This is a genomic window from Bradyrhizobium jicamae (assembly GCF_018130215.1).
In the GTDB taxonomy this organism is placed as follows: domain Bacteria; phylum Pseudomonadota; class Alphaproteobacteria; order Rhizobiales; family Xanthobacteraceae; genus Bradyrhizobium; species Bradyrhizobium jicamae_A.
Window position 1 is genome coordinate 115,344 of record NZ_JAFCKQ010000009.1, and the last position, 55,711, is coordinate 171,054.

At 64.4% G+C, this 55,711-nt stretch carries 54 protein-coding genes (2 of these 54 only partly in view); 28 read left to right on the plus strand and 26 right to left on the minus strand.

Annotated elements, in window-relative coordinates:
- Positions 1-75, plus strand: the 3' portion of a protein-coding gene (locus JQ586_RS13665) for a hypothetical protein (RefSeq protein WP_212395091.1). It extends 594 nt beyond the left edge of the window; 75 of the gene's 669 nt are visible here — the last part of the coding sequence; the start codon falls outside the window, past its left edge; the stop codon is at positions 73-75.
- A gap of 62 nt (positions 76-137) precedes the next feature.
- Positions 138-905, plus strand: a complete 768-nt coding sequence (gene surE, locus JQ586_RS13670) for a 5'/3'-nucleotidase SurE (protein WP_212395092.1) — start codon at positions 138-140, stop codon at positions 903-905.
- Positions 906-908: 3 nt separating this feature from the next.
- Here the strand turns inward: surE and JQ586_RS13675 are convergent, their stop codons facing one another.
- Positions 909-1,286, minus strand: coding sequence for a response regulator (locus tag JQ586_RS13675; protein WP_212395093.1), 378 nt, complete (start codon positions 1,284-1,286; stop codon positions 909-911).
- Between the two features lie 383 nt (positions 1,287-1,669).
- Here JQ586_RS13675 and JQ586_RS13680 point away from each other — a divergent pair, with 383 nt between their 5' ends.
- Together JQ586_RS13680 and JQ586_RS13685 are read left to right on the plus strand one after the other, a co-directional pair.
- Positions 1,670-2,320, plus strand: a complete 651-nt coding sequence (locus JQ586_RS13680) for a protein-L-isoaspartate(D-aspartate) O-methyltransferase (RefSeq protein ID WP_409334519.1) — start codon at positions 1,670-1,672, stop codon at positions 2,318-2,320.
- Positions 2,321-2,462: 142 nt separating this feature from the next.
- A complete protein-coding gene (locus JQ586_RS13685) occupies positions 2,463-3,818 on the plus strand; it encodes a M23 family metallopeptidase (RefSeq protein ID WP_212395095.1) in 1,356 nt (451 codons plus the stop codon).
- 70 nt (positions 3,819-3,888) lie between these two features.
- On the opposite strand, the gene JQ586_RS13690 is transcribed toward JQ586_RS13685, so the two are convergent.
- From JQ586_RS13690 to JQ586_RS13700, 3 genes are all read right to left on the minus strand, one after another.
- Complete coding sequence (locus tag JQ586_RS13690) at positions 3,889-5,514, minus strand: porin (RefSeq protein WP_212395096.1); 1,626 nt, start codon at positions 5,512-5,514, stop codon at positions 3,889-3,891.
- Between the two features lie 358 nt (positions 5,515-5,872).
- On the minus strand, positions 5,873-6,346 hold the full coding sequence (locus JQ586_RS13695; protein WP_212395097.1) for a hypothetical protein: 474 nt from the start codon (positions 6,344-6,346) through the stop codon (positions 5,873-5,875).
- An 84-nt stretch (positions 6,347-6,430) separates the two neighbouring features.
- The gene (locus JQ586_RS13700) at positions 6,431-7,402 is read right to left on the minus strand and encodes an ATP-binding protein (protein ID WP_212395098.1); all 972 of its coding nucleotides are present in this window, start codon (positions 7,400-7,402) and stop codon (positions 6,431-6,433) included.
- A 194-nt stretch (positions 7,403-7,596) separates the two neighbouring features.
- Between JQ586_RS13700 and yajC the strand changes: the two genes are divergently transcribed.
- The 5 genes from yajC to JQ586_RS13725 are packed head-to-tail and all read left to right on the plus strand — an operon-like array spanning position 7,597 to position 11,884.
- A complete protein-coding gene (gene yajC / locus JQ586_RS13705; RefSeq protein WP_212395099.1) occupies positions 7,597-7,956 on the plus strand; it encodes a preprotein translocase subunit YajC in 360 nt (119 codons plus the stop codon).
- Between the two features lie 40 nt (positions 7,957-7,996).
- On the plus strand, positions 7,997-9,598 hold the full coding sequence (gene secD, locus JQ586_RS13710) for a protein translocase subunit SecD (protein ID WP_212395100.1): 1,602 nt from the start codon (positions 7,997-7,999) through the stop codon (positions 9,596-9,598).
- A gap of 10 nt (positions 9,599-9,608) precedes the next feature.
- The gene (gene secF / locus JQ586_RS13715) at positions 9,609-10,634 is read left to right on the plus strand and encodes a protein translocase subunit SecF (RefSeq protein ID WP_212395101.1); all 1,026 of its coding nucleotides are present in this window, start codon (positions 9,609-9,611) and stop codon (positions 10,632-10,634) included.
- Positions 10,635-10,640: 6 nt separating this feature from the next.
- Positions 10,641-11,024 carry an Mth938-like domain-containing protein gene (locus JQ586_RS13720; protein WP_212395102.1) on the plus strand — a complete coding sequence of 128 codons (384 nt, stop codon included), beginning with the start codon at positions 10,641-10,643 and terminating at the stop codon, positions 11,022-11,024.
- Entirely contained in the window at positions 11,021-11,884 is an 864-nt protein-coding gene (locus tag JQ586_RS13725; protein WP_212395103.1) for a phytoene/squalene synthase family protein, read from the plus strand. The genes JQ586_RS13720 and JQ586_RS13725 overlap by 4 nt, the downstream gene beginning before the upstream one ends.
- 20 nt (positions 11,885-11,904) lie before the next feature.
- On the opposite strand, the gene JQ586_RS13730 is transcribed toward JQ586_RS13725, so the two are convergent.
- The 4 genes from JQ586_RS13730 to JQ586_RS13745 all read right to left on the minus strand — a co-directional run bounded on the left by JQ586_RS13730 (position 11,905) and on the right by JQ586_RS13745 (position 15,117).
- Positions 11,905-12,180: a DUF1488 family protein gene (locus JQ586_RS13730; RefSeq protein ID WP_249147549.1), complete on the minus strand. Its 276-nt coding sequence runs from the start codon at positions 12,178-12,180 to the stop codon at positions 11,905-11,907.
- A gap of 131 nt (positions 12,181-12,311) precedes the next feature.
- A complete protein-coding gene (locus JQ586_RS13735) occupies positions 12,312-13,415 on the minus strand; it encodes a serine/threonine protein kinase (RefSeq protein WP_212395105.1) in 1,104 nt (367 codons plus the stop codon).
- Positions 13,416-13,420: 5 nt separating this feature from the next.
- Positions 13,421-14,854, minus strand: a complete 1,434-nt coding sequence (gene trmFO, locus JQ586_RS13740; protein ID WP_212395106.1) for a methylenetetrahydrofolate--tRNA-(uracil(54)-C(5))-methyltransferase (FADH(2)-oxidizing) TrmFO — start codon at positions 14,852-14,854, stop codon at positions 13,421-13,423.
- A 110-nt stretch (positions 14,855-14,964) separates the two neighbouring features.
- Positions 14,965-15,117, minus strand: coding sequence for a DUF1127 domain-containing protein (locus tag JQ586_RS13745; protein WP_212395107.1), 153 nt, complete (start codon positions 15,115-15,117; stop codon positions 14,965-14,967).
- Between the two features lie 852 nt (positions 15,118-15,969).
- Here JQ586_RS13745 and JQ586_RS13750 point away from each other — a divergent pair.
- Entirely contained in the window at positions 15,970-16,236 is a 267-nt protein-coding gene (locus JQ586_RS13750; RefSeq protein WP_249147550.1) for a hypothetical protein, read from the plus strand.
- A 105-nt stretch (positions 16,237-16,341) separates the two neighbouring features.
- Here JQ586_RS13750 and JQ586_RS13755 read toward each other — a convergent pair whose 3' ends face one another.
- Positions 16,342-17,157: a lytic transglycosylase domain-containing protein gene (locus JQ586_RS13755; RefSeq protein ID WP_212395109.1), complete on the minus strand. Its 816-nt coding sequence runs from the start codon at positions 17,155-17,157 to the stop codon at positions 16,342-16,344.
- Between the two features lie 237 nt (positions 17,158-17,394).
- A complete protein-coding gene (locus JQ586_RS13760; protein WP_212395110.1) occupies positions 17,395-18,306 on the minus strand; it encodes a DUF2189 domain-containing protein in 912 nt (303 codons plus the stop codon).
- Between the two features lie 295 nt (positions 18,307-18,601).
- Here JQ586_RS13760 and JQ586_RS13765 point away from each other — a divergent pair, with 295 nt between their 5' ends.
- Positions 18,602-19,030 carry a DUF3597 domain-containing protein gene (locus JQ586_RS13765; protein WP_212395111.1) on the plus strand — a complete coding sequence of 143 codons (429 nt, stop codon included), beginning with the start codon at positions 18,602-18,604 and terminating at the stop codon, positions 19,028-19,030.
- A gap of 111 nt (positions 19,031-19,141) precedes the next feature.
- On the plus strand, positions 19,142-19,933 hold the full coding sequence (locus JQ586_RS13770; protein WP_212395112.1) for a fumarylacetoacetate hydrolase family protein: 792 nt from the start codon (positions 19,142-19,144) through the stop codon (positions 19,931-19,933).
- Positions 19,934-19,944: 11 nt separating this feature from the next.
- Here JQ586_RS13770 and JQ586_RS13775 read toward each other — a convergent pair whose 3' ends face one another.
- Entirely contained in the window at positions 19,945-20,217 is a 273-nt protein-coding gene (locus tag JQ586_RS13775) for a GNAT family N-acetyltransferase (RefSeq protein WP_212395113.1), read from the minus strand.
- Positions 20,218-20,450: 233 nt separating this feature from the next.
- Here JQ586_RS13775 and JQ586_RS13780 point away from each other — a divergent pair, with 233 nt between their 5' ends.
- The 3 genes from JQ586_RS13780 (at position 20,451) to JQ586_RS13790 (ending at position 23,565) form a co-directional block, all read left to right on the plus strand.
- Positions 20,451-20,852, plus strand: a complete 402-nt coding sequence (locus JQ586_RS13780; RefSeq protein WP_212395114.1) for an SPW repeat protein — start codon at positions 20,451-20,453, stop codon at positions 20,850-20,852.
- A 198-nt stretch (positions 20,853-21,050) separates the two neighbouring features.
- Positions 21,051-22,685: an acyl-CoA synthetase gene (locus JQ586_RS13785; protein WP_212395115.1), complete on the plus strand. Its 1,635-nt coding sequence runs from the start codon at positions 21,051-21,053 to the stop codon at positions 22,683-22,685.
- A 4-nt stretch (positions 22,686-22,689) separates the two neighbouring features.
- Positions 22,690-23,565, plus strand: coding sequence for a PCC domain-containing protein (locus tag JQ586_RS13790; protein WP_212395116.1), 876 nt, complete (start codon positions 22,690-22,692; stop codon positions 23,563-23,565).
- Between the two features lie 689 nt (positions 23,566-24,254).
- Here JQ586_RS13790 and JQ586_RS13795 read toward each other — a convergent pair.
- The 3 genes from JQ586_RS13795 to JQ586_RS13805 all read right to left on the minus strand — a co-directional run bounded on the left by JQ586_RS13795 (position 24,255) and on the right by JQ586_RS13805 (position 27,460).
- Positions 24,255-25,700, minus strand: coding sequence for an adenylate/guanylate cyclase domain-containing protein (locus JQ586_RS13795; protein WP_212395117.1), 1,446 nt, complete (start codon positions 25,698-25,700; stop codon positions 24,255-24,257).
- 324 nt (positions 25,701-26,024) lie between these two features.
- The gene (locus JQ586_RS13800) at positions 26,025-26,891 is read right to left on the minus strand and encodes a (Fe-S)-binding protein (RefSeq protein ID WP_212395118.1); all 867 of its coding nucleotides are present in this window, start codon (positions 26,889-26,891) and stop codon (positions 26,025-26,027) included.
- Complete coding sequence (locus tag JQ586_RS13805; protein WP_312016962.1) at positions 26,882-27,460, minus strand: (Fe-S)-binding protein; 579 nt, start codon at positions 27,458-27,460, stop codon at positions 26,882-26,884. Before JQ586_RS13805 ends, JQ586_RS13800 begins: the two co-directional genes overlap by 10 nt.
- 44 nt (positions 27,461-27,504) lie before the next feature.
- Here JQ586_RS13805 and JQ586_RS13810 point away from each other — a divergent pair, with 44 nt between their 5' ends.
- Complete coding sequence (locus JQ586_RS13810) at positions 27,505-27,837, plus strand: PRC-barrel domain-containing protein (protein WP_212395120.1); 333 nt, start codon at positions 27,505-27,507, stop codon at positions 27,835-27,837.
- A gap of 108 nt (positions 27,838-27,945) precedes the next feature.
- On the opposite strand, the gene JQ586_RS13815 is transcribed toward JQ586_RS13810, so the two are convergent.
- Positions 27,946-28,869, minus strand: coding sequence for a nucleoside hydrolase (locus JQ586_RS13815; protein ID WP_212395121.1), 924 nt, complete (start codon positions 28,867-28,869; stop codon positions 27,946-27,948).
- Between the two features lie 213 nt (positions 28,870-29,082).
- Between JQ586_RS13815 and JQ586_RS13820 the strand changes: the two genes are divergently transcribed.
- Both JQ586_RS13820 and JQ586_RS13825 read left to right on the plus strand, forming a co-directional pair.
- Positions 29,083-29,622: an SRPBCC family protein gene (locus tag JQ586_RS13820; RefSeq protein WP_212395122.1), complete on the plus strand. Its 540-nt coding sequence runs from the start codon at positions 29,083-29,085 to the stop codon at positions 29,620-29,622.
- Between the two features lie 129 nt (positions 29,623-29,751).
- Entirely contained in the window at positions 29,752-30,690 is a 939-nt protein-coding gene (locus JQ586_RS13825; protein ID WP_212395123.1) for a cytochrome D1 domain-containing protein, read from the plus strand.
- Between the two features lie 71 nt (positions 30,691-30,761).
- On the opposite strand, the gene JQ586_RS13830 is transcribed toward JQ586_RS13825, so the two are convergent.
- From JQ586_RS13830 to JQ586_RS13845, 4 genes are all read right to left on the minus strand, one after another.
- Positions 30,762-31,367, minus strand: coding sequence for an ATP-binding protein (locus JQ586_RS13830; RefSeq protein ID WP_212395124.1), 606 nt, complete (start codon positions 31,365-31,367; stop codon positions 30,762-30,764).
- Between the two features lie 131 nt (positions 31,368-31,498).
- Positions 31,499-34,477 (minus strand): excinuclease ABC subunit UvrA, encoded by a 2,979-nt coding sequence (uvrA, locus tag JQ586_RS13835; protein ID WP_212395173.1) that lies wholly within the window; start codon positions 34,475-34,477, stop codon positions 31,499-31,501.
- 257 nt (positions 34,478-34,734) lie between these two features.
- Positions 34,735-35,493: an outer membrane protein gene (locus JQ586_RS13840; RefSeq protein ID WP_212395125.1), complete on the minus strand. Its 759-nt coding sequence runs from the start codon at positions 35,491-35,493 to the stop codon at positions 34,735-34,737.
- A gap of 227 nt (positions 35,494-35,720) precedes the next feature.
- On the minus strand, positions 35,721-36,470 hold the full coding sequence (locus JQ586_RS13845) for an outer membrane protein (protein ID WP_212395126.1): 750 nt from the start codon (positions 36,468-36,470) through the stop codon (positions 35,721-35,723).
- A 461-nt stretch (positions 36,471-36,931) separates the two neighbouring features.
- Here JQ586_RS13845 and JQ586_RS13850 point away from each other — a divergent pair, with 461 nt between their 5' ends.
- The 4 genes from JQ586_RS13850 (at position 36,932) to JQ586_RS13865 (ending at position 44,550) form a co-directional block, all read left to right on the plus strand.
- The gene (locus tag JQ586_RS13850) at positions 36,932-37,423 is read left to right on the plus strand and encodes a single-stranded DNA-binding protein (protein WP_212395127.1); all 492 of its coding nucleotides are present in this window, start codon (positions 36,932-36,934) and stop codon (positions 37,421-37,423) included.
- A 229-nt stretch (positions 37,424-37,652) separates the two neighbouring features.
- Positions 37,653-38,051: a DUF2306 domain-containing protein gene (locus tag JQ586_RS13855; RefSeq protein WP_212395128.1), complete on the plus strand. Its 399-nt coding sequence runs from the start codon at positions 37,653-37,655 to the stop codon at positions 38,049-38,051.
- A gap of 225 nt (positions 38,052-38,276) precedes the next feature.
- The gene (gene gyrA, locus JQ586_RS13860) at positions 38,277-41,003 is read left to right on the plus strand and encodes a DNA gyrase subunit A (RefSeq protein ID WP_212395129.1); all 2,727 of its coding nucleotides are present in this window, start codon (positions 38,277-38,279) and stop codon (positions 41,001-41,003) included.
- A gap of 166 nt (positions 41,004-41,169) precedes the next feature.
- Positions 41,170-44,550, plus strand: a complete 3,381-nt coding sequence (locus JQ586_RS13865; protein WP_212395130.1) for an adenylate/guanylate cyclase domain-containing protein — start codon at positions 41,170-41,172, stop codon at positions 44,548-44,550.
- Positions 44,551-44,607: 57 nt separating this feature from the next.
- Here the strand turns inward: JQ586_RS13865 and JQ586_RS13870 are convergent, their stop codons facing one another.
- The 4 genes from JQ586_RS13870 to JQ586_RS13885 all read right to left on the minus strand — a co-directional run bounded on the left by JQ586_RS13870 (position 44,608) and on the right by JQ586_RS13885 (position 48,689).
- Complete coding sequence (locus tag JQ586_RS13870; protein ID WP_212395131.1) at positions 44,608-44,988, minus strand: hypothetical protein; 381 nt, start codon at positions 44,986-44,988, stop codon at positions 44,608-44,610.
- A 306-nt stretch (positions 44,989-45,294) separates the two neighbouring features.
- Complete coding sequence (locus JQ586_RS13875) at positions 45,295-46,257, minus strand: phosphotransferase family protein (protein ID WP_212395132.1); 963 nt, start codon at positions 46,255-46,257, stop codon at positions 45,295-45,297.
- Between the two features lie 104 nt (positions 46,258-46,361).
- Positions 46,362-48,215, minus strand: coding sequence for a potassium transporter Kup (locus JQ586_RS13880; protein ID WP_212395174.1), 1,854 nt, complete (start codon positions 48,213-48,215; stop codon positions 46,362-46,364).
- A 216-nt stretch (positions 48,216-48,431) separates the two neighbouring features.
- On the minus strand, positions 48,432-48,689 hold the full coding sequence (locus JQ586_RS13885) for a hypothetical protein (protein ID WP_212395133.1): 258 nt from the start codon (positions 48,687-48,689) through the stop codon (positions 48,432-48,434).
- A gap of 297 nt (positions 48,690-48,986) precedes the next feature.
- Between JQ586_RS13885 and coaD the strand changes: the two genes are divergently transcribed.
- The 5 genes from coaD (at position 48,987) to queA (ending at position 52,162) form a co-directional block, all read left to right on the plus strand.
- Positions 48,987-49,484, plus strand: a complete 498-nt coding sequence (gene coaD / locus JQ586_RS13890; RefSeq protein WP_212395134.1) for a pantetheine-phosphate adenylyltransferase — start codon at positions 48,987-48,989, stop codon at positions 49,482-49,484.
- 45 nt (positions 49,485-49,529) lie between these two features.
- The gene (locus JQ586_RS13895; RefSeq protein ID WP_212395135.1) at positions 49,530-50,072 is read left to right on the plus strand and encodes a peptidylprolyl isomerase; all 543 of its coding nucleotides are present in this window, start codon (positions 49,530-49,532) and stop codon (positions 50,070-50,072) included.
- Between the two features lie 63 nt (positions 50,073-50,135).
- Positions 50,136-50,516 carry a hypothetical protein gene (locus JQ586_RS13900; RefSeq protein WP_212395175.1) on the plus strand — a complete coding sequence of 127 codons (381 nt, stop codon included), beginning with the start codon at positions 50,136-50,138 and terminating at the stop codon, positions 50,514-50,516.
- Entirely contained in the window at positions 50,492-50,956 is a 465-nt protein-coding gene (locus JQ586_RS13905; RefSeq protein ID WP_212395136.1) for a peptidylprolyl isomerase, read from the plus strand. Before JQ586_RS13900 ends, JQ586_RS13905 begins: the two co-directional genes overlap by 25 nt.
- Before the next feature lie 114 nt (positions 50,957-51,070).
- Complete coding sequence (queA, locus tag JQ586_RS13910) at positions 51,071-52,162, plus strand: tRNA preQ1(34) S-adenosylmethionine ribosyltransferase-isomerase QueA (protein WP_212395137.1); 1,092 nt, start codon at positions 51,071-51,073, stop codon at positions 52,160-52,162.
- A 95-nt stretch (positions 52,163-52,257) separates the two neighbouring features.
- Here queA and JQ586_RS13915 read toward each other — a convergent pair whose 3' ends face one another.
- From JQ586_RS13915 to JQ586_RS13925, 3 genes are all read right to left on the minus strand, one after another.
- Positions 52,258-53,283 carry an aspartate-semialdehyde dehydrogenase gene (locus JQ586_RS13915; RefSeq protein WP_212395138.1) on the minus strand — a complete coding sequence of 342 codons (1,026 nt, stop codon included), beginning with the start codon at positions 53,281-53,283 and terminating at the stop codon, positions 52,258-52,260.
- Between the two features lie 230 nt (positions 53,284-53,513).
- Positions 53,514-54,092, minus strand: coding sequence for a PepSY domain-containing protein (locus JQ586_RS13920; RefSeq protein WP_409334520.1), 579 nt, complete (start codon positions 54,090-54,092; stop codon positions 53,514-53,516).
- Between the two features lie 325 nt (positions 54,093-54,417).
- Positions 54,418-55,155, minus strand: coding sequence for a TetR/AcrR family transcriptional regulator (locus tag JQ586_RS13925; protein WP_212395140.1), 738 nt, complete (start codon positions 55,153-55,155; stop codon positions 54,418-54,420).
- Between the two features lie 169 nt (positions 55,156-55,324).
- Here JQ586_RS13925 and tgt point away from each other — a divergent pair, with 169 nt between their 5' ends.
- Positions 55,325-55,711 carry the beginning of a tRNA guanosine(34) transglycosylase Tgt gene (tgt, locus tag JQ586_RS13930; protein WP_212395141.1) on the plus strand. Its footprint extends 747 nt past the window's final position, so only the first 387 of its 1,134 coding nucleotides appear in the window; its start codon is at positions 55,325-55,327; its stop codon lies beyond the right edge, outside the window.

Consider the following 55,711-nt stretch of genomic DNA (forward strand, 5'->3'; position numbering starts at 1 on the left):
AGGCTGGTTCGGTCATGGCACGTCAGGGTGACACGCTGGCACGGGAATTTGCCGGGTTTGCCTCCGCGCCCCTAGCCGGTTAAGACGGCGCAAGCGCAAGAAACCCGCGTCGAATCAGAACAAGAGGCATTTTGCGGATGCGAATTCTCTGCACCAATGACGATGGCATTCACGCGCCCGGACTGCAGGTTGTCGAACAGATCGCGCGTGCGCTGTCCGATGACGTCTGGATCGTGGCGCCCGAGCTCGACCAGTCCGGCGTCTCGCACTCACTGTCGCTCAACGATCCGCTGCGTCTGCGCGAAGTCAGTCCGCGTCATTTCGCGGTGCGCGGCACGCCGACCGATTGCGTGATCATGGGCGCGCGTCACATCCTGGGCGACAAGCTGCCCGAGCTCGTGCTGAGCGGCGTCAACAAGGGCCGCAACGTCGCGGAGGACGTGGTCTATTCCGGCACCATCGCCGGCGCGCTCGAAGGCACCATCCTGGGCTTTCCGTCGTTCGCATTGTCGCAGGAGTTTTCCGTCGAGACGCGCAATGCGCCACTTTGGGATACGGCACTGAAATTCGGACCCGACATCATCCGCAAGGTCATCGACGCAGGTGTGCCCAGAAATACCGTCGTCAACGTCAACTTCCCGTCCTGCATGCCGGACGACGTGAAGGGAATCCGGATCACCCGGCAGGGCAAGCGCAATCAGGGCTTCCTCAGGATCGACCGCCGTCATGACGGACGCGGCAATCCGTACTTCTGGATCGGCTTCGAACGCGCCGCGATGATGGATACGCCGGCCGAGGGTACCGATCTTGCAGCGCTTGCCGCGCGCTACGTCTCGGTGACGCCGCTGCGACTCGATCGCACCGACGAGGCGTTTTCGGAGACGCTGGCCGCGACGCTGAAGTAAGGGCTAAACCGGCGCGCCCTTCATCGCGCTGGCGATCACCTGCGCCAGCGTTTCGAGCTGGAAGGGCTTTTGCAGCGCCGGACGGTCGCGATATTCCGGCGGCAGGCCGGAGGAGCCATAGCCGGTCGCGAAAATGAACGGACGGTTGCGGGCGTTGATCAGCTCGGCAACCGGGGTGATGACCTTGCCATTGACGTTGACGTCGAGGATCGCGAGGTCGAAATCGGTGGATTGCGCGAGCTTGACCGCTTCGCCGATCTCGCCGGCCTCGGCCGCAACGCTGTGGCCGAGCTCTTCCAGCATATCGGCGACCATCATCCGGATCATGACCTCGTCCTCCACGAGGAAAACAGAACAGCCCGCCGGCCGTATCGCAGTCATGATGGAATCCTTGCCCGTCGCAGAACCAAGCTCGCAAATAACATTCAAAGGCGCAATGCAAACGTTGGAGAATGGTCGCATATCCGCCCGTGCGGTCGCTCATCGCCACGTCGTTCTGCCGGTGAGATTCCGCGCGATGGCAGGTCGCTGCAAACCGAACCGGCGAGGTCCTGGACGCAGCTTGGTGCGCGGAGCGTTGACCGCGGTGCGCCGAGGCTCATATGGGGGCAGTGACCGGCGTTACCAGTTGCGGATCAGATATCCAGTTCCCGGTCGGGAACAAGGGTGTGAGGGGAAATTTTTCCTTAACGCGACATTTCGAATTCTGATGGCATCACTCTGTTCGAGAAACCGGCTTATGCTGCCCGGTAGCGCAGACGAGTATGGCCGTGAATTCAGATCCGCCTGAGAAGATGATGTTTCAGCTGACCCTGCGGCGGCGCGGGATCAGCGATCAGGCCGTGCTGCGGACCATGGAAGAGGTGCCGCGCGAGGTCTTCGTCGAGCTGCGCGACCGTGCGGACGCCTATCGTGACAGCGCACTGGCGATCGCCTGCGGGCAGACCATCAGCCAGCCCTTCGTGGTGGCCTACATGACCGAGCAGTTGCAACTTCAGAAGGGGCACCGCGTACTGGAGATCGGCACCGGCTCCGGCTATCAGGCCGCGATCCTGTCGCGCCTGAGCAAGCAGGTGCTGACCATCGAGCGCTATCGCACGCTCGCCGAGGGCGCCCGCAAGCGGCTCGAAAAGCTCGGCTATTTCAACATCGAGGTTCTGGTCGGAGACGGCTTCGACGTGCCGGCCGGGGCAGGCGATTTCGACCGCATCATGGTCACGGCGGCGATGGAGCAGATTCCGGACGCACTGATCCGGCGGCTGGAGCCGGGCGGCATCCTGATCGCTCCGGTTGGACCGCATCAGGCGGTCCAGACGCTGGTTCGCGTGGTCAGGACCGGCAGCGGCTTCGACCGCAAGGAACTCGTCGATGTGCGCTTCGTGCCGGCGCTGCCGGGTATCGCGCGCGAACTCTAGGCCATGTTCGGGCGTATCGGAAACGTCTGCGGGAATCGCCGATTGCCGCCCGCCGCCAACGTCTTATTCGCAGGGTTAAGCGGTTATTTACTCGACGCGTGTTTACTCAAAACAGTTGTTTGTTGCGTACGAGTGAGTAACCATGTCAGGTGTTGTCGAGTTGCTTCGCTCGCGTCGCGTGCCGCAGGTCGCGGCACTGGCGCTGATATCAGTGGCGTTTGCCGGCTGCAGCGCGGACATGTCGTCGCGCTTCTCCCAAAACTCCTACTCGCAAAATCCGTTCGCGTTTGACCCGCAGCCGACCGGCGCGGTGCAGCAACAGCCGCCGCGCGAGCTGCCGCAATATGCGCGTCCGCAGCAGCAATATTCGCAGGCCCCGAAGTATCAGTCGCAGCCGTTGCCGCCGCCGGTGTCGGCGCCGCAGTCCTATCCGGTCGCGAGCGGTGGCGTGTCGGGAGGCGGGCGCGGGCTCTCGTCCTATGCGCCGCCACCGGCGCGCCCGCAGATCGAGTCCACCGGGACCGTTCCGCATTCGGTCGCCGCCCGCACTCACGGCACCACCATCATCGTCGGCACCAGCGACACGCTCGAGCTGCTGTCGAAGCGCTACAACGTCTCGACCGCCGAGATCCTCCGCGCCAACGGCTACAAGGGGCCGCGCGCTTTGTCGCCTGGTCAGCAGCTGATTATCCCGCAGGCGACCGCTGCCTTGGCCGCACCGGTCGCGAAGCCCGTTGCCGTGGCTGCCGCTGTTCCTCCCGGTGTCCACTACGTCAATCGCGGCGACACGCTGCACAGCATCGCGCGTCAGCACCACATTTCCGCAGCCGAGCTCGCGCGCGCCAACAACCTCGATCTGTCGGCCAGGCTGAGCCCCGGCATGAAGCTCATGGTGCCCGGCGCGAAATCCGCCGCCGCCATGCCCGCGGTACCGGCTCCGCAGGTCGTTGCTCAAGCACCGGTCCCCGCGCCGGTTGCGGCCGCGCCGGTGCCAAGGGTGGTCGCGTCGGCGCAGCCGCAGCAGAGCGCGCGCCTGGTGCAGCCGACCGCCAATGTCGAGCAGCCGGTCGCCGCCGCCGAGACGCCGGCGCCCAAGGCGGCCGAAACGACCAGCGCGCTGCCGACCTTCCGCTGGCCGGTGCGCGGCAAGGTCATCACGGCCTATGGCGCCAAGACCAACGGCAAGGTCAATGAAGGCATCAATGTCGCGGTGCCCGAGGGTACGCCGGTGAAGGCGGCTGAAGACGGCGTCGTGGCCTATTCCGGCAACGAGCTGAAGGGATACGGCAACCTCGTGCTGGTTCGCCACCCCAATGGTTACGTCACCGCCTATGCCCATGCGAGCGAGCTGCTGGTCAAGCGCGGCGACACCATCAAGCGCGGCCAGGTGATTGCGAAGTCGGGTCAATCCGGCGAGGTCGGATCGCCGCAGCTCCACTTCGAGATCCGCAAGGGCTCTTCGCCGGTGGATCCGCTGCAATTCCTCAACGGCGCCTGAGCCGGACAGGATCGACTTTCAAAGCCCAGTACGACGAAGACGGGGAGGCGTGAGCCTCCCCGTCCTGCTTTTAGAAGTCGAACGTCATGCCGGTCGTGACAGCGCTCGCCTTGTTGCCGGAGACGACGTTGTTGTTCGCATCGCGACCGCAGACGCCATAGCCGTGGCCACTCACGCCGAGGCAGTAATGCGCGCCGGGACCGTTCCGCAGATAGCTGCCGACCAGGTACCAGGTCGCGAATGGGCTGAAATGATACTTGATGCCAGCCGCATACTGATCGGCACTGCTGTCCAGCGTATTGAGCGCGAAGTCGGCGGACCCGGCGGCTGGCGTAACGGTGTAGGTATTGAAGACGCCGGTGCCGGGCGAGCCGGGTGAGGCATTGGCGTGGGCCCAGGATGCGCTGACGTCCCAGGGGCCGACGGTTTGCGTGGCGCTGACGAAGTAGCCGTCGCGCGAGCGCTCGTTGAAGTCGGCGACGGTATTCTCGCGCCGCATGACCTCGTAGATGCCGTAAAGCTGGAGCGCGCCGATGCCATCGTTGATGCGATATCCGCCGCCGACCTTGGCCGCCCATTCATTGGCGATGCCGACGGAGCCAGGCGGCACGATCAGCACACCGCCATTGCTGAGCGGCGTGACGGCCTCGTCGCTGGTGCGGTTGGTGCCCTCATGCATCTCGTAGGCGGCGATCGCTGTCCACGGTCCCTGATTGTAGGTCAGCGAGGCGCTGTAGAGGTTGCCGTATGAGCCGTCGGTGCAGCCTTCGGGCGCCGATGTGAGCGGGAAGCCGCTGCCGCTGCCGCGCGCGGAGGTGCCGGGGCAGTTGAAATCGCCGAGCGCGAAATCGCTGTTGTCCTTGGCTGTGTTCTGGCCCGGCGAGACCATCAACGTCGCCTGCAGGCCGTTCCAGATCGGAGATTCGTACCAGACGGCATGCGCGGCGCGCCAGTCGAACTCGGCGCGCAGATCGCCGCCGGTATTGCCCATGATCGAGTTGTAATCGCCGAGCGTCGCCGAGAACGGATCGAACTTCGCGGTCGATTTCTTGTAGGGCGTATCCGCCTTGCCGGCCTTGATCGTGCCCCACGGTGTTTCCAACCCCATGAAGCTGTCGCGCGTGCCGAGTGCGGCGCGCTCGGTCGGGGTCGCTGCAACTTCGACCAGCGATTCAAACTGCGCCACGGCCGCCCAGCCGGGGAAGCCATACGGTTCGAGATTGTGACGCGCGCGGACGCCAAAATAGGTGAGGTTGCTGGCGACGCCGAATTTTGTGCCCTGATCGAACACGCCGGCGTTGAACACGTCGCCCGACAGATCGACGTGGCCGTAGAGCGTGACGGTCGTGTTGTCGACGAAGGCATTGGTGCCCGGCGCCTTGGTGTAGAGCGGCGCGCCGCCGATGCTGACGACGGCATGCTCGGGGGCCGGTGCGGGCGAGGGCGCGACGGCGGCGTGCTGGACCGGATTGCCCTTGGGCGGCACGGCCGCAGCGGCAGGCTCGGGAGCGCGGCTCGAGATGTGGTTGACGCGATCGCGGAGTTGCGCGTTCTCCTTGGCGAGCTTCGCATTGTTTCGTTCGAGTGCATCGAGACGCGCCAGAACGTCATCGAGCGTCGCCGCGTGGACCGGCTGTTGCGCGAGGGCCAGGCAAATCGCCGCGCCCGCGGTTCCTGCAAGTAGTCGCTTCTTCATGTGATCTCCCCTTTGCCAATCGCCTCAGCGGAGTGCCGAGGGCCGCAAAAGTGGAGGGACGGTAATGTATACCAAATGCCAAATACCTGAACGTAATGAGAACCGAAAACATCGTCACGTAATGTGACAAAAATGGTACTATAATACTATTGCGCTGCATCAATTTGTCGCATCGGCTGAAGGGAATAACTTGAATGGTTACAATTAAATATCTGCATATATTGATATAATTAAATCGGCTCGATTGGTCGGTAAAACTGAAGAGTTATGTTGCGGCGCCGAGCTGATGTCGATCAGTTGGAATAAAAAATACCAGCGCTCGATGAATTTCCCGCGATGTGGAAATCAATGACTGTCCTCAGGACCATGGGTCGTTGCCGGCCGCGAGGCGCTCGACCATGTCCTGCAAGAACTGCGGAGGGCCGAACGCGTGCCATTCGCCGTCCTGCTGCAGCAGCAGTGGCCGTCGTGCCGCCGCGCTGAAGGATTCGAGCCACGCGCGCGCCTTCGCCTTGGGGCGCGCCCCGACCGGGACCGCCACATCGACGGCGATGCCGCGCCAGCGGAAGTTTGCTGGCAGGAAGATCACGTCGGAGCGGTCGGGACGCATCCAATCGGGCAGCGGGCTGGTCGGAGCAAGCCAGCCGCAGACGAATTCACGGCACGGATCGACCGGACGCTCCGCGTAGATCGAGCAGCGGCCGCCGGCGCTGAACGAGCAGGGCCGCCCGGGATAGACGTCGTGGTCGCGAACCCTGATCTTCAGCCAGCCGTCGCAGCAGGCGGTGCATTGTCCGCATCGCCTGGCGGCTGCATCTGGTTGTTCGCCCATCAGGCAAGTCTACGCGGCACGCGGATGAATCAGAAGAGCGGATCATGATCGCGGCCGACGTGAGCGCTGGGCTCGCGAGGCGATCTATCGTCCGCTCAGCTTCACGCCAAGCCGTCCGGCCAGTTCCTGGGTGAACTGCCAGGCGACGCGTCCCGAGCGCGAGCCGCGGGTGGTCGACCATTCCAGCGCCTCGCGCTCCAATTCGTCGGCGTCGATCCCGATGCCGAAATGATCGCAATAGCCCTTCACCATCGCCAGGTACTCGTCCTGGCTGCAGCGGTGGAAGCCGAGCCACAGCCCGAAACGGTCAGACAGCGAGACCTTCTCCTCGACGGCTTCGCCCGGGTTGATCGCGGTCGAGCGTTCGTTCTCGATCATCTCGCGCGCCAGCAGATGGCGCCGGTTCGATGTCGCGTAGAGGATGACGTTGTCGGGGCGGCCCTCGATGCCGCCTTCCAGCACCGCCTTCAGCGACTTGTAGGAGGCGTCGTTGCCGTCGAACGACAGGTCGTCGCAGAACACGATGAAGCGGAATGGCGAATCGCGCAGCACCTCCATCAGGGCGGGCAGGCTCTCGATGTCCTCGCGATGGATCTCGATCAGCTTCAGCCGGTCGGCCGGCTTGCGGTCGGCGTTGAGGGTGGCATGAGCCGCCTTCACCAGCGATGACTTGCCCATGCCGCGCGCGCCCCAGAGCAGCGCATTGTTGGCAGGGAGCCCGTTGGCGAAGCGCTCGGTGTTTTCCATCAGGATGTCGCGCATCCGGTCGACACCCTTGAGCAAGCCGATCTCGACGCGGCTGACGCGCGGCACGGGCGACAGGCGTCCGTCCGGATGCCATATGAAGGCGTCGGCTGAGCCGAACGACCCTGCGGGATTCGGGGCCGGGGAGGCGGCGGCGAGATGGCCGGCGATGGTCTCGAGCGCAGTTGCGATCCGCTCGGCGGTCGCGCCATCGAGCGCCTTTGCCGGTCGTTTTGTCGCGGCGTTGGAAGAGGCCTTGGCTGCGGCCTTGGACGTGGTTTTGCTGGTTGTTTTCTTGGCTTTTTTCGGCATTTTTCCAGTTCCTGACGGCGCAGCCTTATCGGGCTGGCGGTCCTCCCGCAAGCGTCCTAAATGAGGGTCTGTTAACGTTGCAATTGGGACCGCGGCCGCTATAGTCCGCGCGAATTTGTCCGGACCGCCATACCGCCCGAGGGACCACCTGGGTGTAGCCGGTTCTTCCCCGTCCTACCCGAGGATTTGTCCGAATGCTGATTACTCCTGCGTTTGCCCAGGCTGCTGGAGCCGGTGGCGATGCCAACAGCATGTTGATGTCGCTGCTGCCGTTCGCGCTGATCTTCGTCATCATGTATTTCCTGATTCTGCGCCCGCAGCAGAAGAAGGTGCGCGACCACGCCGACCTCGTGAAGAACATCCGCCGCGGCGACACCGTCGTGACCAATGGCGGCCTGGTCGGCAAGGTCACCAAGGTGGTCGACGACGACCAGATCGAATTCGAAATCTCCGAAGGCGTTCGCGTTCGCCAGATGCGGCAGATGATTTCGGGCGTGCGCGCCAAGGGCGAGCCGGCGAAGGGCGACGCCAAGGACGAGGCGTCCGCGAGCTGATCGCCGCGTCGCCTATTTAGGAATCTGACAGGTCAAGTCGATGTTGTATTTCACACGGTGGAAGGCGCTGGCGATCATTCTGACGGCGCTGGTGGTCTGCCTGTGCGCCGTTCCGAACTTCTTCCCGGAAGCCAAGGTCAAGACCTGGCCGGCCTGGGCGCAGCGGCGCATGGTCCTCGGGCTCGACCTGCAGGGCGGCTCGTATCTGCTGCTCGAGGTCGATTCCAACTACGTGAAGAAGGAGAAGCTCGACCAGGTCCGCGACGACGTGCGGCGGGTGTTGCGCGAAGCCAAGATCGGCTACACCGGCCTCAATTCGCGCAACGACGCGGTCGAGGTGCGTATCTCCAAGGACACCGAGCAGGCCACCGCGCTGTCGAAGCTGCGCGAGCTGTCGCAGCCGCTCGGCGGACTGCTCGGCTCTAACGGCCAGCGCAGCCTCGAGGTCACGGATGCCGGCGGCGGCCTGATCCGGTTGACCGTGCCGCCGGCCGCGATCACCGAGCGCATCCGCCAGACGATCGAGCAGTCGATCCAGATCGTCGAGCGCCGCGTCAACGAACTCGGCACCGTCGAGCCGGTGATCCAGCGGCAGGGCACCGACCGCATCCTGGTGCAGGTGCCCGGCCTGCAGGACCCGACGCGCCTGAAGGAGCTGCTCGGCAAGACGGCGAAGATGGAATTCCGGATGGTCGATACGACGGTATCGCCGGACCAGGCCCAGCAGGGCCGCCTGCCGCCGGAGTCCGAACTCTTGATGAGCGCGTCGCCGCCGCCCGTGCCTTACGTGGTCAAGAAGCAGGTCCTGGTCTCCGGCGCCGAGTTGTCCGATGCACAGCCCGGTTTCGACCAGCGCACCGGCGAGCCGATCGTCAGCTTCAAATTCAACACGACAGGCGCGCGCAAATTTGCCCAGGCGACCAGCGAGAATGTCGGCCAGCCCTTCGCCATCGTACTCGACAACAAGGTGATCTCCGCGCCCGTGATCCGTGAGCCGATCACCGGCGGCCAGGGCCAGATTTCCGGCAGCTTCACCGTGCAGTCGGCCAATGATCTGGCGATCCTGATGCGTGCCGGCGCGCTGCCGGCGCCGCTGACCGTGATCGAGGAGCGCACCGTCGGTCCGGGCCTGGGCCAGGATTCGATCGAGAAGGGCGAGCTTGCCGCCTATGTCGGCTCGATCCTGGTCATCGTGTTCATGCTGGTCACCTACCGGCTGTTCGGCGTGTTCGCCAACATCGCGGTCGCCGTCAACGTCGCGATGATCTTCGGCCTGCTGTCGCTGCTCAACGCCACGCTGACGCTGCCGGGCATTGCCGGCATCGTGCTCACGGTCGGTATCGCCGTCGACTCCAACGTGCTGATCTATGAGCGCATCCGCGAGGAGCTGCGCGGCGGGCGCAACGCGATCTCGGCGATCGACGCCGGCTTCAAGCGCGCGCTGGCGACCATCCTCGATTCCAACATCACCACCTTCATCGCTGCCGCGGTGCTGTTCTATATCGGCACCGGACCGGTGCGCGGCTTTGCCGTGACGCTTGGCATCGGCATCATTACCACGGTTTTTACCGCCTTCACCATGACGCGACTGATCGTCGCCGGGTGGGTGTGGTGGAAGCGGCCGCAAACCGTGCCGATCTGAGAGGCCTGTTGTGACCCATTACGTTCTGATTGGCCTTGGCATCCTGATTGTCATCCTGACCGTCGTGTCGGTGTATGGCCTGTTGCCGTCGTTGCGCATCGTGCCTGACGATACGCATTTCGACTTCACGCGCTTCCGCCGCATCAGCTTCCCGATCTCGGCGCTGCTCTCGATCCTCGCGATCACCCTGTTCTTCACCCACGGCCTGAATTTCGGCATCGACTTCAAGGGCGGCACGCTGCTGGAGGTCAGGGCCAAGTCCGGCACCGCCGACATCGCCGGGATGCGCACAACATTGAATGCCCTTGGTCTCGGCGAAGTGCAGTTGCAGCAGTTCGGTGGTCCGGCCGAGGTCTTGATCCGGGTCGCCGAGCAGCCCGGCGGCGATGCCGCGCAGCAGGAGGCGGTGTCGAAGGTTCGCGGCGCGCTGGGTGAGTCCGTCGACTATCGCCGCGTCGAGGTGGTCGGCCCGCGCGTTTCCGGCGAGCTGCTGGCCTTCGGCATGCTTGGCCTGATGCTGGCGATCGTAGGCATCCTGATCTATCTCTGGTTCCGATTCGAGTGGCAGTTCGCGCTCGGTGCCATGATTGCAAACGTCCACGACATCGTGCTGACGATCGGCTTCATGTCGATCTCCCAGGTCGATTTCGACCTCACCAGCATCGCGGCGCTGTTGACGATTCTCGGCTATTCGCTCAACGACACGGTCGTCATCTACGACCGTATCCGCGAAATGCTGCGGCGCTACAAGAAGATGCCGATGCCGCAGCTTTTGAACGAATCGATCAACTCGACGCTCTCGCGCTCGATTGTCACCCACGTCACGGTGACGCTGGCGCTGCTCGCGCTGCTGTTGTTCGGCGGCCAGGCGATCCACAGCTTCACGGCCGTGATGATGTTCGGCGTCGTGCTGGTCGGCACCTACACCTCGATCTTCATCGCCGCGCCGATCCTGATCTATCTCGGCGTTCACACCACGCGGGGCGAGGCGCAGGAGGCGCCGGCCAAAAAGCCGGACGCGGCAGCCAGGAAGTAACCGATCATGGCCAATCCCTCGGACGCTCCCCATCTTCCGAGGTCGGCGCCGATCGAAGCCTACGGCAAGGGAGGCTTCGCATTCGCCGATATGTCGCATCGCGGCTCGCTGTTATGCCTGCCCGATGCCATCTGGGCCTGGCCGGTGACGCGGCCGCAGGAGATTGACCAATATTCGCTCGATCGGGTGTTCGCGTCAGCGAACGCGATCGATACGCTGATCGTCGGCACCGGCAACGAGGTGTGGGTGCCGCCGAAGGGCCTGCGCGAGGCTTTGCGGGCGGTGCGGGTCGTACTTGATGCGATGCAGACCGGCCCTGCGATCCGCACCTACAACGTCATGCTGGGCGAGCGGCGGCGTGTGGCGGCGGCACTGATCGCGGTGCCATGAGCACGACGGAAGCACCGAAGGATGGCGCGGCTTTCTGCGCCGATCTGGTGCGGACCCATGATTTCGTGCGCTATGCGTCGACCTTGTTCATGCCGGGTCCGGAACGCCGCGTCCTGCTGTCGATCTACGCCTTCAACGTCGAGATATCGCGCGTCCGCGAGCAGGTCAGCCAGCCGCTGCCCGGCGAGATGCGGCTGCAATGGTGGACCGACACGCTGGCCGGAGCGGAGCATGGCGGCGTCGAAGGCAACCCGGTCGCCTCGGAGCTGCTGCATACGATCAATCGTCACGGTCTGCCGGTCGAGCCGCTCGCGCGCCTGATCGAGGAACATCAGTTCGATCTCTACAATGACCCGATGCCGTCGATGGCCGCGCTCGAGGGCTATCTCGACGCGACGGCTGCGGCGCTGTTCTCGTTCGCAGCGCGCGCGGTGGCGCGGCCCTCGGGGGAGATTGACCATCTGGCGCGGCATGCCGGCCTCGCGCAAGGCATGGCGCAGGTGATCGCGACGCTAGGGCGGGATGCCTCGCGGCAGCAATTGTTCCTGCCGCTTCAGCTCCTCCAGCAGCATGGCAGCAGCAAGGAAGAGGTCTTCGCCGGCAAGCCGACGCCGAAGATCCGTGCGGCGATCGATCAGCTCGCAGGCGAGGCGCAGGGGCATCTCAAGGCGGCATTTGAGCTGCTTGCGGATGTGCCGTCCGAGGTGAGGCCGATCTTCCTGCCGCTCGCGCATGTTCGACGCGAGCTGCACCGCGCGGCGAGGGCAGACGTTGATCCGTTCCTTCCAGTAGCGGCCTCTCGCCTGCGCATCCTGTGGACGCTATGGCGCGCTGCGCGCAGCAGGGAATTCGGCGGGTAAACAAGTATCTTGAGATCCGTTCACGTCCGCTGCTTCGGAATGTGTTTGGTAAAGATCCGGATGGTCGCACCCTTGACCATCGATCCGCTGTCGTAAAGGTCGGAGGCGATCTGCTCGATGGCGTCGCGCAGCCCGACGAACTGTCCCTGCCGCGCAATGCTCGGTGTTCCCCGCGTGCCGGCCAGTTCGTCCATCGCGGCATCGCTGATCTGGCATTCGACGGTTTGATCGCCGTCCAGCATGGTAAAACCGAACGCCATCCGTTCGGGATCATATCCGCCGATGCGGCCACGCATGAGTGGCATCGAACATGTTCCTTGAGCGTCCCCCGGGACAAGAGTGGGGTTTTGGGAGGCGTTTGTCGAGGGTCGAGGGGTGTCCTGTTCTCGGGCGAGCAAGCCAACGCGCAATGACTATTCATCGCGCCTCAGCGGGCGAGCTTGTCCATCTCGGCCACTTCGAAATTGAAGCGGTCGCGCAGATTCTTGCGCTGTTCGAGGATATCCTTGAGGAATTCGCGATCGGCGTCGCTGCGCATCATCGGTTCGATCAGATCGATCTGGTTCATCGCCACGAGCTGCAGGATCTCGGTACGCGGCTTGCCCGCAGCGTCGCGCGGCAAGGCATGGACTACCTGGATGTGTTCGGGCGGCTTGATGCCCTTGGCCGCGGCGAGCTCGTTGCGCAGCGTCTTTTCCAACGCAGCCTGGTCGGCTTCGACGAAGGCATAGAGACCGACGCCGACGCGGCGGTCGGCGAAGGCGACGATCGCGGTGTCGCGCACATCGGGATTGCGGCGGATCAGGTCGACGAGCACGGGCGCATCATTGACCAGCCGCCGTCCGCCGCCTTCGCGGTCGGTGAAATTGAACAGCCCCCGCGTGATCGCCTGATAGACCTTCTTGCCGGTCTTGAGCCAGATGCTGGCGAACGCCGACTTCCTGGCGAGCACCTTGCGTTCCATCGGCGTCAGGGCTTCCGGCGCGTAGCTGCGCTTGTGCTTCAGCAGATGCCGCAGGTCCTCATAGGCGGCGATGCGGAACAGACGGCTGCGGCGCTTGAAGCAGGCCGCGAGCTGGAAGTCGGTGAGGTAGGCGCGGCCGTCGCGTCCGACCAGCCAGTTCTGCTCCTTGGCGAGATCGTTGTGACAGATGCCGGCGCGGTGCAGCTTGCGCAGCGCAAGCTTTGCCGACCGGAAGTAGGCGACGTCGCCATGCGGCTTCGCCAGATGCAGCGCCACGCCATCGATGAACCCGCGCACCAATGCGCGCTTGCCGGCCCACAGCAGCCTGGGGCCGACCTCCAGATCGCGTGCCAGGGTCAGCGCACGCCGCTCGCGCGAGAACAAATGGAGCGCCAGGGCGAATGACCAGAACGGCACCTGATCGAGCCGGCGCAGCACGCCCTCGACTTCGCCGTCATCGGCGCGGAAGCGGCCGCGCTCGACGGTGGAGAACACGTCGCGCTTGAGCAGGACGCCCTGGCTCCATCGCGCCGACAGCGTGGCAGCGTCGTCGTTCGGCAAGCTCATGGTTCTCAAGCCGCAGCCGCAACGCGCAGGTGATCTGCGATCCAGTGATCGAGGTCGGCGAGCGCCCGCGAGCTCATCGCCTGCTTCTTGGCGACCGTCTTCTCGTTGCCACGCAGCCGCGAGCCATCCGGCTTCTTCGTCGGCGGATTGGTGAGCGGCGGGAACAGACCGAAATTGACGTTCATCGGCTGGAACGAGCGCGGCCCGGCCTCGATGGTCTCGATATGGCCGCCGGTGATGTGGCCGAGCAGTGCGCCCAGCGCTGTCGTGGGCGGCGGCGGCGTCAGTGACAGGCCGCGCGCGTCGGCGGCGGCGCAAAGCCCCGCGATCAGCCCGACGCTCGCGGATTCGACGTAACCCTCGCAGCCGGTCATCTGCCCGGCGAAGCGCAGCCGCCGCTGCGCGCGCAGGCGCAATTGGGCGTCCAGCAGTTTTGGCGAGTTCAGGAACGTGTTGCGATGCAGGCCGCCCAGACGGGCGAACTCGGCCTTCTCCAGGCCCGGGATGGTGCGGAAGACGCGCTGCTGGGCGCCGTGCTTCAGCTTGGTCTGGAAGCCGACGATGTTGTAGAGCGTGCCGAGCTTGTTGTCCTGTCGCAGCTGCACGATGGCATAGGGCTTCACCGTCGGATTGTGCGGATTGGTCAATCCGACCGGCTTCATCGGCCCGTGCCGCAGCGTTTCGTGACCGCGCTCGGCCATCACCTCGACCGGCAGGCAGCCGTCGAAATAGGGCGTGTTGGTCTCCCAGTCCTTGAAGTCGACCTTCTCGCCGTCGAGCAGCGCAGCAACGAAGGCGTCATACTGATCCTTCGTCATCGGGCAATTGATGTAGTCGGCGCCGGTGCCGCCGGGACCGACCTTGTCGTAGCGCGACTGGAACCAGGCCACCGACATGTCGATGGAGTCCCTGTGGACGATCGGCGCGATCGCATCGAAGAACGCCAGTGCGCTCTCGTCCGTGAGCTGCCGGATCGCATCCGCGAGCGGCGCCGATGTGAGAGGGCCGGTCGCGACGATCACGTTACTCCAGTCCGCGGGCGGCAGGCCGGCGACTTCCTCGCGGCTGATCTCGATCAGCGGATGTTCGTTCAACGCTTTCGTGACGGCGGCCGAGAAGCCGTCACGGTCGACCGCCAGCGCGCCGCCGGCTGGCACCTGATTGCCATCGGCCGCCCGCATGACCAGCGAGCCGAGCCGCCGCATTTCCGCATGCAGCAGACCGACTGCGTTGTTGGCGGCATCGTCGGAGCGGAAGGAGTTCGAGCAGACCAGTTCGGCGCAGCCTTCGGTCCGGTGCGCTTCGGTCATCCGATGGGGACGCATCTCGTGCAGCACGACGCGGATGCCGGAATTGGCGACCTGCCAGGCGGCTTCCGAGCCGGCGAGCCCCGCGCCCACGATGTGCACGGGTTGGGAAGAGGAGTGATGCGGTGTCATGGCGCAGCGTTAGCGCGTTTTGATCCCGCATGCATCTGAAACTGAACCAAAAACGATAACGCCCGCTGAAGCAGCGGGCGTTATCCGTTCATTAGATGGCCGATGAGCGATCAGGCGTTGTAGGTGCCGGCCGCAACACGCGGAATGTCCGAGCGATCAAGGCCGATATCGGCCAGTTCGCGATCGCTGAGCTGGGACAGTTCGCTGACGTTGCGCTGGTAATCCCGGAAAGCCTGGATCATGCGGATGAGCGAGAGCAGCATTTGTAGTCTCCTAGTAGTTCCGATTCAGCCCTTCAACGGCCTCATCGTTGGAGTGAATATAGATGGGATTTTGCAGTGCAGAAGTTCCGATGTTGCGGTGCAGCTAAGACCAAAATGCATAACGGAGGTAAGGTCTGCTTAACCGTTTGGCGCGCGTTGAGGACGGCGACAGGCCATAGTTCCACAAGGCCGTTCGCTTGAGAAATAACTCTCGTACAATCATGCGTTTGATTGAATTTATATGCCGGTAATCCGGATCACAAGGTGGTAACCTGAGACCGAGAAATCAAGGAAGCCCATGCCGCTGCTTAGGCTGTGGACTGATCTTCTTCCATGCACGATTCGCATGCAATCGATCCCATTTGAATGGATTTCGGATTCATAATATGAGCTAGCCCGGACTATGCGGTCGACACCGCGCGTGAGGACGGTTGGACTGACCCGCACCTGGTTTGACTCTGCTTCAGCGACTGCCTGGTCCCCTCGCCAAGGCGCAGCGAGGGGGGACCGCGACGCTCCGGGCGAACGAAACGCAGCCGAGTCGCATCAGCCGCGGCGTCAGGGGAGATGGACGTCGCCCGGCCGGCCCTATCGCTCTGGCTGCATTCGTCGGTGCTGCAACTGCGAACTCTGTTGATCCGAACATGCACCGCAGTATGTGCGCGCGACGCGCGATTCCTTACCGGGACGTAATGAAAATGCGACGAAACGCAGACGGGAGCTGCGCGCAGCGCTCATCACAATCGTATCGCGTGAAGTTCATTCTGATCGTTGCGGGGAACAGCGAATAATCGTTCCGCAGATTCCGCAATAACGCTGGGTTCTGCCTAAGAACAAAAGATGGAAAATCCCATGATCAAAACACTGATCGGTGCAGCCACCATGGTGGCCGTTGCTTACGCCGTTGCTCCTGCCCAGGCGGCCCATATGGGCGGCACGGGCTGCAGCGGCGCAAACATGACCAAGACCGAAACCGCGGTCGAAGCCATGGCGGACAACGACGTCAAATTCGGGGCGGAGAAGGAAATCTCGCTCGCGCAGGATGCGATGCTGAACGGCAAGATGGGTGCCTGCGGCATGCACCTCGGCAAGGCTGCGCACGCCGCCATGGCGAAGTAAGCTTTTGATCATTGCGACAGGGGCCGGTCGCCTGGGGCGATCGGCCTTTTGATTTGTCTTCTGTTCACGCGCTTTCGTGACGTGAGCCGGTGCCCGCTTCGCTCGCTAAGGCGCGTGGGCGAGCTGGCTGGCGAAATAGCCGACGGTCCTGGTGTAGACCTCGCTCTTGTTCCACTGCTGCAGCACCGCGAAATTCTCGCTGCCGGGCTCCCAGTCCTTGCCTTTCTTCCACCCGTAGCTTTTCAGGAAGTTTGCGGTCGAGGCCAGCACGTCTGGCACGTTGTGCAGCAGATCGCGCTTGCCGTTGCCGTCGAAGTCGACCGCGAACTTGATGTAGGATGATGGCATGAACTGGGTCTGGCCGATCTCGCCGGCCCAGGCGCCGCGCATCTCCTGCGGCGCCAGATCGCCGCGCTCGATGATGCGCAGCGCATCCATCATCTCGGACTTGAACATGTCGGATCGGCGGCAGTCATAGGCGAGGGTGGCCAGCGACCGCATGGTCGGAAACTTGCCGGTGTTGACGCCGAAATCGGTCTCCAGCCCCCAGATCGCGACCAGGATCTCGCCGGGCACGCCGTAGGCGTCCTCGATCCGCGACAGCACCGAGCCGTATTGCTTCATCATGTTGGATCCGCGGAGCATGCGCGGCGGCACCATCCGGCCGGAGAACTGCTCAAAAGTCTGGCTGAACACCTGCTGTGAATGATCACGCGCCAGGATCGCCTTGTCCTGGGTGACGCCGGCAAGGCCGGCCTGGATCGCGTTTTGCGAGATGCCCTTGGCGACGGCTTCCTTCTTGAAGTCGTCGAGCCAGGCCTCGAACGAGCCTGTCCCGCAAGGGGTTGCCAGCGCGGATGCGGTCGATGCGAGCAGCCACGTGCCAACGACGAGCGTGCGATAGGTCAAACGAGAGGTCATATGGCCGTTCACTCCAGAAGCCGACGATGCCATCGACATTGGTCGCGGACACGGCGCGTATGATCTCGGCAACAGCGGCCAAAACAAGGCTGGTGTCCGCAACATGATTGCTACAGCGTTGCAAATGCCGCGCCATTCAAAGCGACTCGACCGGATCGAACAAGCCCAAACGGCAGACCGCCGGCCGAGTTTCGGCCGGCGGTCGGTCATGCATCCCGGCTTGAGCGCGACCCGGCGTTACCCGCGATCGCTGCGCCGCCAGGGGAACAGGTTGGCGGGGAAATCGGCAGCGGGCTTGCGCTGGTGCGGTTCGGGAATGACCGGGCGTGCGTTGGGATCCTTGACGATGACCTCGCGATAGAGATGCCAAGTCGCATGGCCGAGCAGCGGGATCACGACCGCAAGGCCGAGGAAGAACGGAATCGTTCCCAAGACCAGCAACGCCGCGACGATGAGACCCCAGGCCGCCATCGGCACCGGGTTCTGCGCGACGACGCGGATCGAGGTTGCCATCGCTTCGCCGGCGGTCGCATGGCGGTCCAGCATCATCGGGAAAGCAACGACGCTGATGCACAGCGCCACCAGCGCGAACAGGAAGCCGACGCTGCAGCCGACCACGATCAGCCACCAGCCCTGCGAGGTGGTCAGGATCTGTCCCGCGAAATCGGGAATGTCGGCGGCGATCGCGTAGCCGAAGGCCGCGGTGTAGATCGCCTGCGCGGTCGCGATCCAGGTCACGAACAATGCGAACAGCAACGTGCCGACCCCGAGCATGGCGCCGAATGACGGCGAGCGGAATACCTCCAGGGCATCCCATGCGGTGGCTTGCCCGCCATCCTCCCGGCGGCGGCTCATCTCGTAGAGGCCGATTGCGGCAAACGGGCCGAGCAGGGCAAAGCCCGCGGCCAACGGAAACAGCAGGGGCAGCACGGAATAGCCGTGCACCGTGCGTGCGAGCACCAGGCCGAGCACGGGATAGATCAGACACAGGATGATGGCGTGGCTTGGCACTGCCTTGAAGTCCTCCCAGCCGAGGCGCAGCGCATGGTGCAAATCGGACAGGCCGATGGTGCGGATGATGGGCGCAGATACGGCGCCGTGTCCGCCCTGCGTCGCCGATGTGACATTGCCTTGATATGGAGTGGCCATGGTCGTTGTCTCTCTCTGGACGGCCGCATCTTGCGCCCGGCACACGGGCACAAGCGTGCCGTCTCTCGAAGCGATCACGAGCAGACCAGACGCGAAGGACGATGCACGGACCTGGCCATGTCGCGAACTGAACACTCAAGGTACGCCCAAACCGGGAGAAATGCACGCACTCACGCTCAAGTGAATGTCGCATTGGCAAGCTATGGAGGGGGCGGTACACTTTATGTGCGACCGCGGCCGGATGCGCCAGCGCCGTCCGGCCTTCATACCATCTCGAGTCCAGTGGGAGTGAGCGATGAGCATTTTCGGAAAAATCATGAGCGCGATCTTCGGCGGCAGCGCGAGCGCCACGCCTGCCGGCGGAGCAGCCACGAGTTCGGCTCCCGCCGCCGGATCCGCGGCCCCCGCCGCCGGATCGTCCTCCGGCAGCGCATCGTCGTCGGCTCCCGCGGCCGCGCCCGTGCAGACGGTTGATGTCGCTCCCATCCTCGACGCTGCGGTCGCGGCGAAGAAGGAGAAGCTGGAGTGGCGGACCTCGATCGTCGATCTGATGAAGGCGCTCGACATCGACTCCAGCCTCTCCGCGCGCAAGGAGCTCGCCCATGAACTCGGCTACGCCGGCGACACCAACGATTCCGCCAGCATGAACATCTGGCTGCACAAGCAGGTGATGGCCAAGCTCGCTGCCAACGGCGGCAAGCTGCCTGCCGATATCAAGCACTGATCGATCCCCCGCGGATGGGACCAGGGCCCGCGCCGGCGCGGGCTCTTTTTTATGGCTCGGCGAACATCTATAGATCGGCGAATAACGAGGTGAACGCCCAGGAGAATGCCGATGACTGATCTCGATCGCCGGACCATGCTGACGACCGGCGCTTTGGCGCTCGCGAGCGCAGCGGCGCAATCCGCGCCGGCAGCGGCACAGGCCGCGCCGAAAGCGATGTTTCCGGTCCCGGTCACTACGATCCCGATCGTCGGCGAGAGCGAGGTATTCCAGGTCCGCCGGATCTACTGCATCGGCCGCAACTATGCCGCCCACGCGATCGAGCGCGGCTCCGATCCGACCCGCGAGCCGCCGTTCTTCTTCCAGAAGCCGACCGACGCGATCCAGAACGTCGCGGTCGGAACGGTCGCCGACCATCCCTATCCGTCGCTGACCAGGAACTATCATCACGAGGTCGAGCTGGTCGCGGCGCTGAAATCCGGCGGCACCAACATTCCGGCCGAGGCTGCGCTCGACCACGTCTATGGCTACGCGCTCGGCCTCGACATGACCCGGCGCGATCTGCAGAACGGCATGGCGGCCGAGAAGAAGCCGTGGGAGATCGGCAAGAGCTTCGACCATGCCGCGGTGCTCGGACCGATCCATCCGGCTGATAAGACCGGCCATTTCAAGGCGGGCGCGATCTCGCTCGCGGTCAACGGCACGGTGCGGCAGAGCTCGGACCTGAAGAACATGATCTGGAGCGTCGCCGAGCAGATCGCAAGGCTCTCGGAGGCGTTCGAGCTCAAGGCCGGCGACATCATCTATTCGGGCACACCCGAGAATGTCGGCCCCGTGGTCAGGGGCGACGTGCTGCTCTGCAAGCTCGACGGACTGCCCGATATGTCGATCCGGATCGTCTGACGGCGAGGGCCTCAGCCGGCAAGGTCCGCATACTCCGGATGCTTGTGCAGGTAATCCACCACGAAGCCGCAGCCGGCGATCACCTTGTGGCCGTCGGCACGGATCAGCTCCAGCGCTCCCCTGACCAGCTCCGAGGCGATGCCCCGGCCGCGCAGGGCGCGCGGTGTCTCGGTATGGGTGATGATGACCGACGACGGCGTCAGCCGGTAATTGGCAAAGGCGACGCCGCCCTCGGTGTCGAGCTCGAAACGCTGCTGAGCCTTGTTGTCGCGGACGGCGGCCATCGCAAAATCCCGGTTGATTCAACTCGGCTGATCTAAGCGCGAGAACCCGTCTGTGCAAATCATGACCGACCCGCCGCGCGGTCACCGCATTGCACACACGAGGCCTTGCAGCCCGATACGGTTCGATTAGGCTTTACCCCGGACATACGCTCCTGATGCGGCCCGATGGTCGTTTGACATCGCGTGTGGTTGGCGGCCGCCGACGTATGCCTCTTTTTGGGAGGAGGTTCGTCATGTCGGACAATCGTATCTTCGGCACGCACCGCACCTGGGAGGACTGGTTCGGCATGCTGCTCGGTGTGCTGATCATGGTCTCGCCCTGGTTTCCGCTGCAGGTGGATGACGCCATCGACGTCGAGCGCACCCACCTGATCCTCAACAGCTTCGTGGTCGGCATGCTGGTGCTGGGCATTGCCCAGCTCGAATATGTCGCGCTGCACCGCTGGGAGGAGGTGGCGGGCATCCTGCTCGGCCTCTGGCTGGTCGCATCGCCCTTCGTGCTCGGCTATTCCGCCGACCAGATGCTGCGGCTGTGGCATATCGCGCTCGGCGGGCTCGTCGCCATCATGGGGGCGCTGGCGCTCTGGCAGGACTGGAACCTGAGCGAGCAGGAACTGGCCAAGCACTCGCAATAGCTCACACTCGCGCGACGGCAGGACCAAACGCCGGCGCAGGGCCGCCTGGTGCGGGCCTTGCGGGGGGCTGCGGCTTGGCGATAAACCAGACCTCGTGATCCCCCTTGCGGCGCTTGAAGACGCCCGGTTCTGACCGAGGAAGCAGCTGATGACCGTCCTGACCGTGCCCGAAATGTCGTGCGTCGTGGCGGGGCGGCAATGAGCGGTGCAGCAGCGCCGCACGGCGGCATCGCGCGGGTGTCGCGCCGGGTGATGAACCTTGCCCACATCCTGACCCAGAACGCCCGCCGGTACGCCGACCGTCCCGGCTTCATCTGGAATGAGAAGGTCTGGTCGTGGCGCCATATCGACCAGAACGTCTCGGCGCTGGCGGCGGCGCTCGCCGCGCGCGGCATCGTCAAGGGCGACCGCATCCTGGTCCATTCCAAGAACTGCGACGAGATGTTCTGGTCGATGTTCGCGGCGTTCCGGCTCGGTGCGGTCTGGGTGCCCACGAATTTCCGCCTGATGCCCGATGAGGTCGCCTGGCTCGCGGCCGCTTCCGGCGCCAAGGCGTTCCTCTGCCACGGCGATTTTCCCGATCACGCCAGGGCCGCGGCCAATCCCGCGCTCGAATTCGTCTGGCGGATCGGCGAACAGGGGACGCTCGGCGAAGCCACGGTCGGCGACGCCATCGCCAAACATTCGGGCGCCGAGGTCGAGAACGTTGCCGTCAACTATGACGATCCCTGCTGGTTCTTCTTCACCTCGGGCACGACCGGCCGCTCCAAGGCCGCAGTGCTGACCCACGGCCAGATGGCCTTCGTGATCACTAACCATCTCGCCGACCTGATGCCCGGCACCACCGAGGACGACGCCTCGCTGGTGGTGGCGCCCCTGTCGCACGGCGCCGGCGTCCACCAGCTGGTGCAGTGCGCGCGCGGCGTGCCGACCATCCTGCTGCCGTCGGAAAAATTCGACATCGCGGAAGCCTTCCGGCTGATCGCAAGGCACCGTGTCAGCAACATGTTCACGGTGCCGACCATCCTGAAGATGATGGTCGAGCATCCCGCCGCCGACCAGCACGATCATTCCTCGCTGCGCTACATCATCTATGCGGGGGCGCCGATGTATCGCGAGGACCAGAAGGCCGCGCTGAGGAAGCTCGGCAGTGTGCTCGTGCAGTATTTCGGGCTCGGCGAGGTCACCGGCAACATCACCGTGCTGCCGCCCGCCCTGCACGATCCCGAAGACGGCCCTCATGCGCGGATCGGCACCTGCGGCTTCGAGCGAACCGGCATGCAGGTCTCGATCCAGGGCGACGACGGCCGCGAGCTGAAGGCGCTCGAGACCGGCGAGATCTGCGTGATCGGCCCGGGCGTGTTCGCCGGCTATTACGACAACCCCGAGGCCAATGCGAAGGCGTTCCGCGACGGCTGGTTTCGCACCGGCGATCTCGGCCACATGGACGAGGAGGGCTTTGTCTACATCACCGGCCGCGCCTCCGACATGTACATCTCCGGCGGCTCCAACATCTATCCGCGCGAGATCGAGGAGAAGATCCTGACCCATCCGGCAGTGGGCGAGGTCGCAGTCCTCGGCGTGCCCGATCCCTTCTGGGGCGAGGTCGGCGTTGCCGTCTGTGTCGCGTGCGAGGGCGCCGACGCGGTCTCCGAGGCCGAGCTTGCGGCATATCTCGCGCCGAAGGTGCCGCGCTACAAGATGCCGAAGCGGTTCTTCTTCTGGGAGGCGCTGCCGAAGTCCGGCTACGGCAAGGTGCCGAAGCGGCTGGTCCGTGACGAGCTCGAGGCGCGCGGGCTGCTCGAGGTCATCGCCGGATCGAGCGCCGGCTAGCGCCATGCGCAGCATCGACCAGCCCGGCGCTCCGGTCCCCGAGCGCATCCAGTGGGTCGCGGCGCGCGGCCGCGCCTTTTCATTCACGCTGGAAGCGGGCATCCCCTTGCTCGAAGCCGTGCACCGCGGCTTTGCGGCGGAGGGGTTTTCCGGCGGCGTGCTGAACGCGAAGGGTGGGGCGCTCGGACCGTTCGCCTATGTGATGCCGGCGCTGTCGAGAGACGGCGCCAACGCTGCGTTCTACAGCGACACCTTCCGGCCCGCCGGCGTGACACGGCTGAAGCTCGCGGCGCTGACCTTTGGTCAGCGCGACGGCGCGCCGTTTTTTCACTGCCACGGCTTGTGGACCGAGGCCGACGGCCGCGTCAATGGCGGCCACATGCTGCCGGAAGAAACCGTGGTCGCCGAACCGTTCGAGGTCGATGCCTTCGGGATCGACGGCGCGAACTTCCTCGCCGAGGCCGACAGCGAGACCAGGTTCAAGCTGTTCGGCCCGGTCGCAAGTCGGCCGACGGGAGCGAAGACCACGCGCCACGCCTTCGCGCTACGGCTGCGGCCGAACCAGGATTTCGCAGGCAGCCTGGAGGGCTTCTGCCGCCGGCACGGCATTCTCCGCGCGCGGCTGCACGGCGGCGTCGGCTCGACGATCGGCGCCGTGTTCAGCGACGGGCACAGCGTGGTGCCGTTCGCGACCGAGCTCGCGGTCACTGCGGGCGAGGTCGCCCCGGACGCCAATCGCCGCGTGCGCGCCAGCCTGGACGTCGCGCTGGTCGACTATCTCGGTGGCATCGCGGAGGGGCACCTGGTGCGCGGCGACAATCCGGTGCTGATGACGATGGAGCTGGTGCTCGAGGTGCTGGAGGAAGCGGAGCAGCCGTAGAGCGGCGTGCTCTCTCCCGCCGTCGTTTGTCGGGACGATGCGGGAAGTGTCAGATTCAACTGTCAAACAGCTCGCCGGTGTCGTCATCCGCGCATGCGGCTGATCCGGTATTCCAGAGGCGGCTGTGCTTGAGCCGAGAGGCCGCGGAGTACTTGATCGCACGGTCGAGTCGGGCGATGACACGAGGATGAGGACGCGGTTTCGCGCTCTCGCGACATGATTGTCCGAGTCCTGCATCTCGTTTCGCCGCTCTGTGAGCAGAGGGCGCAGGGAAAGCCGGGTGCCGATCGCACCCATGGGCCCCGTGCAATGTAGCAAGCACGGGGGTAGGACCACAGGTGTAACCGGGAACAACCCGGCTTTCCCTGCGCGATGGGTTACGGCTTATACGTGCTCTCCCCGGCGAGACTGGGCTCTTTTGTCACCGTCATCAGCACGTCTTGCTGATGAGACACCTGCCACTAGGGCGTCAGGCCTGCACGACTTCGCCGTCCGCCTCACGCGCACTCGTCCTTTGCGCAATCGGCGTCCACCGCATCCCACCACAACGTTCATGACGATCGCGAAGCGCCCCTCGATCGGGTGAGACGGAAACTCTATACACCGATTTGTCGTGCTGATAAACCGAAATATTTCTGCCGAAGTCCCTTGCGTCGTCGGGCAAATCAGTGGCAGGGGGCTGAGGCATCCTAGCCTCGCACGACGCGATACACACAGGCGTGTCCGTCGACGCCGCGAAGCGGTGCATCGAAACCGACGACCTTGTGGCCAGCGAGAAGCGGACCGACGCCCGGCGCCGAGTAGAGCGCTTCCGACAGGCAAATCTCGCCGGCGCCGGCCAGCGACTGCACGCGCGCTGCGACATTCACTGTCTGGCCGAAATAGTCGAGGTTCTCATTCAGCGTGACCGCTATGGACGGGCCACAATGTGCGCCGATCTTGAGAATGAACCCGGGCCCGGTGTGCTCCGCATTATAGCGCTCGATTTGTCCGAGAATGTCCAGCGCCGCCGCAACGGCATCCGATGGCCGCGAGAACACGGCCATCACGGCATCGCCGATCGTCTTGACGATTGCACCGGCGTGTTCCTGCACGGTCGCCCCCAACAGCGCGAAGTGTTCGCGCACCTGCGCGTAAGCGTTGAGATCGCCGAGCCGCTCGTACATTGCGGTGGAGCCTTTCAGGTCGGTGAAAAGCAGCGTGACCTGCCGGATGCCGAGGCCCTCTTTCTCGTCGACGCGCTCGGACCGGAACAGGCGCCGGAAGGTTTGCCGGGCCAGCAGCATCCCGCCGGACATGTAGGGATCGAAGTCGAGTACCGGCTTGACCGCCTGCGCCACAATCTCGGGTGGCCAGTTGATCATCAGCAACGAACCGCGCGTGCCGCTGGTGTTTTCCACCTCGACGATGACGTGGCCCGGCGGCACCGTGGCGAGCGAAGGTGAAAAGTGCCGCCCGTCATAGCGAACCCTCAAGCGCGTCGGCTCGCTCGCGACCTCGCCCACGACAGGCACTGCGAATCCGGCCTGGGTCTGGACGTTGACGCCAGCGAGCGCGCCGGGACCAAGCTCGGCCGGCAGCGTGGTAACCGTATCCGACGGCAGGAAAGACAGGCCTCGCACCAGCCCCTGCAGCACCTCGAGAAAACGGACCTGCTGGCCGGGTAACCGGGCGTCATTCAGGAAGCGGGCCTTCCAATGAAAATCCTCGACCGAGAGTGAGCCGGGATCGTGGAATGGCAAGCGCCTGAGCTGGGGCGATATCGTGAAGGTCACTTCTATGAAGTCGTCGAGGTCGGTGTCGCCGGACACGTCGCACAGGCCGCACACATAATGCGTCTTCAAGGTCCGCAGCGCGCCGAAACTGTCGAGCACCATTCCGGATTGCGGGCAGACGACATCCCAGCTCATGTCGAACAGCCCGCTTCGCGTCGCGTGAAGAAACAGATCGATGCTTTCGGCCTCGGCAAGGCCGCGGTCGCGTGCAAAGGCAAGCGGATTGACACGATAGATGGAAAGGTCGTCGCCGCTGCGGATCAGCGTTTCGAACTTGGAGATGACCCGCGGGCTCCAGGACCGGGCACGCTCGATCTCGGTCATCTTGGTTTCGAGCAGCCGTTCCTCAATAGCGTCCATGGTGAGACCTATGACGTCATCTGCTGACCAGATATCAAAGCACGGCGCATTTCTACATGTTCGCTACAAATGCTGCCGGCGTTACGGCAAGAAGACGCAGGGCAGGAATTATTGCGATGCAGCACACAGGTCGTCCGTATCGGCACAGACAAATTCCCGGCTCTCATCGAACTTCGAGATGAGCGGTCTGTCAAAAGCGGCGATGGCGGCGAACTGAGCGATATCCGCTCCGCGCCGACGAACCGACAGCCAGGATGCTCGAAGGGACCGCCAGCTATGGGCCGACAACAGGCTCGGCGTGTGCCTTCGGGCCCGGTCGCCTCGTCACTCCGCCACGCCTGCGGACGCCGCCGCAAGCAACGGCCGCGCGCGCAGTTCGGGTTCGATCAGCGCCTGATAGCGCGAAGGCTCGGCGCGCTCGATGGCCGCGATATCGGGCGCGGCACCATTGCGCCAGCCGACATAGGCATCGCTGGCTTCGATACCCATTGCTTCGGCAACGAGCTGAACCCAGTTCCTGACCCTGATGTTGTCGCGACCGTCGAGCGCTGCGAATTCGCGATGGCATGGATGAAAGATCGTACACACGGTGTCGGCGCGGTTTGCGATCGCCGCTGACCAGGTCTCGCCCATCACCGCCTTCAGCGTGCCTGGCACGGCGGCAATGCCACTGCACATGTGGCCGGGAACCGCAGGTCCTTCGATCAGTTCGAGCCCCGGTATTCGCAGCAGCATGCTGGCGATGCGATCGTTGATCGGGACGTGGGTCGAGAAACCGAGATGCCGGTGCAGCAGCACGCGGCGCGGCACTGGAACGGTCAACAATGGCGCCAGCCGATCGATTGACGCGACGAGCAATTCGGAAATGTGGGTGATATCGAATGCAACCGCATTGCCCGGCGCCATGATGTCGGACATGTGCATGTGGCACGAGGCACACCAGGTAACGACAGTGCCGCGACCATCCTTCGTGGCAGCTTCATTGAAGCGGCTGACGGTCCGGCCCGCCATGTTGCTCGCCCCCTGCGGCTGATGATCGTGGGCGGTGCCGCAGCAGTAGGCCGGCCCGCCGGCGGCGCGGACATCGTAGCCTGCGCGTTCCAGCAGCATGATTGACAGCCGGATCATTTCGGCGTGGCGGAGCATGTTGCAGCCGAACCAGAACGTGACGCGATTGTCGCTCACAGCCATGTGTCAAGCTCCTCATCGCTGAGCTGCAGTCGTGCGAACGTCTTGATGCGCGGGAAATACGACGGATCCTGCCTGGCCGGAAGCTGCCGCGTCTCGTTGATCGCGCGTTGCCTGGCGATCCGCACCAGCAGCATGGCATCAAGCCCCGCAGCCTTCTGCGGGCAGGCATCGACGCACTGGCCGCTCTTGGTACAGGCGCCGACCCAGGCCACCGTCTCTTCCGGAGCGGCGTCACCGCTCGCCAGCCGGCGCAACCCACCGGTGACGATCGCGGGATCCGCACCACGCAAATTGACGTAGTCGACCATCGGACAGGCGTTGAAGCATGCCCCGCATTCCGTGCACAAGGCGGCAAGCTCCGGGCCGGACTGCCTCAGGAAAGCTTCGGTGCTTTGGGCGCGCGCTGGAGGAAGCCTGGTCATGTCACGGGCAGGGTGCGCCCTCGTCCCTTTTCGGTCAAGCAAGCCGCCGTCGTGGCGGCGGACCCGCCGGGGGTTCGTCGAGACGGCACGCGAGGAGTGAGGGGGCCGGGAGCGGAGGGGCGGATTGGGCCACCCTACGCTAGCCATTCGTGCTACACTTCGAGCGGAACAACCAATACTGGGAGGACGCGATGCATCATAACTTGGTGCCCAGTGACCGCGTCGAGCATGTCAACGTCTACGGCAGCAACGGCACGAAGCTCGGATCGATCGAGCGGCTCATGCTGGACAAGGTGACCGGAACGGTCGCCTACGCCGTGATCAAGACCGGCGGGGTGCTGAGTACCCACCACCATTACCCGATCAGGTGGACCGCGCTCAGATACGATCCGGTCCGTCAGGCCTATGAGGCCGAGGCGACACTGGAAGAGCTGCAGACGGGCCCGTGCGAATTCGACGGCGACGAGTTCGATTGGGGTGATCGTTCGCAGTCGTACAAGCACCCGAACTACTGGGCGGTGTAGGGGTAGCAAGGTCCGGGGGCGGGGCCGCGTCCGCCGTGGCTTACCGAGCCGACGGCGGAAGCCGTCCTTCCCCATGCTGGTCGCGGGTGGGTGCTTCGGGAACGCAGGCTACGCCTGCGCCTCGGCAAAGGCGCGCAACTTCAGAAAGAAGTCCTTCAGGATCGCGTTCCGGTCAATGTAGGTCACGTAGCGGATCGGATGCCGCCGGTGATCGACGCTCCATGTCATCTGGCCGGTCAGGACGGGAGCAGGAGCGATCACGCTCGGCGCCCAAGCCGGATTGAGCAGCCAGCCGACCGCCGCCATGTCCCAGATCTCCTTCGCCCAGCCAATGTGATCGGACGAATACGCCTTGAAGCGCTGTGCCAGGAACGCACCGATGCGGCCATGCGGTTCGACATGGCGCTCGATCTCAGGCACGGTGGAGTGCAGGCGCGAGGTGACGCCGAGGCACGGTACCAGCACCAGCGGCACGCCGCTGTCGAGCAGGACCTGGGCGCCGCCGACATCCTGCCTGAGATTGAACTCGGCCGTGTCAGGCCATTCCAGTGCATGGCCGCCGAGCCACACCACCACCACGCGATCGATGATGTCGGGCGCCTTGAGCAGCGCCGAGGCGACGTTGCTGATGGCCGCGATGGCAACGATGTAGAGCGGATGGTCCGGCGATCCGGCCCGGGCGCGCGCAATCAGGTCATCGACCGCATCAGCGTCGCGGGCCTGCTTCCCGGGCCCGACATAGTCGGTGACGCCGCGATGCACCAGCCCTTCGGGTGAAACGTTCAGGCGCTCCAGCAGGCGCAGGATCTCCTGATAGCTCAGCTCCATGCCGTGGCCCGGACTATCCGCGCGCTTGTTGAAGAACGGCGCGGCGTAGATCGCCTCCACATCAAAGCGATCCCGCGACAGCAGCATCTGGACGATCGCGAACTGGTCGTCGATCTCGTTGTAGGTGTCGGTGTCGAGCACGACGCGCACCTTGCCGCCAGGCGGTGCCAGCAGTTTCAGGCGGGCGGCGTCCGTGATGGGCATTGTCTTCACCTCGAGCAGCGTTCGGCTGTCGAGACTAGGCCGTCGACGCGGGCCGGAACAGCCGCTCGTGACCGGTCGGCTTGTCCCCGGGGGAAGGCGACGGCGGCGACTTCGCTCTGGTGCAAGAAACCGCTCCCCACCTGGTCTAATGCCGAGTCATAAGCTTCGGCCCGCGCGATGCTGCGCAGGCCGGCACAAAGGGAGGAGACGGGGATGAAGCGAACGATCGCACGTGCTGGCGTCGTGGTGGCGGCACTTGCCGTGCTGGGAGCCGCCTGGGCCCACGGGCCGACCCGCCAGAAGGTGCGGGAATCGATCGAGATCGACGCGCCGCAGGCCAAGGTGTGGGCGACCATCGGCAATTTCCAGGACATGGGCTGGCTGGTCGGCGTCAGCAAGACCGAGGGCGACAAGGGCAACGAGATCGGCGCGACGCGGCGGCTGACGCTGTCAGACGGCGCGACCATCGACGAGGAGCTCTACAAATACGAGCCGGACATGCTGAGCTATTCGTACCGGATCACGGCGGTCGACGTGAAGGTGCTGCCGGTCACCAATTATTCCTCGACCCTGACGGTGTCGCCGGCATCAGGCGGCAAGACGAAGCTGGAATGGGCCGGCGCCTTCTACCGCGGCTTTCCGAACAACGACCCGCCGCCGGAGCTGAACGACGAGGCCGCGATCAAGGCGGTCAGCGGGCTGTACCGCGCCGGGCTCGAAGGGCTGAAGAAGAAGATCGAGAGCGGCAGCTGAAGCATGATCCGGAAAAGTGCGAAGCGGTTTTCCCGCGCGACAAACGCGGAACGCGTTTGCGCGGAGATCATGCTCAAACAAGGAGCTAAAGCGCGATGACGATTCAACCCAATCTCGTCGCGCTTTAGCATGCGGGCGATCGTTGTCGCGGCGCTGCTGGCCGGCCTCGGCGCAGCGCGGGCCGAGGAGGCGTTCGTCACTAACCAGCTCAGCGATGACCTCACGGTCGTCGATCTCGCCACCTCGAAGGCCGTTGCGACGATCCCGATCGGCGGCAAGCCGGCCGGCATCGCCGTCACATCTGACGGCCACTTCGCCTATGTGACGAGCCCCGATGGCAAGGTCGTGAGCGTGGTCGACGCGGCCGAACGGAAGGTCATCGGCCGGATCGATGTCGGCGGCGGCCCGCTCGGGATCGCGGTCGCACCGGACGGCGCGACGGTCTATGTCGCCGACTGGTACGCCGCCGCGGTGCGGGTGATCGATGCGAGGGCGCAGCGCATCGCGGCCAGCATCACGGTCGGCGCGTCACCCTCCGGGCTCGCCGTGACGCCGGACGGCCGCCTGCTGCTCTCGGCGGATCGCGACGACGACAGCGTGTCCATCGTCGACACCGCCACGCGGGAGCGAAAGGCGACCGTGAAGGTCGGGAGCCGCCCGTTCGGCGTCACGATCGATGCCGAAGGCAAGCGCGCCTACACCGCCAATGTCGGCTCCAACGACGTCTCCGTGATCGACATCGCCGCAGCCAGCGAGATCGGCCGCGTGCATGTCGGCCTGCGCCCCTATGCGGTCGCGCTGGCGCAGGGCCGCGGCTTCGTCACCGATCAGTATGACGGCAAGGTCAGTGTGTTCGACCTCGCGACGTTGCAGCCCGTGAAGCGGATCAATGTCGGGGACTATCCCGAAGGCATCGAGGCGACGGCGGACGGCAAGCAGATCGTGGTCGCGAACTGGGAGAGCAACACGCTCAACATCATCGACGCCGCCGAACTGAAGATCGTGGGCAAGGTCGAGGTCGGCGACGGCCCGCGTGCGTTCGGGGTGTTTCTGAGAAGGACGGAGTAGCCCGCGTCAGCGAAGCGACATGCGGGCTCGTTCCTTCGATGTCGCTTTGTCATCCGGGCTGCTTGCCGCCATCAAAGGTCGAAGATGACCTCTTTGCTTTCGAAACCTCGCCTGTCGCCAAGCGCAACCGTCGCACCGACATTTAGATAGGCGAGGCCGCGAAGACGGTGTTCGATTGTCGTGAAGTCGAATTCGGTTTTTGCAAATATCTTGCCGCTCGGACGAAACGTGATCTCGGTTCCGCGGCGCCGATTTCCATCCGGCTGGCCGGCCGTGCCGACTACGGCTATCGGCGCGTCGGGTTTGCCCATGCGGCAACGCATGAACTGCTCCTTGCCGTTGCGCCAAACGTACAAATCGAGCACTTCCGAAAGCGCGTTCACTACCGCCAGGCCGACGCCACGAAATGCGTCGGGCAATCTCCGCGTGTCTTGGGGGAATGCGTTGCCCTCGGGGACGTAAGTCATGATTAGTTCGGCCGCCGATACGCCTTCCCGCGGATGGAGGTCGGTTGGAATGCCGCGGCCGTTATCGCGCACTGTCGCTGACCCGTCGGCGTTCAACGTCACGTCAACGCGATTGCAATGCCCGGCCAGGGCTTCGTTGATTGCGTTGTCGACGACTTCGAAAAGCATGCGGTGCAATCCCGAGCCATCGTCGGTATTGCCAATGTACATACTTGGTCGGTTTTGGACATCTTCTAGGCCATGCAAGATCGTTCCTCAAATTCGCGTAAGCCAGATGTTCATAGACGCATTCCGCCGTCATTCCGTCACAGCGCTTCACCTGGGCGACGATAGACGGATGTTCACTCCGCTGCCTCGCTCGCACTGCTGCTCTTCCGCGGCTTACTGTTCGCCTTCTTCAGCACCGGTGCCAGGAATTTGCCCGTGTAGCTGCGCGGCGCTTTCACGATGTCCTCCGGCGGGCCCCAGGCGACGATCTCGCCGCCGCCGTCGCCGCCTTCCGGGCCGAGGTCGATGACCCAGTCTGCGGTCTTGATGACCTCGAGATTGTGCTCGATCACCACCACGGTGTTGCCCTGGGCGACCAACTCGTGCAGCACCTCGAGCAGCTTTGCGACGTCGTGGAAATGCAGGCCGGTGGTCGGCTCGTCCAGGATGTAGAGCGTGCGGCCGGTGGCGCGCTTCGACAGCTCCTTTGCCAATTTGACGCGCTGCGCTTCACCGCCCGAGAGCGTGGTGGCCTGCTGGCCGACATGGATGTAGTCGAGGCCGACGCGGTGCAGGGTCTGGAAGGTCTCGCGCACGCGCGGCACCGCCTTGAAGAACTCGGCGGCTTCCTCGACGGTCATGTCGAGCACGTCGGCGATGCTCTTGCCCTTGAACAGCACCTCCAGGGTCTCGCGGTTGTAGCGCTTGCCCTTGCAGGTGTCGCAGGTGACATAGACATCGGGCAGGAAGTGCATCTCGATCTTGATGACGCCGTCGCCCTGGCAGGCCTCGCAGCGGCCGCCCTTGACGTTGAAGGAGAAGCGCCCGGGCTCGTAGCCGCGCGCCTTGGCCTCGGGCAGGCCGGCGAACCATTCGCGGATCGGCGTGAAGGCGCCGGTATAGGTCGCGGGGTTGGAGCGCGGGGTGCGGCCGATCGGCGACTGGTCGATGTCGATGATCTTGTCGATGTGCTCCAGCCCCTCGATGCGGTCGTGCGGAGCGGCGCCCTCGCTGGCGTTGTTCAGCTTGCGGGCGATCGCGCGGTAGAGCGTGTCGATCAGCAGCGTCGACTTGCCGCCGCCGGAGACGCCGGTGACGCAGGTGAACAGGCCGAGCGGGATCTCGGCCGAAACGTTCTTCAGATTGTTGCCGCGGGCGTTGACGACCTTGATGGTACGTCGGTGGTTCGGCGGCCGCCGCTCCGGGATCGCAACGGAGAGCTCGCCGGTGAGATATTTGCCGGTCAGCGACTTCGGGTTGCGCATGATCTGGTCGGGCGTGCCCTCGGCGACGATGTTGCCGCCATGCATGCCGGCGCCGGGGCCGATGTCGAGCACATAGTCGGCCAGACGGATCGCGTCCTCGTCATGCTCGACCACGACCACGGTGTTGCCGAGGTCGCGCAGCCGCTTCAGCGTGTCGAGCAGGCGGGCGTTGTCGCGCTGGTGCAGGCCGATCGACGGCTCGTCGAGCACGTAGAGCACGCCCGTCAGCCCCGAGCCGATCTGCGAGGCCAGGCGGATGCGCTGGCTCTCGCCGCCCGACAGCGTGCCTGACGAACGCGACAGGGTCAGGTAGTTCAGGCCGACGTCGAGCAGGAAGGTCAGCCGCTCGCGGATCTCCTTCAGGATGCGGGCGGCGATCTCGTTCTGTTGCGCGTTCAGCGCCGATGGCACCGTCTCGAACCATTCGCCGGCGCGCCTGACCGAGAGCTCGGAGATCTCGCCGATATGCTTGCCGCCGATCTTGACGCAGAGCGCCTCCGGCTTCAGGCGGTAGCCGTTGCAGCCGGCGCAGGGCACGTCGGAGAAATATTTTGCAAGTTCCTCGCGCGCCCACTCGCTCTCGGTCTCGCGATAGCGGCGGTTGATGTTGGTGACGACGCCCTCGAACGGCTTCTTGGTGTCGTAGGAGCGTACCCCGTCCTCGTAGGAGAACTTGATCTCGTCGTCGCCGGAACCGTGCAGCAGCGCGGTCTGCGTCTTCTTCGGCAGGTCCTTCCACTTGGTGTCGAGCGTGAACTTGTAGTGCTTGCCGAGCGCGGTCAGGGTCTGGATGTAATAGGGCGATGAAGATTTCGCCCAGGGTGCGATCGCGCCCTTGCGCAGGGTCAGCTCCTTGTCGGGGATGACGAGATCCTCGTCGATATGCTGCTCGACGCCGAGGCCGCCGCAGGCCGGGCAGGCGCCATAGGGATTGTTGAACGAGAACAGGCGCGGCTCGATCTCGGGGATGGTGAAGCCGGAGACCGGGCAGGCGAACTTCTCCGAGAACAGGATGCGCTCGGGGCCGCTCTTGTCGTGGATCTTGGCGGTCTTCTTCCTGTCCTCGGTCGCTGCCGCTGCCGGCGCGTCGGCATACTCGATCACAGCGAGGCCCTCGGCGAGCTTCAGCGCGGTCTCGAAGCTCTCCGCGAGGCGCTGGGCGAGGTCGGGACGGACCACGATGCGGTCGACCACGACGTCGATGTCGTGCGGGAATTTCTTGTCGAGCGCGGGTGCCTCAGACAGCTCGTAGAAGGTGCCGTCGATCTTGACGCGCTGAAAGCCCTTCTTGAGATACTCGGCCAGCTCCTTCTTGTACTCGCCCTTGCGGCCGCGCACGACCGGCGCCAGCAGATAGAGACGGGTGCCTTCGGGCAGCGCCAGCACACGGTCGACCATCTGCGAGACGATCTGGCTCTCGATCGGCAGGCCCGTGGCCGGCGAATAGGGCACACCGACCCGGGCCCAGAGCAGACGCATGTAGTCGTAGATCTCGGTGACGGTGCCGACCGTCGAACGCGGGTTCTTCGAGGTCGTCTTCTGCTCGATCGAGATCGCGGGAGACAGGCCGTCGATCTGGTCGACGTCGGGCTTCTGCATCATCTCGAGGAACTGGCGCGCATAGGCCGACAGCGACTCGACGTAGCGGCGCTGGCCCTCGGCATAGATGGTGTCGAAGGCGAGCGAGGACTTGCCGGAGCCGGACAAGCCGGTGAACACGACGAGCTTGTCGCGCGGAATCTCGACGTCGATGTTCTTCAGATTGTGCTCGCGTGCGCCGCGGATCGTGATGGCACGCGATGAGGAGCCGGCGGGTTGTTGGCGCTTCGCCTTGAGCACTTCATCCATTGCGGCAATTCCGGGCGCGACGCTTGCGCCTTTTTGGGCGCGCATCGCCGGTGCTTCCGGGACCTTGCGCCGATGGGTGTGTGAAGACTGGAACGTAGGAAGAACGGCCGACAATTTCCAGTGCCGTGTTGTCTCCATCAACGGATAGTTTGCCGGATGGCAGCAGCCGGCAGCAGCAGAGGCGCCATCAACGAAAAAGGCCGGCGCGAGGCCGGCCTTTCCGTCGAAATCGTGATCTCAGGCGAGCACGACTTGACCTAGTACCTGGCGACGACCGGGCCGCCGAAAGTGTAGTTCACGCGGACGGTCGCCATGTCGACGTCCTGCTTGATGTGATCCGTGCGGTCGTTGACGCCGAGGATCGTGAAGCGGACGTCGCGGCTGCCCATGAACAGGTGGTCGTATTCGAACGCTACCGACCAGTTCTGCGCGAAGCCGATTTCGATACCGGTACCGACCGCGCCGCCCCAGCGGGTCTCGCTGGCGCTGTCGAAGGTGACCCCGGCCAGAATGCCGGTGTACTTGTCGCTGGTGACGGCGGCGCCGCCCTTCACGTACCAGAGCACGTTGTTCCAGGCGTAGCCGATTTGGCCGGTAAACAGGCCGATCGCATCAATCTTGCTCTGGTTGACCATCGGGAAGAAGGCCGCCAGGGAACTGACATTCGAACCCTTGAGGTCAGCCCAGTCACCCTGCGCCTCGAGGCCGAAGACCCAGGTGCCCGACTGCCAGCGATAGCCGATCTGGCCGCCGGCGAGGCCGCCGGTCGCATCATGGCAGCCTTCCGCAACGGCGGGCACGACCGGCCCGAAGCCGGCCACGTTGTTCACATCCCAGCAATTGTGGGAGCTGCCGTAACCGCCGTTCGCGCCGACATAGAAGCCGCCCCAATTGTAGACCGCCGCAACCATCGGCGGAGCCTTGGTGTAGGGACGCGCTGCCAGGTCAGCAGCCATCGCGGGCGCCGATGCAATCAAAACACTCAAGGCGGCCGAGGCCAGCAAAAATTTTCTCATTTCAGAATTCCAGTCCCGTTTTTTTGTTTGCTCTTCCAGCCCGGAAGATTATCGGGCGCGACTGCCCAACTTTGACGTGTGTATAACGGAACTCTCGGTCGCTATGTATCCGAGCAGCAACAGTCGTCGCAATTGTGGACGCAATGTGGTGATGCGCACGCAGTTCGCGCAAACAAAAAGGCCGGCGCGAGGCCGGCCTTTCGTTCGCATGATCCTGGATCGCGCGATCAATACTTCGCAATGACCGGGCCGCCCCATTTGTAGTTCACGTGGACGGTGACGAGGTCGACGTCCTGGCGCTCGCGGATGGTGCTGAACAGCACGCCGCCCGGAGTCGTCAGGTTGTAGGTGTTGTCCTGCATGAACAGGTGGTCGTACTCGATACCGGCGCTCCAGTTCGGCGCAAAGCCGAAATCGATGCCGACACCGACCGTGCCGCCCCAGCGGGTGTTGCTGACGGAACCGGCCAGAACGACCGGCGGCGTCGTGAAGGTGTTGTAGCGGTTGTCGGTCACCGCGGCGCCGCCCTTCAGGTAGAACAGCACGTTGTTGGCAGCGTAGCCGATCTGGCCGGTGAACAGGCCGAACGCATCGACCTTAGTCTCGTTGGTGAAGAGGCCCGGGAACAGGAGGCTGTTGCTGCTGGCCTTCAGGTCAGCCCAGTCGCCCTGCGCTTCGAGGCCGAACACCCAGGTGCCGGACTGCCAGCGATAGCCGATCTGGCCACCGGCGACGCCGCCAGTTGCATTTTGGCAGCCGTCCGCTCCGATGAAGACACCGCCGGGGGTCTGCTGATCCCAGCAATTGTGGCTCGAGCCCCAGCCGCCATTGGCGCCGATGTAGAAACCGCTCCAGTCATAGACCGTAGCAATCATCGGAGGCGGCGCCTTGGTGTAGGGACGGGCCGCGAGGTCGGCAGCGGCGGCCGGTGCGGCAAACGCGACCAGGGCAACCGTGGCAAGCAGAAATTTCTTCATTATCAATCTCCGGCACTGAACTCTTGTCCGCACTCTTGTCCGCTCCTCGTTGGTCCCCGAAGCGCTGACGCGAGCACCCGCTCAATTGCACGGAATCCTATACTCCGATTCAACCGCTATAACCGTCTCCCAAAAGCCACACTCGCGCTCGAAGTGCTGACATCGCAAGGCGATGATCTATTTGCATTTTTTCCTAGGTGCGCAACTCGCCGGCGAGCCCCTCGCTGGAACTTGCGGGTCCTTGATCGTCGGGTCCTGCGCTACGACAGGTTGTGGCGAACAAAACTGGAACATTTCCGGGGGCGATGCTATATGTGGATAACCGCGGCATGTCCGCGCGATGCCGGAGGCGGCGGACCGGCGTCGGCGTATAGGGTCATCCGCGACGCCTGCAGTAAGTGGCGAAGGTTGAGAGTGGCGGCCGATATCCGGCCGGCCCGGTTTTGAGTGGAGATGAAGCGATGGCGGGAAGCGTGAACAAGGTCATTCTGGTCGGAAACCTCGGCAAGGATCCGGAAATCCGGCGAACCCAGGACGGGCGTCCGATTGCCAATCTGTCGATCGCCACCTCCGAGACGTGGCGCGACAAGGGCACCGGTGAGCGCAAGGAAAAAACCGAGTGGCATCGCGTCGTGATCTTCAACGAGGGCCTGTGCAAGGTCGCCGAGCAGTACCTGAAGAAGGGCGCCAAGGTGTACATCGAGGGCCAGTTGCAGACCCGCAAATGGACCGACCAGAGCGGCGTCGAGAAGTACTCGACCGAGGTCGTGCTGCAGGGCTTCAACTCCAACCTCACCATGCTCGACGGGCGGGGTGGCGGCGGCGGCAGCTTCTCCGACGACGGCGGCAGCGATTTCGGCTCGGCAGGTCCGGTCAGTTCGGCTCCGCGCCGCGCGGTCTCCGCCGGCGCCGGGACGCGCAACAGCGACATGGACGACGACATCCCGTTCTGACGCCAACCGCACCGTCAGCGGCTCCGTCTTGCTCCGTGAATGAGTTTCACGGGCAGACGGCTCGTCAGCGCGCTGCATTGGGCGCAAGCAGATTATCAGCACGTCCGCGTAGTAGATTGGCTTTCATGGATTTTGGCTCGGGTCCATGACGGGCTTCCGGTTTTTTGACAGCTTTGCATGTTAATGATATTAACATTGCGTCGCCGGATCATCGGAAAGCCGACATCACATGAGCCTTGCGCCATTGCTCGACGCCGCGCCTGCGATCCCGCTCCATGCGTTTGCGGCGATGGCGGCCTTCATCCTCGGCTCGATCCAGCTTGCCGCCCCGAAGGGCACGCTGCCGCATCGGACGCTGGGCTGGATCTGGGTGATCCTGATGCTCCTCGTGGCGGGAAGCTCGTTCTGGATCCACCAGATCCGGCTGGTCGGCCCATGGAGCCCGATCCACCTGCTTTCGATCTTCACGCTGGCGATGCTTGCGCTGGCCGTGACGGCTGCGCGGACCCACAATGTCAGGCGTCACAGGTACACGATGATCGGCATCTTCTTCGGCGCGCTGATCATTGCCGGGCTGTTCACCTTCATGCCCGGGCGCATCATGCATGCGGTGGTGTTCGGGCAATAAGGCTGCGAATGGTGAGTCGCGAATAGCGAATGGTGGAAGCGGTTCCATCCGCTGTCAGCCATTTGCCGCCGGCCTGTCGGACCGGACCAAGCGCTGGAGCGAAAAGAGCCTCGTAAGTCCATGAAAAAACGAAGGGAAGAACGGCTTCCCGTAACGGCGCGAGGGTGGTTTTCAGACCCCTGATACGCTATATGATTCCACAGTAAAACTGACCGGATTTCCCCTTTGTCCGAACCTGAAGACGACAAGCCCGGCGAGCCGCCGGCGCCCTCTGATATTCGTCCCGTTTCCATCCTCGACGAGATGAAGAAGTCCTACCTCGATTACGCGATGAGCGTGATCGTGTCGCGCGCGCTGCCCGATGCGCGCGACGGGCTCAAGCCGGTGCACCGGCGCATCCTGTATTCGATGCATGAGCAGGGGCATACGCCGGACAAGAAATACGTCAAATCCGCGCGCGTGGTCGGCGACGTCATCGGTAAGTATCATCCGCACGGCGACCAGTCGATTTACGACGCCATGGTCCGAATGGCGCAGGATTTCTCGCTGCGGGTGCCGCTGATCGACGGTCAGGGCAATTTCGGCTCGGTCGATGGCGATCCGCCAGCGGCCTACCGGTACACCGAGGCACGGCTGACGCGGGCGGCGCTTGCCGTGCTCGCCGACATCGACATGGAGACCGTCGATTTCCAGCCCAACTACGACAATTCCGAACACGAGCCGTCGGTTCTTCCGGCCAGGTTCCCGAACCTGCTGGTCAACGGCGCCGGCGGCATCGCCGTCGGCATGGCGACCAACATCCCGCCGCACAATCTCGGCGAGGTCGTCGACGCCTGCGTGGCGCTGATCGACAACCCGGCGCTTTCGATCGACGAGCTCATCAACATCATTCCGGGACCGGATTTCCCGACCGGCGGCGTCATCCTCGGCCGCCAGGGTATCCGCTCGGCCTATCATCTCGGCCGCGGCTCGATCGTGATGCGCGGCAGGGTCACGATCGACACCATCCGCAAGGATCGCGAGGCGATCATCATCACGGAGATCCCGTACCAGGTTAACAAGGCCTCGATGGTCGAGCGCATCGGCGAGCTGGCGCGCGAAAAGAAGATCGAGGGTATCGGCGAGCTCCGCGACGAGTCCGACCGCGACGGCTACCGCGTCGTGATCGAATTGAAGCGCGACGCCGTGCCGGACGTGGTGCTGAACCAGCTCTACAGGTTCACGCCGCTGCAGACGAGTTTCCCGGCCAACATGCTGGCGCTGGACTCCGGCCGTCCGCAGACCATGAACCTGAAGGACCTGCTCACCATCTTCGTCGCGTTCCGCGAGCAGGTGGTGACGCGGCGGACCAAGTTCCTGCTCGGCAAGGCGCGTGATCGCGCTCACATCCTGGTGGGCCTTGCGATCGCCGTGGCCAATATCGATGAAATGATCCGTGTGATCCGGACCTCGCCCGATCCGAACACCGCGCGCGACACCCTGATGTCGCGCGACTGGCCGGCGCGGGATGTCGAGGCGATGATCACGCTGATCGACGATCCCAGGCATCGCATCAATGACGACGGCACGATCCGGCTGTCGCTGGAGCAGGCCAGGGCCATCCTCGACCTGCGGCTGCAGCGGCTCACCGCACTCGGGCGCGACGAGATTTCCGAAGAGCTCGACAAGCTCGCCGCCGAGATCAAGGACTACCTCGACATCCTGCGTTCGCGTGCCCGCGTGCAGGGCATCGTCAAGGATGAACTCGCCGAGGTGAAGGCCCAGTTCGCGACCCCGCGCAAGACCGAGATCATCGAGCAGGAAGGCGAGGTCGAGGACGAGGACCTGATCCAGCGCGAGGACATGGTGGTGACGGTGTCGCACGCCGGCTATGTCAAGCGCGTGCCGCTGTCGGCCTATCGGGCGCAGCGACGCGGCGGCAAGGGCCGTGCCGGCATGCAGACCCGCGACGAGGATTTCGTCTCTCGCCTGTTCGTGGCCTCGACCCACACGCCGGTGCTGTTCTTCTCGTCGCGCGGCCAGGTCTACAAGGAGAAGGTCTGGCGGCTGCCGATGGCGGCGCCGAACGCGCGCGGCAAGGCGCTGATCAACATCCTGCCGCTGGAGCAGGGCGAGCGCATCACCACGATCATGCCGCTGCCGGAGGACGAGTCCTCCTGGGGCAATCTCGACGTGATGTTCGCCACCACCGGTGGCAACGTCCGTCGCAACAAGCTGTCCGATTTCGTGGATGTCCGCCGGTCCGGCATCATCGCCATGAAGCTCGACGAGGGCGAGGCGATCGTCGACGTGCAGATCTGCACCGAGCATGACGACGTGCTGCTCACCGCTGCCGGCGGCCAGTGCATCCGCTTCCCCGTCAGCGACGTGCGCGTCTTCACCGGCCGTACCTCGATGGGCGTGCGCGGCATCGCGCTCGCGGAAGCCGACAGGCTGATCTCGCTGGCGATCCTGCGCCATGTCGAAACCACCTCTGACGAGCGCTCGACCTATCTGAAGATGCGCCGCGCAGTGGCCGGGGAGGCCGCGGCCGAGGAGCCGGCTGAGGCCGAGGGCGAGGAGACCTCGGATGCGTTCCAGCTGTCGCAGGAACGCTATGCCGAGTTGTCGGCCAAGGAGCAGGTCGTGCTCACGGTCTCGATCAACGGCTACGGCAAGCGGACTTCGTCCTACGAGTACCGCACCACCGGCCGCGGCGGCAAAGGCATCGTCGCGATGAGCGTGAACAACCGCAACGGCAAGCTGGTGGCCTCGTTCCCGGTCGAGGATGCCGACCAGATCATGCTGGTCACCGACAAGGGGCAGCTGATCCGTTGCCCGGTCGCGGACATCCGCGTCGCCGGCCGCTCGACGCAGGGCGTGATCGTGTTCGACACCGCCGAGGACGAGCACGTCGTCTCGGTCGAGCACATTCCGGAAGAAGAGAGCGGCGAGAACGGGAACGGCGGCTAGTCCAGGGAGGCGCGTCCTCATTCAAGCGGGTGTCGGTCTCCGACGGGCAAGCGGAAATCTTGCGATCCGTCGGAGCATCCCGCCTGGCCCGCGGCGGCCGGCCGGCGCCCTAGACAGGTTTCGACCGTAGGACAATAATTGGCCCGCTCGGCGGAGTTGGGCCATCATGGACCTCGGGGGTTGGTTGCGGAGCCTCGGGCTCGAGAGGTATGAGGCGGCATTCCGCGAAAACGAGATCGATGACGCTGTTCTGCCGAGTTTGACGCCCGAGGACCTCAAGGAACTCGGTGTGCACATTGTCGGCCATCGACGCAAGTTGCTCGACGCTATCGCAGGGTTGCGCGCCGCGTCAGGGCCCGGTCCGCGGACGGCGGGAGATCGCTCCAGCGGCATATTGGGCTCCGGGGACGCTGAACGCCGCCAGGTGACGGTGATGTTCTCGGATCTCGTCGGCTCCACGGCTCTTTCCACGCAAATGGACGCGGAGGATTTACGCGAGATCATTTCCGCGTACCAGAAATCCGTGGCGGCAACGGTGCGTCGGTTCGACGGGCTCGTCGCGAAATACATGGGCGACGGTGTCCTGATCTATTTTGGGTATCCAGCGGCGCATGAGGACGACGCCGAACGTGCCGTACATGCCGCACTGGAACTGATTGCTGCAGTTGCCGAGCTGGATGTCACGATACCTCTGCAGGTTCGCGTCGGCATTTCGACCGGGCTCGTGGTCGTGGGCGATTTGATCGGTTCCGGTGAGGCGCAGGAACGCGGCATTGTCGGCGCGACCCCGAACCTGGCGGCGCGCCTGCAGAGCGTTGCTGCACCCAACACGATCGTGGTCGCCGAGGCGACGCGCAGGCTCCTCAGAAACGTCTTCGAGCTCGACGACCTCGGTCCGCAGAAATTGAAGGGAGTCACCGAACCAATGCGCGCCTGGGCCGTGCTGGGCCCGCGTTCAATTGAGGGCCGCTTCGATGCCGAGCACGGCAGCAGCTTTACGCCCCTTGTCGCAAGGGAGCGCGAACTGGAGTTGCTGCTTCGCGGCTGGCAAAGCGCAGTGAACGGCCATGGTTGCGTCGTACAGCTGGCAGGCGAGCCGGGCATCGGCAAATCGCGCGTGGTTGCGGCACTCGAGGAGCACACAGGAACCCAGGCACACCAGCGTCTCCGATATTTCTGCTCGCCTCTCCATTCGGACAGCGCGCTCTTCCCGATCATCCGCCAGATCGAACGGGCCGCAGGATTCGTCCACGGCGATAGCACGGCGGAGAAGCTCGACAAGCTCGATGCCGCCTTGCGGGATTCCGTGGAATCGACGGAGGATCGAGCTCTGGTTGCCGACCTGATGTCGCTGCCAAACGATGGGCGTTACCCACACACGTCACTTGATGCTCAGGACAAGCGACGACGCACCTTGTCCATTTTGCTGGAATCGCTTGAAGCGATCGCACGCCGTAAGCCGGTTCTGATTATTTTCGAAGATTTGCATTGGATCGATCCGACCAGCCTCGAACTGGCGAACAAGATCGCCATGGCTGTTCGGTCGCTCCCGGTTCTGATGGTCACGACGTTCCGGCCGGAATTCTATTCGGCGCTTCCGGATCAGCCGCACGTGAGCAGCATTGTGATCCATCGTCTGGACGAGCAAGCGGCCGCTGAAATCGCGCGACTGGTCGGCGGTCAGGATCTGCCAGCCGATGTACTCTCGGCAATCGCACAGCGCTCCGACGGAGTTCCTCTGTTTATCGAGGAGATCACCAAGGCGGCCGTTGAAATCGGCGGCGAGGCTTCCGCCGGGACTCGCGGTGGTACAGGCACGTCTTCGGCGGGGGACGTTCCGGCAAGTCTGCACGCATCGCTCATGGCTCGCCTTGATCGACAGGGAAGCGCCCGGGAGATTGCGCAAATTGGCGCAGGGATCGGGCGGGAATTCTCGCATCGCTTGCTTGCCGCCGTCGCGTCCTGGGACGAGTCCGAATTGCGCGAAGCGATAGATCGGCTGGTTGCGGCCGGATTGGTCTTCCGTGAGGGTAACCCGCCACACGCCACGTATCAGTTCAAGCACGCGCTGCTGCGGGACGCAGCGTACGGTACGCTGCTGCGGGATGCACGTCGCCAGTTGCATGGAAAAATCGCGCGCTCCATCGAGCTTCTTTCGCCTGATACTGTCGAGACACGGCCGGAACTCCTGGCCCATCATTACACGGAAGCGGGGATACTCGGGACGGCCGTCACACTTTGGGGAAGAGCTGGCCATCGTTCGCATGCGCGGTCGGCGCTGGAGGAAGCCGAGCAGCAATTGGGGCGCGCCATCAGTCTCACGAGGAGGTTGCCGGGCACTCCCGCGCTTCGGCGCGATCAAATCGAGCTTCAGGTCGAACTTGCGACCGTCCTGATGCACACCAAGGGCTACGGAGCGGATGAAACGAGGGAGGCCGCAGCCCAGGCACGGGTGTTGATTGAAAATGCACAGGTGATCGGTGAGGCTCCCGCTGACCCGATGATGCTTTTCTCGGTCATATACGGGTTCTGGGTTGTAAATATCGCGGGATTCAACGGCGATGCTGCCCGCGAACTGGCTGCAGAATTTGTCGGCCTTGCCGAAAGGCAGGGCAGGACGGGACCGCTGCTGCTCGGCCACCGGATGATGGGTGTGACGCTGATGTCGGTAGGCGATCCCGTCCAGGGAAGAGCGCATCTCGATCGAGCGCTCGATCTTTTCGACCCGGCAGAGCATCGCGATCTGGCGGCGCGCTTTGGTACCGACGCCCAGGTGGCAATCCTGGAGTGGCGATCAAGGACATTGTGGCTTCTCGGTTATCCCGAAGCCGCTCATGAGGACGTGGAGCGGTCGTTCCGGGTGGCGCGCGAGATCGGCCATGCCGCGACGTTGATGCACGCTCTGGCCCATTCGACCATAACCCTGATTCTTTGCGGCAGTTATGCAGAAGCAGCGAGCAGGGCCAGAGAACTGATTGTGTTGGCCGGCGAGAAGGGCTCGTCCTATTGGAAGGCGAACGGGCAACTGTGGGAGGGGTGTTTGGCTGCCCTTACGGGTGGTTCGACGCAAGCCGTTGAAATCCTGGCTCCGACCCTGCAGGCGTATCGCCTGACTGGCGCAACGATCTATGCTCCGTATGTCATGGGGCATTTGGCGCGGGCCTATGCGGATCTCGGAGATCACGAGGCGGCTCGGCGAACGATCGATCAGGCACGCGTCGACGTTGAACGCACGAAGGAGAGATGGTGCGAGCCGGAGCTGCACCGGATCGCAGGTGAACTCGCTCTCGTCTCTCTGGATGGCGACGAGCTCGCGGCCGAACGTCATTTTGAACGAGCGCTCGAGGTCGCACGCGGGCAGCGAGCGAGAGGCTGGGAATTGCGTGCCTCGATAAGCCTGTCCCGTCTCTGGCGAAGACAGGGAAAGCTCGTCGAAGCGCGGGGCCTTCTGGCTTCGGTCAACGATGGCTTTCCGCCAAGCTTGGACACGCCCGACCTCAGCGAAGCCAGACGCATTCTTGACGAGTTGTATCGGCACCTGCGCTGATGGCCCAGTTGGATCGTCTGTTGGCCCGTCGACCGGAGGCGAGTATGCACCGGTCTCTCAGAGATGCGGGACCACTTCGACGCTTGCCTTGAGCAGCGCTGACGCCTGCGTCCCATTCATGAGTTCGTAGAAGAACCGCGTCTCGAAATAGTCGTCACCGAGGAAGCCCTTGTTGGGGCTGTAGGCGGTGCTGGTTTCATTGTCGGCCCGGTATCTCCCATGTTTGGCGCCGACCAGAATCTTCTGGTCGTGCATCGGGCCCATCGAACCATAGTTGATCCGGCACTCGTGGTCCTGCAGCACGATGATCTTGACGGTGACCGTGCAGTCCGGGCAGAGGCTGATCCTGGGCACGCGGCAATTGGGGTTGAAGCCTCCTCTCGCCTTGGCCGGTCCGGCTGCCGACATCGACAGGATCAGCAGCGAAACACAGGACATGACAGCTGCGGTTCGAGGCATTCAGAGGCTCTTCGTTCGGTGCATCTGCACTGACTATGCCATGCCGGAACATTTCCGGGTAAGCGTCACGTCATTGCCGGATATTTCATATGAGCAAACGACGAAACGCAGGCGCGGGTGGAAGAGATCTGTCGAAGATATCCGTCCTGGCCGCGGAGCGAGCCGTTCGCTGATGGAAACACGCCCAAAGCGCGATGAGATAAGCCTGCATCGTCATCGCGCTTTAGCTCTTTGTTTGAGGATGATCTTTTCGGAAAACCGTTTCACACTTTTCCGGATCATGCTCTAGCCGGTCGAGCTTTCGAGTTCCCTGGCCAGATCGGCAAGCCCGTCGCGCTTGCCGATCTGCGCGAACCAGCACCAGAGTTCCAGCGTGCAGGCGAGCCGATACAGATCGATTGTCGCCTCCCAGTCAGGGCGATCGATTGCGCCATAGCCCGCGAGCAGGCCGTCTCGCCTGGCCGCATCCTTCGGCGTGAAATAGTAGAGCGCCTTGGCGATATCCATCAGCGGATCGCCGGCGATGGCATTCTCGAAATCGACGATCCCGCAGAGTTGCGGCTTGCCGTCCGGCGTCACCAGCACGTTGCCGGCATGGAGATCGTAGTGGCAGAGGCGAGGCCTGTCTGCGGCGTCGAGCAGATGACTGCGCCCGGCGATGCTGCTCCGGAGCCGCTCGGCCAGCGCCTTGTCTCCGCCGCGCGTGCAGAACTCCGCCAGCTTTTTGTCGAACTGCGCTGACATGTAGGCGCGGTTGGTCGGATGCGGTGTCCAGACGCCGTTCGGGCCGATATAGCCGAAACTATCGAGGGTGATGTCGTTGATCCTGCGCAGCGCCGCGCCCATCTCGGCGAAGATCGCAAACTGGTGCCGATCGCTCAGCTCCGGGTCGCGCCGGCCGAGCACGACGCCTTCGAGCTTGCTCATCAATACGAAACTGAGGTCGATGATCGAACGGGTGTCGTCGGCGAGGAGGATGCGGGGGACGGGGATGTCGGCCTGGTCGAGGAGTCCGAGGACAAGGACCTCCTTCGCCATCTTCCATTGCAGCGACGCCGGATAGACCTTGAGAATGTGGCTCGTGGCGTCCGTCAGCACGATCTCGTGGATCGTGCTGATCTCGCCGCCGCGCAGTTCGACGACCTCGTGCACCGTTGCGCGCGGCGCGACACGGCTGACGATCGCCTGCGCGTGGTCGATCGAGAGATCAAGCCGGGGTTTGAGCTGAAGCGGCGGATTTCCTGTCATTTCACCTGTAGCCCGGATGGAGCGAAGCGAAATCCGGGGTGCCCGTCGCATGGCGGCAGCCATCCCGGATTGCGCTTCGCTCCATCCGGGCTACAGGGACGACATCAAATCTCGATCTCCGTGCCGAACTCGACAACCTGTCCGGTCGGCACGCCGAAGAACGCAGCGGTGCGCTCGGCGTTGCGTTGCAGGAAGGCGAACAGCGACTCGCGCCACACCCACATGCCCGGGATATCCTCGCGCGGGATGATGGTCTCGCGGCCGATATAGTAGGTGACGTCGGAGAGGTCGATGCCCGGCAGCTTGCCTTGCCGGCAGGCGAGCTTCAGCCCCTCGTAGATCGTCGGGTACTGCATGAAGCCGTAGTGCAGGATGATCCTTGTGATGCCGGGGATGATCTCGACGATCGCCGCGCGGTCCTCGTCGGAAATCCGCGGCGCCTCCTCGATCCGCACGGTAACCAGCAGAACACGCTGATGCAGCACGTGGTTGTGCTTGACGAACTGCGTCAGCGCGAGCGGCACGCCATCGGGCGCCGATGCAAGGAATACGGCCGTGCCGGGCAGGCGTCCCTGGCACTTGTTGATCGCCGTCTCGATCAGATCCTCTTCCGGCTGGCGCAGCTTGCTGCGCGCCTTCTCGACCAGCTTCACGCCGCCGCGCCATGTCAGCATCAGGAACGCCACGGCAGCCGCGAGCAGCAGCGGGAACCAGCCTCCCTCCATCAGTTTCTCGGAATTGGCTGCGAAGAAGATCAGGTCGATGATGAAGAAGAAGCCGTTCACGGCGATCACGATGATCGGCGAATAGCCCCACTGGATCGCGACCAGGGCCGCGAGCAGCGTCGTGATCGCCATCAAGAGCGAGACCGCGATGCCGTAGGCGCCGGCGAGCGCGTCCGAGGTGCCGAACGCCAGCACCGCGCCGAGGGTGGCGGCAGCGAGCAGCCAGTTCACCAGCGGCACGTAGATCTGCCCGATCGCGTCACTGGTGGTGTGCTGGATATGCATGCGCGGCAGGAAGCCGAGCTGGATCGACTGCTGGGTCAGCGAATAGACGCCGGAGATGATCGCCTGCGAGGCGATCACGGTGGCGATCGCCGACAGCGCGATCATGGGATAGTGCGCCCAGTCCGGCGAGAGCTGGAAGAATGGATTGTCGATCGCGGTCGGGTCCGAGAGCAGCAGGCCGGCCTGGCCGAAATAGTTCAGCACCAGCGCCGGCAGGCAGATCGCGAACCAGGCGAGCCGGATCGGGAAGCGGCCGAAATGCCCCATGTCGGCATACATCGCCTCGCCGCCGGTGACGGCGAGGAAGGCGGCGCCGAGCACCGCGAAGCTGACGCGGAAATCCTCGTGCAGCATCATGTCCAGCGCGTAGGTCGGGCTCAGCGCGGCCAGCACGCCGGGCGCCTTCATGATGCCGTGGATGCCGAGCAGCGCCAGCACCAGGAACCAGGCCAGCATCACCGGTCCGAAGACCCGGCCGATAAGCGCCGTCCCGTGCTTCTGGATGAAGAACAGGACAACCAGGATCGCGATGGTGATCGGCACCACTGCGGGTGTCAGTGACGGCGCGTCGACCTTGAGGCCCTCGATCGCCGACAGCACGGAGATCGCGGGTGTGATCGCGCCGTCACCATAGAGCAGTGCCGCGCCGATCAGGCCGACGACGAGCAGATGCACCCGCCAGGTCCCGGGCTGCGCATTGCGCGCCGAGAGCAGCGCCAGCAGAGCCACAATGCCGCCTTCGCCGCGATTGTCCGCGCGCATGATCAGCGCAGCGTACTTGACCGAGATGATCAGGATCAGCGCCCACAGGATCAGCGATACCGTGCCGAGCACCTGGCCCGATGTCACGGCGCTGCCGTGGGCGGCCGCCTTGGCGGCTTCCCTGAGCGCGTAGAGCGGGCTGGTGCCGATGTCGCCATAGACGACGCCGAGCGCGCCGATCGTGATCGCGAAGGGGAGCGGGCTGGGTGGATGGCCGGAGGCGATGGCAGGCGCAGTGGTCACGGTGCAAAATCCCCCGATGGCCCCGCGCCCGCCGGGACATCCGGTGGGCGCGTTAGACGATAGTCTGCGACGGGACGTCGCAAATTACCATGGGATTTGCGTGACAGTTGGAAGGGACGCCTTGGCGATCACAAGCGACGCCGGGCGGGTCAGAGCTGGCTACGGCGTGCGGTCGGCGGTGACGAGGCGAGCCTCACGGACCACCAGCTTGGATCCGGCGGCGCGCAGGCAGGAGGCCTCGAAATTTGGCCACGCCTGCTGAGAGCAGTCCTTGCCGACCGGGTGGATGTCGAGGCGGTCAGCCTTGGCGAGCGGCTGCGGCGTCGAGGCTTCGACCTGCGGCGCAAAGCCGGGAAGAACGGTGAGCGCGGCAGCAACGAACGCAGCAACAACGATGGCCGAAAGTGCCTTGATCATTGACGGTCCCCATATGATCGGGCCCCCCGGGCCCGTCGTTTCGTTGTCCAACCTGTACCGGCCGCAAGTTTCCTGGCGTCTTCGCCACGTCCGGAAATGGTTTCGTCGTGGGCCGGTTTTGTTTCGTCGGCCGGGGGGCAACGAAACATTCACCCTCGTAGACGCTGGCATCCCAGGATTGGTTCAGGATTGGCTCATGGGACTGGTTCATTGCTGCTCATCGGCCGAGCCGGAATCGGCAGTCCGATGGAACCGGGCCGGCTTGCCGCGGACTGCGGGGCGGGGTAGAGGGGGCTTATGCCTCGCGTCGCGCTCTATCCCGGCTCCTTCGATCCCGTCACCAACGGCCATCTGGACGTGGTGCGGCAGGCCGTTTGCCTCTGTGACCGCCTGATCGTTGCGATCGGCGTTCACCCCGGCAAAAAGCCCCTGTTCTCGACCGAGGAGAGGCTGGCCATGGTCCATGAGGTGTTCGGTCCGATCGCCCAGGAGGCCGGCTGCGCCTTCGAGAGCTCGACCTATGACAATCTCACCGTCGCGGCGGCGCGGGCGACCGGAGCCACGCTGATGATTCGCGGCCTGCGCGACGGCACCGACCTCGATTACGAGATGCAGCTCGCCGGCATGAACGAGGCGATGGCGCCCGAGGTGCATACCGTGTTCGTCCCGGCCTCGGTCGCGGTCCGCCCGATCACCGCCACACTGGTGCGCCAAATCGCCCAGATGGGCGGCGACTTCTCAGCCTTCGTGCCGTCATCGGTCGCCGCTAGCCTGAAGGCCAAATTCGCCGGTTGAGGCCGGCTGTCAGTCACATCCCGAACGTCCTGATCCGGAGTTGTCATGATCCGAATTCTCGCATTCGTTGCCGCGCTGTTCTGCGTCGTTCCCGCTGTCGCCCAATCGTTGCCCGCCGGCCTCGACAAGGCCAATGCGATCGTGATCGACACCACCAAGGGGCGCATCGTGATCAAGCTGAGGCCCGATCTTGCGCCCAAGCACGCCGAGCGGATCAAGCAGCTCGCGCGGGATGGCTACTACAATAATGTACCGTTTCATCGCGTGATCGACGGCTTCATGGCGCAAACCGGCGATGGCAAGAATTTCAACGGCACCGGCGGCTCGAAATACCCGAACCTTCCCGCTGAATTCTCCGACGTGCCGTACAAGCGCGGCATCGTCGGCATGGCGCGGACCAGCGATCCCAACTCGGCGAATTCGCAATTCTTCATCATGTTCGCCGACGGATCGAGCCTGAACGGGAAGTACACCGTGATCGGCGAGGTGGTGTCCGGCATGGACGTGGTCGACAAGCTCAAGCGCGGTGAACCCGTCGCCGACCCCGACAAGATGGTGAAGGTGCAAGTCGCATCCGACATCAAGTGAGCCCGGCCGGTGCGGCCGCGCAGACCGAGTTCCTGGTTGGCCGCCCCGGTGCTGCTGCTTGCGATGACGCTGCCCGCACGATCAGAGATCGGGCAGCTCGATACGCTGAGGGATATCAGCATCGCGCTGCATCGCTGCTGGAAGCCGCCGCCGCCGTCGCTCGCCAATCCGATCGACATCACCGTGATCGTCAGCTTCAACCGCGAGGGCGCGATCCTCGGCCATCCCAGGATCAGCTATGAATCGGAACAGGCGACCGAAAACGACCGGGTGCAATACCGGATCGCCGTGATGGAGACGTTGCAACGCTGTACGCCGTTGCCATTTACGGAGAGCCTGGGCGGTGCGGTCGCCGGCCGCCCCTTCGCAATCCCGTTCAGAACCCGCAAACGTGAACCCAAACCGCAGGAGAGGCGAGCATGGCTGTTACCGAGAATACTTTGATCCTGGAGACCACGCAGGGTCCCGTCACCATCGAGATGCGTCCGGATCTGGCGCCGGGCCATGTCGCGCGGATCAAGGAATTGGTGCGCGAGGGCTTTTACGACGGCATCGTGTTCCACCGCGTGATCGAGGGCTTCATGGCGCAGACCGGCTGTCCGCAGGGCACCGGCATGGGCGGGTCCGGCAAGAAGCTGAAGGCCGAGTTCAACAAGGAACCGCATGTGCGCGGCACCGCCTCGATGGCCCGTGCTGCCAACCCGGATTCCGGCGACAGCCAGTTCTTCATCTGCTTCGACGACGCCTCCTTCCTCAACGGCCAGTACACGGTGTGGGGCAAGGTCACCGACGGCATGGAGAACGTCGACAAGATCAAGCGCGGCGAGCCGGTGAAGAACCCGGACAAGATCGTCAAGGCCCGCATGGCCGCCGACGCGGCGTAGTTGCTGACTGTCATTCCGGGGCACGCGCAGCGTGAACCCGGAATCTCGCGCCACAATCTCGAGGTTCCGGGTTCGATGCGACGCATCGCCCCGGAACGACGTGGCTGGGACGCCATGCGGACGGATCTCTTCGACTTCGAGCTTCCCCCTGAACGGATCGCGCTCAGACCCGCGAGCCCGCGCGATTCCGCGCGGATGCTGGTGGTGCATCCCGACGGCGTGCTGCGCGACCGCTCGATCGCGGACCTGCCGAACTGGCTTGAGCCGGGCGACCAGATCGTTGTCAACGACACCAAGGTGATCGCCGCCCAGCTCAAGGGCCGCCGCATCGGGCGTGAGTCCGAGCCGAAGATCGAGGCGACGCTGATCAAGCGGCTCGACGGCTCGCGCTGGCAGGCGCTGGTCAAGCCGGCGAAGAAGCTCAGCCCCGGCGACACCATCCGCTTCGGCAACGAGGGCAGGGTCTGCCTGCTCGGCCATCTCGACGCCGAGGTCGAGGCCAAGGGGCAGGACGGCGAGGTGACGCTGTCGTTCTCATTCCACGGTCCGGCGCTTGATCAGGCCATCGCGGACGTCGGCTCGCCGCCGCTGCCGCCCTACATCGCCTCCAGGCGCACGCCCGACGATCAGGACACCGCCGACTACCAGACCATGTTCGCGGCCAACGAGGGCGCGGTCGCAGCGCCGACCGCGGGATTGCATTTCACGCCGGCGCTGGAGGCTGCGCTCGGAAGCCGCGGCGTTGGATTGCATCGCCTGACGCTGCATGTCGGGGCCGGGACCTTCCTGCCGGTGAAGGTCGAGGAGACCTCCGAGCACAAGATGCACGCCGAATGGGGCTGCATCAGCGCCGAGACCGCATCCGCGCTCAACGCTGCGCGTGCCAGGGGCGGCCGCATCGTCGCGATCGGCACGACGTCATTGCGATTGCTCGAGAGCGCCGCTGCGCCCGACCGCACCATCCAGCCGTTCTCCGCCGAGACCTCGATCTTCATCACGCCGGGCTATCGCTTCCGCGCGGTCGATATCCTGCTCACCAATTTCCACCTGCCGCGCTCGACGCTGTTCATGCTGGTCTCCGCCTTCTCCGGGCTCGAGACGATGCAGCACGCCTACGCGCATGCGATCAAGGACGGCTATCGCTTCTATTCATATGGCGATGCGTGCCTGCTGTTTCGGGGGCACGAGCCGCGCGGAGATTTGTAGAGTGGGCAAAGGCGTGCAGCGCCGTGTCCACCACAGAGCGAACGGCAGGGAAGGTGGGCATGCTTGCGCTTTGCCCACCCTGCACAGTTCGTTCCTCACGCCATCGCGCGCTCGGGCAGCAGCTCGGCGATCTGCACCGCGTTGAGCGCCGCGCCCTTGAGCAACTGGTCCGCCGCGACGAAGATCGAGATCGAATGGCCGCTGGCGTCACTGAGATCCCTGCGGATGCGGCCGACCAGCACGTCGTCCTGGCCGGACGCATCGATCGGCATCGGGAAGTAGTTCCTGGCGCGATCGTCGACGATCTTGACGCCCGGAGCCTGGGCCAGGATCGCACGCACCTGGTCCTCGGTGATCGGCTTCTCGCATTCGAAGGTGATGGCCTCGGAATGCGCGCGAAGCACCGGCACGCGGACGCAGGTCACGCCGACCGCGATCCTGTCGTCCTCGAAGATCTTGCGGGTCTCCTTGATGACCTTGGTCTCCTCGTCGTTGTAGCCGGTCTCGGGGTCGACAGCGGTGTTGTGGTTGAAAAGGTTGAAGGCGTAAGGGTGCGGCATCACCTTCGGGGTGAAGACCTGTCCGCTGAGATTGGCCCGGGTGGATTCCACCAGCTCCTCCATTGCCGCTGCACCGGCGCCGCTCGCGGCCTGGTAGGTCGAGATGATCACCCGCTTGATCCGGTTCTTCCGGTGGATCGGCCACAGCGGCACCAGCGCGGTGATGGCGGCGCAGTTCGGATTGGCGATGATGCCCTTGTGGTCGCGGATGCGGTTCGCGTTGATCTCCGGGATCACCAGCGGCACGTTCGGGTCCATCCGGAACGCCGATGAATTGTCGACCACGACGGCGCCGGACTTCACCGCGATGGGGGCAAACTTCTTCGAGATGCCGCTTCCGGCGGAGAACAGTGCGATGTCGACGCCCTCGAATGCGCGTTCGGTGAGCTCCTCGATCACGACCTTGTTGCCGCGAAAATCGACGGTCTTGCCGGCCGAGCGGGCGCTTGCCAGCGCCTTCAGCTTGCCGACGCGAAAGCCGCGCCTGTCCATGGTTGCGATGAACTCGGCGCCGACGGCGCCGGTAACGCCGACAATCGCGACGACGGGATCGTTACTCACTTTGTCCTCCGTTTGAGATGTGCTTGCAGGCAATAAAAAAGCCCCGGACCTTCATCAGGCGGGGCTTCGGGTGAGATGATGCGGTTCGACCGACTACGCGCGCACGCCTCCCGAGGCCCCGGAGGGCTTGGTGGTTTTGGTGGTGCGTTTGGTCGTGTTGATCATGGGGCGGACTTATGCGGGAGAGATCGGCGCCCGTCAACGGTTATCCCGGCGGGGTGGGGGTGCTGCTAGCGAATGCGGGCGCCGGGCGGTTCGAGGATCACCTGCTTGAGATCGCTGCCGCGGAGCACGACGATCACGAAATTGAGCCGGCCGCGCTCGCGCATCAGGCCGCCGCTGATCGCCTTTCCGGAGGTGGTGTGCTCGGCGACGCGGACCGCGTCCGACAGGCGATGCCGCAGCCCCCTGAGCACGACCAGATTGCCACGGTCTTCGGCGTCGAGTTCCGCCAGCGGCGAGGCAGCCTGGATACCCATGACCGCGCCGGTGGTGGCGTCGATGGCATTGCGCCAGACCCGGTCGTGCTCGACCGTCTTGACCCGGTAGACCGGCGGGAAGGCTGCGCCGTCGAAGCTGATATCCGCGGTCGTCGAACCCGCATGCAGGCCTTCTGCGATCGCCATCGCCTGGCTGAGCGTGACCTGGGCGGAGCGGAAGCTGTCGATCTCGCGGCGGACCGCCTGAGGGTCGAGGGCGGCGCCATCGTCGGCGGGGAAGGGAAGAGGGGCTGCGGCCACGTCGGGCGTCGCGACCGCATGGGATGGCGACGCAAGGAGCAGCGACAACGAGGCGATGCCCAGCAGCAATCCTGCGAATGCCCGATGTCTTCGCATGTGTAGTCGTCCTGTCGTCCTTGCCGCAACCATGACTTCGCCCGCCGCGGCGTCCCTTGCGCTGAAGATGGGAGCGGCCGACCTTCAATGCACGGTCGGCCGCCGAATGTCTTGACCGAACCTGCTGTAGCGGGCCGGCGGCGACGGTCGAAGTTTGCAAGGCGACGCGAAACCCGCGGGGGGCTGAAGCACGGGCCTTCGCGCCCCTTCCCATAATTAAACCATACGGTATCGTTTAGTTTTGGTCAAGAACCGGGTGATCGCATTCCCGTGATCAAGCCGAGTGTCATTGAAACCGTCAGCGAGCCGGCCTGCGGCGCGGCTTGGGGTGGCTGCGGAGCCGGTCCGGCGGTCCTGCGGCTCCCGCCAGGAACAGCCGGATCGAGACTTCCATCCGCTTCTCGGCGGTCTTCATGTCGATCGGGATTCCGAACGTCGCCATCCGGTGGGTATGGCCAACCACCATGTTGAGAAAGGTCTCGGCGGCGATCGTGGTGTCCTCGAGATCAAGGGCGCCGACCGCGACCAGATGGTCGAAGAACTCGGCGGTCGTGGAAACGGCCTTCGACCAGCCTTCGTCCACCGCGAGCCTGGCGACCTCGGGAAAGTTGATCGCCTGCGCGGTCAGGATGCGGCTGAACGCGATGGAATCATCGGTGCAGTTCAAAGTCAGCAACTGGCGCCCGAGTTTGATCAGTCGCTGCTCGACCGAGCAATCCGACACGCCGTCGACCGGCATTTCGGCCCCCGCTGCCGCCAGCGGAGCGAGCCAGCGCGCGATCTCGCGGCGGAGCACCGCGGTGAACAGGCCGCGCTTGTCGCCATATTGCGCATAAACGGTCGGCTTGCTGACGCGGGCGGCCTCCGCGACCGCCTCGATCGAGGTCGCATCGAACCCGCGCTCCAGGAACAGGCTGGTGGCGACCTCGATCAGCCGCTGGTCGCGTTCGATCGCGGCGTCGCGGGTCGGCCGGCCGCCGCGCGACTTCACGACGCCGCGTTTTGCCGCCTTGGCCCTGGTTGCCGTCAATCCCATGCTGTTTATCTCGTTGCCCGCCGGAACGGGGTTGTCCGGTCTATAGCCTGTGGCGCGCGGATTCGTCGAATCAGGGGCTTCCCGGCCGGCCGCGCGCGGCGACGGTTCGTCGCCTGAACCGGTCCTGCCAGGGTTGATCGGGAACCGGGGGCACGCAATAAGCAGCCGCATGACCGTTCCCAATCATTTCGAACTGCTGGCAACCGATGGTGCAGCGCGCACCGGCCGCCTGACCACGCCGCACGGCGAGGTGCGGACGCCGGCCTTCATGCCGGTCGGCACCGCCGGCGCGATGAAGGGCATGCACTGGCGCGAGGTTCGCGAGGCCGGCGCCGACGTCGTGCTGGGCAACACCTACCATCTGATGCTGCGGCCCGGCGCCGAGCGCATCGCGGCGCTGGGCGGCCTGCAACGCTTCACCGGCTGGGGCGGTCCGATGCTGACCGACTCCGGCGGCTTCCAGGTGATGTCGCTCTCGGAGCTGCGCAAGGTGACCGAGAAGGCCGTCACCTTCCGCTCGCATATCGACGGCGCCAAGGTCGAGCTGTCGCCGGAG

Bases quoted from the DNA above. Each gene is read 5' to 3' on its own strand.
- JQ586_RS13730 (WP_249147549.1), bottom strand. From the start codon at position 12,180: ATGCGTGGCCGCATCGGCGGATATGATCCCGAACGGATGGCGTTCGGT.
- JQ586_RS13845 (WP_212395126.1), bottom strand. From the start codon at position 36,470: ATGAAGAAATTTCTGCTTGCCACGGTTGCCCTGGTCGCGTTTGCCGCA.
- JQ586_RS13875 (WP_212395132.1), bottom strand. From the start codon at position 46,257: ATGACAGGAAATCCGCCGCTTCAGCTCAAACCCCGGCTTGATCTCTCG.
- queA (WP_212395137.1), top strand. From the start codon at position 51,071: ATGCGGACGGATCTCTTCGACTTCGAGCTTCCCCCTGAACGGATCGCG.
- JQ586_RS13825 (WP_212395123.1), top strand. From the start codon at position 29,752: ATGCGGGCGATCGTTGTCGCGGCGCTGCTGGCCGGCCTCGGCGCAGCG.
- coaD (WP_212395134.1), top strand. From the start codon at position 48,987: ATGCCTCGCGTCGCGCTCTATCCCGGCTCCTTCGATCCCGTCACCAAC.
- JQ586_RS13895 (WP_212395135.1), top strand. From the start codon at position 49,530: ATGATCCGAATTCTCGCATTCGTTGCCGCGCTGTTCTGCGTCGTTCCC.
- JQ586_RS13795 (WP_212395117.1), bottom strand. From the start codon at position 25,700: ATGGACGCTATTGAGGAACGGCTGCTCGAAACCAAGATGACCGAGATC.
- JQ586_RS13685 (WP_212395095.1), top strand. From the start codon at position 2,463: ATGTCAGGTGTTGTCGAGTTGCTTCGCTCGCGTCGCGTGCCGCAGGTC.
- JQ586_RS13760 (WP_212395110.1), bottom strand. From the start codon at position 18,306: ATGGCCACTCCATATCAAGGCAATGTCACATCGGCGACGCAGGGCGGA.
- JQ586_RS13810 (WP_212395120.1), top strand. From the start codon at position 27,505: ATGCATCATAACTTGGTGCCCAGTGACCGCGTCGAGCATGTCAACGTC.
- JQ586_RS13750 (WP_249147550.1), top strand. From the start codon at position 15,970: ATGATCAAAACACTGATCGGTGCAGCCACCATGGTGGCCGTTGCTTAC.
- JQ586_RS13820 (WP_212395122.1), top strand. From the start codon at position 29,083: ATGAAGCGAACGATCGCACGTGCTGGCGTCGTGGTGGCGGCACTTGCC.
- JQ586_RS13725 (WP_212395103.1), top strand. From the start codon at position 11,021: ATGAGCACGACGGAAGCACCGAAGGATGGCGCGGCTTTCTGCGCCGAT.
- JQ586_RS13870 (WP_212395131.1), bottom strand. From the start codon at position 44,988: ATGTCCTGTGTTTCGCTGCTGATCCTGTCGATGTCGGCAGCCGGACCG.
- JQ586_RS13840 (WP_212395125.1), bottom strand. From the start codon at position 35,493: ATGAGAAAATTTTTGCTGGCCTCGGCCGCCTTGAGTGTTTTGATTGCA.
- JQ586_RS13885 (WP_212395133.1), bottom strand. From the start codon at position 48,689: ATGATCAAGGCACTTTCGGCCATCGTTGTTGCTGCGTTCGTTGCTGCC.
- JQ586_RS13700 (WP_212395098.1), bottom strand. From the start codon at position 7,402: ATGCCGAAAAAAGCCAAGAAAACAACCAGCAAAACCACGTCCAAGGCC.
- JQ586_RS13755 (WP_212395109.1), bottom strand. From the start codon at position 17,157: ATGACCTCTCGTTTGACCTATCGCACGCTCGTCGTTGGCACGTGGCTG.
- secD (WP_212395100.1), top strand. From the start codon at position 7,997: ATGTTGTATTTCACACGGTGGAAGGCGCTGGCGATCATTCTGACGGCG.
- trmFO (WP_212395106.1), bottom strand. From the start codon at position 14,854: ATGACACCGCATCACTCCTCTTCCCAACCCGTGCACATCGTGGGCGCG.
- JQ586_RS13900 (WP_212395175.1), top strand. From the start codon at position 50,136: ATGACGCTGCCCGCACGATCAGAGATCGGGCAGCTCGATACGCTGAGG.
- JQ586_RS13815 (WP_212395121.1), bottom strand. From the start codon at position 28,869: ATGCCCATCACGGACGCCGCCCGCCTGAAACTGCTGGCACCGCCTGGC.
- JQ586_RS13690 (WP_212395096.1), bottom strand. From the start codon at position 5,514: ATGAAGAAGCGACTACTTGCAGGAACCGCGGGCGCGGCGATTTGCCTG.
- JQ586_RS13805 (WP_312016962.1), bottom strand. From the start codon at position 27,460: ATGGCTAGCGTAGGGTGGCCCAATCCGCCCCTCCGCTCCCGGCCCCCT.
- JQ586_RS13800 (WP_212395118.1), bottom strand. From the start codon at position 26,891: ATGGCTGTGAGCGACAATCGCGTCACGTTCTGGTTCGGCTGCAACATG.
- JQ586_RS13790 (WP_212395116.1), top strand. From the start codon at position 22,690: ATGCGCAGCATCGACCAGCCCGGCGCTCCGGTCCCCGAGCGCATCCAG.
- JQ586_RS13925 (WP_212395140.1), bottom strand. From the start codon at position 55,155: ATGGGATTGACGGCAACCAGGGCCAAGGCGGCAAAACGCGGCGTCGTG.
- surE (WP_212395092.1), top strand. From the start codon at position 138: ATGCGAATTCTCTGCACCAATGACGATGGCATTCACGCGCCCGGACTG.
- yajC (WP_212395099.1), top strand. From the start codon at position 7,597: ATGCTGATTACTCCTGCGTTTGCCCAGGCTGCTGGAGCCGGTGGCGAT.
- uvrA (WP_212395173.1), bottom strand. From the start codon at position 34,477: ATGGATGAAGTGCTCAAGGCGAAGCGCCAACAACCCGCCGGCTCCTCA.
- JQ586_RS13855 (WP_212395128.1), top strand. From the start codon at position 37,653: ATGAGCCTTGCGCCATTGCTCGACGCCGCGCCTGCGATCCCGCTCCAT.
- JQ586_RS13775 (WP_212395113.1), bottom strand. From the start codon at position 20,217: ATGGCCGCCGTCCGCGACAACAAGGCTCAGCAGCGTTTCGAGCTCGAC.
- JQ586_RS13830 (WP_212395124.1), bottom strand. From the start codon at position 31,367: ATGTACATTGGCAATACCGACGATGGCTCGGGATTGCACCGCATGCTT.
- JQ586_RS13745 (WP_212395107.1), bottom strand. From the start codon at position 15,117: ATGCTGCTCTCGCTCATCCGCATGATCCAGGCTTTCCGGGATTACCAG.
- JQ586_RS13905 (WP_212395136.1), top strand. From the start codon at position 50,492: ATGGCTGTTACCGAGAATACTTTGATCCTGGAGACCACGCAGGGTCCC.
- JQ586_RS13850 (WP_212395127.1), top strand. From the start codon at position 36,932: ATGGCGGGAAGCGTGAACAAGGTCATTCTGGTCGGAAACCTCGGCAAG.
- JQ586_RS13770 (WP_212395112.1), top strand. From the start codon at position 19,142: ATGACTGATCTCGATCGCCGGACCATGCTGACGACCGGCGCTTTGGCG.
- JQ586_RS13675 (WP_212395093.1), bottom strand. From the start codon at position 1,286: ATGACTGCGATACGGCCGGCGGGCTGTTCTGTTTTCCTCGTGGAGGAC.
- JQ586_RS13865 (WP_212395130.1), top strand. From the start codon at position 41,170: ATGGACCTCGGGGGTTGGTTGCGGAGCCTCGGGCTCGAGAGGTATGAG.
- JQ586_RS13720 (WP_212395102.1), top strand. From the start codon at position 10,641: ATGGCCAATCCCTCGGACGCTCCCCATCTTCCGAGGTCGGCGCCGATC.
- JQ586_RS13735 (WP_212395105.1), bottom strand. From the start codon at position 13,415: ATGAGCTTGCCGAACGACGACGCTGCCACGCTGTCGGCGCGATGGAGC.
- JQ586_RS13695 (WP_212395097.1), bottom strand. From the start codon at position 6,346: ATGGGCGAACAACCAGATGCAGCCGCCAGGCGATGCGGACAATGCACC.
- JQ586_RS13780 (WP_212395114.1), top strand. From the start codon at position 20,451: ATGTCGGACAATCGTATCTTCGGCACGCACCGCACCTGGGAGGACTGG.
- JQ586_RS13785 (WP_212395115.1), top strand. From the start codon at position 21,051: ATGAGCGGTGCAGCAGCGCCGCACGGCGGCATCGCGCGGGTGTCGCGC.
- JQ586_RS13765 (WP_212395111.1), top strand. From the start codon at position 18,602: ATGAGCATTTTCGGAAAAATCATGAGCGCGATCTTCGGCGGCAGCGCG.
- JQ586_RS13680 (WP_409334519.1), top strand. From the start codon at position 1,670: ATGGCCGTGAATTCAGATCCGCCTGAGAAGATGATGTTTCAGCTGACC.